Genomic DNA, 57,671 nt, shown 5'->3' on the forward strand with positions numbered 1-57,671 from the left:
TGGTCCCTCCGTGCGATCAATGCTAATATCACGTGGGAAATTAAACAATAAGACACTATAAAGGCCGTAAGACCATTTTTGTTCTTTTTCTTGAATTGCCTTTCCCGATATCACGACGTCTGCCGCGCCGTAGGTGTCCAATACCTTTTGTTCTTGTTCGTTTAATTGTTTCCGCTCTACGACGACCTCGTCCAACAGGATTCCTCCTGCAGCTATGCGGTATGCGGCCTCTCGCTTACTGCGTTCTTGTCGTCGGAGTCCAAGAAGTGAGGTGATACTGTCCACAGGTTCCAACGAATGTAAGGCATTGTAGCCCGCGTCCACTTGATGTCGCTTTTCCAGCTGAATCGTGTAATCGCGGTTTTTTCCGGCCTTATTGCTTGTTTGTAGCAGGACGTTTAGCGTATCACTGTACTGATCCGGCAGTTGAAAGTAAAAGCTGCCTAGGCTATCGCTACTTTGCACTTGGAAGACATTGCTGGCACCAAATCCGATCAGGGAAAGCTGTATACCTGCTTGTTTTTTTTTCGACAGCAGTCCCGATACATCGCCAGCGATATAAGGTGTAAATTCCGGTTGAATTAGAAAGGAATCTGGCACCGGCTCATTGTATTTGTATTTACGCCATCCCTGCGTTAACATTAGGGCGTCCAACGCCGCTGCACGCGTTGCGGAATCGCCTTGGAAATAGTGGTAGGGTTCTTCAACCTCGCCACGCAAATCCGATTGAAGGAGAAAGTGCGTCAAAATATTTTGTCGTGTGGAAGCCTTCTTGCCGATATGATCACTGCTCACGACCATAACCGATAGTTTTGCCTCCGAAGGTAGGCTATCTCTTCCCAATATTTGAATCTGCAGGTCAGTTTTCGAACGTTTTTCGTAGCTATCGTTAGTTGTTGATGCTCGTATTGCTAGACGGTTTTCCGGCCGTTCGTGAAAGTAGATGCGCTCAGCGATCGGCCGCATGTCGCGACCTAGTAAGGTAAAAAGAATGATGCCTTCTGGCAGGCTATTCTTCGGGATAGATGCTAAAATCTGGTTGCTTTTGGTGCCGGTTTTGATCAGGTAATAAAGGTTCCCTCGGCAGCTGACTTGTACAAATAGACTGTCTTGGATTGTTTCCGTGCTTTGGATGTTTACCTTGATATGTTCTTCGTCTTGCCATATGGCCAATCGCTTTCCCTTTTTGCTAGGTTGTGGTAGTGGGTAGCGCGCCGCGTGAATAGCACTGTTCTCGTTCGAACTATCCACGACCGCATGATAGGTACTTCCTTCATTCGCCATCAGGTACACACTTCCAATTCCTAAGTGGTTGCTTTGGAAACGGCTGATGGTATCGCCGATGTTGTTGAATATGGTTCCCGATACCGCGATTCCTTTTCCAGTGGGTGCTACCGCCTTAAAGCCCAATTTTGTGGGTATGTTTTCCAGCCATTCTCCACCTTCGGGGAAAAACTGTAGATCTATTGGTGCCGTTGGGGTTGTTAAGCTTCTAGTATAGCGGATACCGTTATCCGTATGCATTTGTATGATGGCTGTGGCAGCGTTTGGTGGGAGTTGTTCATCCAAAAGGTAGTATCCTTGGTTACTCTCTTTTAACCGGATGCTGTCTTTTTTACCATCTACGATAAGGTAGATGTGCAGCTGTTTGCGGTGCGTAGGATCGATCAGCCGTGGAAACAGTTTTGCCTGCAACCGATAGGTATTGGGCATATGTTCCAGCATTTTGGTATCGATGATGGGCGCCATTTTGGTTTCTATCGTGGCCGGAAAAAGTTCTACATATCTGCTGAAAACAAAATCACGGCCGAAATTATGGTTCCATTCGGTGTATGCGCGTAGCAGGTATTTTCCTGCCGGATAAGTCTTTTTCAATTCAAAAGCACCGTGTCCGCTGCCTTGGCTTAGCTTAATACGCTTGCTAGCGATAATCTCTTCGTTGGGAGCCACTAGCTCTACGTGAAGCACGCCGCTAAGTTGAGAAGGGTAGTGGCCGGCAGATTCCAGCACAACGGCTTTGAACCAAATAGTTTGATCGTTGGTATACACATCAGCATCCAGCTGCAGGTATATCTTCTCGGCATATGCGCCCTTGGTGAGATAGGCATTGGATTGTACTTGTCCACAAGCGTTTTCATAGCATGCCGCCAACAGACTGAACAGCAGCAACGCCGTTGATAGCAGGGGCGACATTAGCTGAAGGCGACAATATGGAAAACAGCAGAAAGACATACTTCTAAAATAAAAAATAATTTTGGAAATAGTGTCCCTGTTTTTAAACGCGAAAAAGCCTGTCCGTAGATTGGACAGGCTTTCGTTAATCTGTTATTAAGACTCCCTAAAGAGTTTGTTTAACAAGCTATTAGGTTATGCACCCAATTGTACGCGTTTGAAAGCAGTAACGGTTAAACCTTTGGAAACAGAGTCTAAGAATTGTGCGATGTTTTTCGAAGAATCTTTAACGAATTCTTGGTTCAACAACGTGTTTTCTTTGTAGAATTTGTTCAATTTACCAGCAGCGATTTTTTCAACCATTTCTTCTGGTTTACCTTCTGCGCGGATTTGCTCTTTAGCGATTTCAAGCTCACGCTCGATAGTGTGAGAATCTACACCATCTTTATCGATCGCAACTGGATTCATTGCAGCAATTTGCATCGCTACATCTTTACCTGCTTCTTCAGCACCTTCAGCGTCAGCAGAAAGACCTACTAATACACCTAAACGGTAGTTACCGTGGATATAAGCAACAACTTTATCTCCAGAGATAGTTTCGTATTTAGAAACATCGATTTTCTCACCGATAACACCGGTTTGTTCGATCAATGCATCTGCAATTTTCTTACCGTCGATTTCTAAGGCTTTCAAGTCTTCCAAAGAAGCTGGTTTGTTAGCCAAAGCGATATCGGCAATTTTCTCTGCGAAAGCGACGAAATCAGCATTCTTAGCTACGAAGTCAGTTTCACAGTTTACTTCAACTACAATACCTGATTTTGCATCAGCTGTAGCTTTTGCTACGATAACACCTTCGTTAGAGTCACGGTCTTGACGGCTAGCAGCAACTTTAGCACCTTTTTTACGTAGGTAATCAACAGCTGCTTCGAAATCACCATTAGCTTCCACTAATGCTTTTTTACAATCCATCATACCAGCGCCTGTTTGTTGACGCAATTTGTTCACATCTGATGCAGAAATTTGTACTGACATGTTTTTATTTCTTTAAAAAATTTACAATCTAAAAGCCTTGCAAGTATAGCATCATTATGCAACTTGGGCATTAAACTTTTGTTAAATAACAAAAAACCGGACAAACTAATGTAGACGCTTTGAAGTCGAACTTCAAAAAGGCTAACACTTGTTTATCCGGCTTACTATAGAATATTATTCTCCGTCTTTCGCTTTACGAGGGCGTTTTCCAGCGTTAGCATCTGCATCAACAGCTTCTGTACCGTTATCAACGGCAGCTTTAGCTGCAGCAGCTTCTTTTTCTGCATCCTCTTCTTTATCGCGTTTACGCTCTTCTAATCCTTCTTGGATCGCTTTACCAATGATTCCAGCGATCAAGCTAATTGATTTTGTAGCATCATCGTTAGCAGGGATAGGGAAATCGATATTTGAAGGGTCAGAGTTTGTGTCGACCATTGCAAAAGTAGGGATGCTCAATTTGATTGCTTCCGCAACAGCGATGTGTTCTTTTTTCACATCGATGATGAATAGGGCAGCAGGTAAACGGTTCAAATCAGCAATACCACCTAAAAGGTTTTCTAATTTGATACGCTCGCGTTGAATCATCAACTTCTCTTTTTTAGACAATACATCGTATGTACCATCTTTTTGCATTTTGTCGATGTTAGACATCTTTTTGATGGACTTACGCACTGTTTGGAAGTTTGTAAGCATACCACCTAACCATCTTTCTGTTACGAAAGGCATGTTCACGTCTTTCGCTTGTTGAGCGATGATTTCTTTTGCTTGTTTTTTCGTTGCTACGAAAAGTACTTTGCGACCTGATTTTACGATTTGTTTGATAGCTGAAGCAGCTTCTTCTAATTTCGTAAGCGTTTTGTTCAAGTCGATAATGTGGATACCGTTGCGCTCCATGAAAATGTACTTCGCCATTTTCGGATCCCATTTACGTGTAAGGTGACCAAAGTGCACACCTGCATCCAATAATTCTTGATAAGTTGTTCTTGCCATTTTTTGATCCTCCTTTGATTAACGTTTACTGAATTGGAATCTTCTACGTGCTTTGCGGCGTCCTGGTTTCTTACGCTCAACCATACGGTCATCACGTGTAACTAAACCTTTAGCACGTAAAGCTGGTTTTACTTCTGGGTCAAGTTCTACCAAAGCTTTAGCAATCGCTAAACGTACTGCTTCGGCTTGTCCTTTGACACCACCACCTTGAACGTTAACATTTACATCAAAATTTCCAGCAACACCAGCTACCTCTGTAGATTGAGTAACGATGTATTGCAAAGGCAATGTTGGGAAATATACTTTAAAATCTTTACCGTTTACGGTAATGTTTCCGCTACCAGCAGTTAAGTAAATGCGGGCAACAGCAGTTTTTCTTCTTCCTGAAGTGTTAGTTGTTGACATGTTTGCTCTCCTTAAAATTTAACTGGTTTTGGATTCTGTGCCTCATGTTTGTGCTCTGAACCAGCATAAACAAAAAGGTTTCTGAATAACTCACGGCCTAAACGGTTTTTAGGAAGCATACCGCGAACAGCTTTCTCGATAATGCGCTCCGGGTGTTTAGCCAATAGTTCTTTTGGAGAAACAAAACGCTGACCACCTGGGTAGCCCGTGTAGCGAACATAAACTTTGTCGCCCAATTTGTTTCCTGTCAATCTAACTTTGTCTGCATTGATAACGATCACGTTATCTCCACAGTCTACGTGTGGGGTGAATGTAGGCTTGTGCTTTCCGCGAATTACTTTCGCAATTTCGCTTGCCAAGCGCCCCAAAATCTCTCCTTCAGCGTCAACAACGATCCACTCTTTGTTAACGGTGTTCTTGTTGGCAGAGACAGTTTTGTAACTTAACGTATTCACTTGCTTTTATTTAATTAATTAATAAATATGTATTCCTCTTGTAATCCCTACAATGAGGTCTGCAAAGGTACGATAAATATTCTATAAAATAAAAGCGAATTTTATTTTTGTGTTTCAGGCTGTTGTGCAAGGATCATCGCCTTAAGGGATGGGTATGCAATATTTAACATGTTTTAAGATTACATGCCTAAACTTTTGCGTTTTTTTGTCATCTTTATAATGTGTAGCATACACATAGAAAAATTTAAGAAGGGAAAATTAATGAAGATTAGTAAGAAGTTCGTCTATTTAGGCGTGTCCGTCGTAATGGGGCTGTCATTATTTACAGAGGTCAAGGCGCAGCAGGTGCCCGTGGCCGACAAGCCTTATAAGAACGAACTGACGTTGGTGGAAGGCAAACTTCGGAACGGTGACCTCGCCGGCGCGATAGAAACCTTAGATGCCGTTATCGCGAAATATCCGGACGCGGCGGAGGTTTATTATGCGAAAGCATTGTTGTTTGGGCAGGCTCGAAATCTAGAGGTAGCCATTCCTCTTGCGCAGAAAGCGTTATCATTGGAGCCGCGGAATTTGCTGTTTGCGAATTACCTGGTTGAGCTTTATAAGAGTGCTGCGGACTTGTCGTCAGCGATTTCCGTGGTGGATCAGGTCATACTTCAATATCCAGATAATGCTTCGCTCTATCGCGAGAAGATGTTGTTGTTGCATGCGAATAAGCAGTCCGATCAGGCATTGGATGTATATACTGATGCAGTTGATCGGTTTGGGAAGTCGGATACCCTTGATGTGATCAAGTCGGAGGTGCTAGTGGATATGGAACGCCATGATGAGGCGCAAGCTGTATTGTTGCCCTGGGTAAAGGAAAATTCGGGCATCAGGCAGGTGTATAGCACCTTGGCTTATATCTATCTTGATAAAAAGCAAAGCAAGCAAGCCTTGGAGGTTTTGCAAAAAGGCTATGCCAATACAAAAAACGATCTGCTGTATTTGGATATGGCTGATGCCTACAGTGCAGAAAAGAAAAATAAGCCAGCGCTGGAATCATTGAAGAAGGCCTTTGAATCATCCAATGTTGATTACGCCGATAAATATCGTGCTATATTTACCATGCTTAGCGGTAAAAGTGCCTTCAGCTTGGATCAAATACAAGAGTTGGCCAATATTCTGGTTATTAAGCATCCGCGTGTGGCAGATAGTCACGTTGCTAAGGGTGATATTCTATGGCGTCGTGGGCAGTTGCAGGAGGCTCGTTCCTTGTTTCTGACGGCTGTTGGGATTAATAGGGGACATATCGATGCTTGGCGTATGTTGATGAATGTGGAGTTGGCGCTTAACGAAGCGGACCAAGCCATCGCACACGGATTTGAAGCCTTGGAATCTAATCCTAATAATCCGATGCTGCTGTATTTTACAGGGCTGGCTTATATGGTGAAGGACGATAGTGAAAATGCGCGCAAGATGATGGAATCTGCATTGGATAACAGCGGGCAGGAGAATACCTATCTTCAATCGCTGATTTACGCGGGGTTGGGCGATCTATATCATAAGTTAAAGATGGCTGAAGTGTCTGATGTGGCCTATGAAGAGGCTATCAAGTTGGATAGCACCAATGTTACCGCGATGAATAATTACGCTTATTACTTGTCAGAACGGAACGAGAAGCTAGAAGTCGCGGCTGAGCTTTCCAAGAAGTCCAACGAACTGGATCCCACGTCCAATACCTTTCAGGATACCTACGCTTGGGTTCTTTTTAAACAGGAGAAATATAAGGAATCATTGAAATGGATCGAAAAAGCCTTGCGGGGAGCTTCACCATCAGCCGTGCTATACGATCACTATGGAGATATTCTTTACAAGAACGGGAATGCAAAAGAGGCGGTAAAACAATGGGAAAAAGCCTTGTCGATGAATGGAGGAAGCGGATTGGATCTGGAGAAAATTAAACTAAAAATCGAGAAGAAGAGCTATGTGGAATAGAGGGGCTATTGTGTTGTTGCTGGCAGTGACGTTGCTTTCTGTCGGCTGTAAGACCAAAAAGCGGGTGAGCTTGCCCGATCATGGGACACCCAAAGACGTGACGGCCGCAAATGAGGCCAGTATTAAGAGCTTTGAGATGAATAATCTCGATTTTCATACATTCTCAGGTCGGGCTAAAACTCGAATAGAACTGGATAAGCAAGTGCATGACTTGACCTTGAATATTCGAATGCAACGGGATAAGGCTATTTGGCTTTCCGTTACCGCTACGCTCGGCATTGAGGTCGCGCGTGTCATGATCACACCGGATAGCGTCAAGATTCTGAATAAATTGGCTGGCGAATATATTGCCAAGCCGTTTAACTACATTTACCACTATACAAATCGCGGGATCAACTTCCATACGCTTCAAGATTTGCTTATTGCTAATGTGTCCTCGAACTTGCTGCGCAACAGCAGTATGCAGGTCGCTAGCGCCACCGATGAGTTTATTGTGGTGGGAGTCAAGGATCAATTGTCCTACCAGTATCGCATCAATAAATCCAATCGCCCTTTCAACTTTGTGCTGCAGGAAGTCGGCGGAACGCAAAATCTAGAAGCCTTCTACAGCGATTATGCCAGCTACGGAGGATATAATTTTCCAAATAATTTGGCGTTGAATATCTTGGGTGAACAGTTGTCCTTAAAGGCGAGCGTGGCGTATAATCGCGTGACCTTTAATGAAGATGTCGAGATGCCCTTTTCGGTTTCCGGGCGGTATAAAGTGATAAATTAGTTACAGGGATATACAAAAGCGCAAAATAATTACGTGCTTAACAGGTATATCCTTATTTTTGTAGGCTTAATTTAAACCGATATTTATAGAAAACGGTTCATGGATTTAAAAAAGATTGTATTTAGTTTCTTCGTGGTTTGCTGTTTTGGTTTGACGATGCTGCACGCGCAGAGTAGTGCCGAATTGAAAAAACAACGGGAAAAGATTGATGTGGAGATAGCAGAGCTAACGAAAGTGCTACGTGCGAAGACGCAAGAGAAATTACTTTCTCAAAGGGAAGTTAATGCGCTGAGCCGACAGTTGGATCTACGGGAAAACAAAATCAGCACGATCAATGCCGAGCTGCGCATTATCAATTCGAATATTCGAAATAATACCCAGAAGGTCGATCAGTTAAAGGCGGAGCTGGAGAAAATGCGGAAAGACTACGAAAAGATGATCCTCTTTGCGTTCCGTAACAAAAACGGCTATAATAAGTTGATGTTTATTTTTGCCTCCAAAGATTTCAATCAGGCGTTTAAGCGGGTTAAATATTTGCAACAGTTTAACGATGCCCGGAAGATAAAAGCAGCGGAAATAGAAAATACGAAAAAGGAAATAGAATTGAAAATCGCGCAATTGGAGCGCGACAAACAAACGCAGAATCAGCTGTTGAAAGAACAGCAGGCCGAGCGTGCCATTATCCAAAAAGACCGTACCACACATGCAAATGAGCTTAGCCAACTGCGTCGTGAGGAGTCTAGCTTCAAAGGTCAATTGACGAAGAAACAACAGGAGAAAAAACGTATTGATGCGATGATCCAGTCGGCTATTCGTCGTGAAATCGAGGAGGAGCGAAGAAGAGCCGAGGAAGCACGTCGTAAAGCTGCGGAAGCGGAAGCCAAACGTACAGGCAAAACGGTGGAAGAGGTAGAGAAAAAGACCCCTAGAAAGTCGGATAGTGAGATCTTAAGATCGACACCAGAGGCAGCCAAGCTTTCTGCCGATTTCAAATCAAACCGTGGGCGCTTACCATGGCCGGTGGCGCAGGGTAATATTGTACGTAACTTTGGCTTTGAGACTGTCGAACGTAACGTTCGCATCGACAACTCCGATGTGGCGATCCGAACCTCTACAAATGCGGCTGTGAAAGCGGTGTTTGAGGGTGAAGTTGTGCAGGTGATAGGTAGCTTTGTCGTCATCAAGCATGGAGAGTATTTTACATCGTACTCTAACCTGAAGAGTGTTGCCGTTAGAAAAGGACAGAAGGTGAGCCGTGGACAACAGATTGGTTCTGCCGATGAAGATGCGGATGCAGGCTACTCTGTCGTAAACTTTGGGGTGTTCCAAGGGCAAACGGCGATGAACCCTTCTTCATGGTTAGCAAAATAGTTACAGGGATTTAAAGAATTAAATTATATATTTGTAAAACGCTGATAATGAAAGCAGCGTTAAGAAATTAAAACTATGTACACATCGGGATTATTATTTATCGGGACGCAGGAGATTATCATCATCGTGGTTTTAGTATTGTTACTTTTTGGTGGTAAGAAAATTCCAGAATTGATGCGTGGTCTGGGACGTGGAGTTAAAGAGTTCAAAGACGGTCAACGTGATGAACAGAACAACGAAACTAAAAGCAACACAACAAACAATAATACACAGAACTAGTCTTCTGTGGCGTTGAAAAAAAATAAAGAGTTTCCTGGCAAAACCACGAAACTCTTTTAATTTTTACAGCAGCTATACTAACGAACAGCAATTGACGTTTTACTTTCATGTTTGACGTATCATAAATCGTAGACCTTTGACCGCGAAATTGTTCATGAAATAAAAAAGTATGAAGAAAATCCATTTATGGGTGGTGCCCTTTTGTGCCTTGAGCATGATGCAGCCCACTCAGGCACAGGATATGGCAAGTCCAGAAACTGAGGAGTTTCCCTTACATCTAAAGGAACTTGCCAGCATCCAGCGAGAAGCTATATTCTCGGGTATAGATTCCTTAAAGAAGCTTTCCTATGCTGACGCTATCCACACCGCCGAAGATTCCCTGATCTTCCAACGGATGCGTAAAATTCAGAAGACCATTCCCTTGGCTTTTAACGAAAGAATTAAATTTTACATCGATAAATATATCTCTCGGAATTATAATCCGTACATGAGCAAGTTGCGTGGACTATCACAACATTACTTTCCCATTTATGAGGAAATTTTATCCGATAGCGAGCTTCCCGATGAGATCAAATATATATCGGTTGTCGAGTCCTCTTTGGATCCACATTTGGTGTCGCGATCAGGCGCAGTAGGTCTATGGCAGTTTATGTACCCCACGGCCAAGGGTTACGACCTGACGATGGATAGCTATATCGATGAGCGAAAGGATCCCTATGCCGCATGTTACGCGGCAAGTCGCTATTTCAAGGAGGCCTACGATGAGTTCAACGACTGGCTTTTGGCCTTGGCATCTTACAATTGCGGACGCGGTGCCGTGCGCCGAGCTATTGAACGTTCTGGATTAGATCATCCTGATTTTTGGCAGTTGTCACCCTACTTGCCGGAGGAAACCAGAAACTATGTGCCCAAGTTTATTGCGATGACCTATGCTATGAAGCATGCAGATGAGTATGGGATTGATGGTACATCGACAGAGTTTGAGTGGTCGTCGACGCCTATCATGTTGCAAAACAATGTCGACTTGAACCGTATCGCGGAAGCAATACATGTTCCTATATCCACCTTAAAGAAGTTCAATCCATCCTTTAAACGTAACGTAGTCGTAGCGAGTGTGGAGAAGCCTAAGCGCCTTCTGCTGCCCGAAACATTGGATAAGAACGACAGCCTTCTCTATGCAGCGTTGAACAATACTCTATCGCCGGGATTTGCTGCCGGACCTTCGGAGTTGTTGGCTTCAAAGACTCCTTCGCGTTATACGGCACGGCACGGCGAGTCGTTAGCTTCCGTATCACGTAAGTTTGGCGTCAGTGTGCAGGATCTGAAAGCTTGGAACGGATTGTCGGCGAATAGCCGAATAGCGGGAAGGTCACTGATTGTGCAAAAAGAGGAGCGCTTAGCAAGCCGTAACAGTGCGACTGCTGCCAAAGCGCGAAGTGCGTCGGTTTATACCACCTACACGGTGCGCAAGGGCGATACATTGTCGCATATTGCCAATAGATTTAAGGGCAGTACAGTAAATCAGATAAAGACAGATAATAACTTGCAGGGGAGCGCCCTGAAGATAGGGCAGAAGCTTAAGATCAAAAAATCATAGGTACCATGTAAAAGATGCGGCTAGGATAGCCAAGCCGCATCTTCTACATGGTCAAACTCTTCGAGAACAACCTCTACATGTTCTTTCAATATGGTCGAAAGCTTTAGGCCATAGTAGTCGCTGAAAAGCGGGAATTGATGATGTGATCGGTCGATCAACACCGCCGTGCGCATTTTCTTGAGCGGAACATCTAAAAACAAGCCTAAGCCGTATGCCAATGTTCTTCCACTGTTCAAAACATCGTCGATTAAAATAATGACTTTGTCTTTAGCGGTTTCTAATGAGCCGTCGGTAGAAGCTTCCAAACTACGTTTGGTTTTCGCAATATTAACCTTCAGTAGTTCAAATGTTTTCTCTGGAGCAATGCCGCTCAAAATGTCTTGTAGTCTTTTTGCGAACACATAACCACGATCAGCGATACCCACCAACACGATGGATTCTTCTTCAAAATTATCTTCCAATATTTGATAAGCGATACGGATGGATTTCTGACGAATTTGCTCTTTATCTAAGATAAGGGTTCTTTTAGTAGACATGTTCTGTGCTTTGATTACTAAAGGCTAAAATACGAAATCTTTTAAATAAAATCCGTAGGAATCGATCTTTAGGAGTTGTTCCTTTGTGCAATAAAAAAGGTCTAGATTGTTTAATCTAGACCTTTTTTATTATATGATGAAATAGAAACTAATTCAAATTTTTGTTTTCGTCGTCCAACCCTGCATTTGCAGTCATTGTACCTGGTTCTTCTACCGGTCTTCCGCCATTGTAGTAGTAGCGTTTCCAATAGGCTTCGTTTAGGTTGCTCACCATCACGCCTCGACTTGATGAAGCATGTGCAAATTTGTCGTCACCAAGGTAGACGCCAACATGTGTGATGTGTCTGCTACGAATCTTAAAGAACACTAAGTCGCCAGGTTGCAAATCATTTTTACGGATCTGCTTTACGTTAGCATACTGATTACGGCTGTTGTAACCGATCGTCGTGTTAAATACATTTTCATAAACCGCCAATGAAAACTTAGAACAATCAATTCCATTTTTCGAATCACCTCCCAAACGATAAGGAGTGCCTACCCATTCGTACACAAATTGGTAAAGCTTGGTGTTAGCCATCGCATTGGAGGCAACGCCCATGATTTGTGAAAAATATTCTTTAGCTAGGTTATCCGGATCGGAAGAGGTGGTTTTTGATTTGGTTGTTTGTGCCTGCGACACTAGACATAAGCCTATGAAGAGCATTCCTGCTACTAGTTTCTTTGTATTCATTTGTTCGCTTAAATTACAACTTCTTTATACACTGTCTTGTATTTTCTACAGGACTGAAGCAAAACTAATACATAATGTGTACGGTTCCAAACATTTTCTTGATTTTTTAATGACAATTTAACGAATTTTAACATTTTATTTTACATACTAAAACCATTAAGTTTACGTTGTAGCAAATCAACATGTAAACCTTAGACTGGGGCTCTTCTTGATAAATTTTCAAAAAAAGTGAAAAATTATTTGATATATCTAAAGATTAACTCCTATATTTAAAAAGTTTTTAAAAGACCATGTACAGACACACTATTATTACATCCATTATTATTACCACCGGGATATTATATCGGAGGAAGTAATTCTATTGTATAAATAAGTGTACACGACATATAGAGCCTTCCTCCTCCGGGGAAGGCTTTTTTTATTGAAACACACTATTTTAAAATTATAAAAAGACGAAAATGAAAGTATTAAAGTTCGGTGGAACGTCAGTCGGGACGGTGGAGAGCATCAGCGCAGTACTGGATATTGTTAAGAAGTCCTTTGACGAGGGAGAAAAGCCCCTAGTGGTTTTATCAGCGATGTCTGGGGTAACGAACCTGCTTACCAAGATGGCAGAGCATGCGGCAGAACGACTTCCCTTCGAGGACGATCTGAAACTTTTGGAAGAACGGCATTTCGAAGTTGTAAAGAAATTGATAGCTGTAAAATTTCAAAACCCGGTATTTACCAAACTGAAGCTTATGCTGAACGATTTGGAAGAGATACTGCAAGGCGTAAGCGCGCTGAAGGAGCTCAGCGCGCAAAGTAAAGACCTGATTGTCTCTTTCGGTGAGCGTCTTTCCAACTACATGGTTTCCAAAGTGATGGAGCAATATGTGGCGCAGGTAGAGTTTGTAGATGCCTCGCACTATGTAAAAACCGATTCGAATTTCGGCAACGCGCATGTGAACGAGGAGCTTACCCAGCAATTGATCCAATCACTGGGGCATAGCCATGCAGATAAGTTGTTGTTTGTAACCGGCTTTATCGGTTCCAACGAAAAAGGCCGCGTGACAACGTTGGGTCGCGGTGGCTCCGACTATACAGCTGCAATATTTGGAGCTGTTTTACAGGCATCGACCATCGAGATATGGACCGATGTAAACGGTATGTTGACGGCCGATCCACGTATTGTCAAGAAAGCATTTTCGCAAACGATCCTTTCCTATACGGAAGCGATGGAACTTTCTTATTTCGGCGCCAAGGTGATCTATCCACCGACGATGATACCGGCATTTTTGAAGAAGATCCCTATCGTTATCCGGAATACTTTTGAACCTGCTTTTCCCGGCACGACTATACAGTTTGAAAGTGGTAAGTCTGCTTTTCCGATAAAAGGCATATCATCAATCTCCGATATTTCGGTGATCAATCTATCTGGTAGCGGCATGATTGGAAAGTCTGGATTCAGTGGTCGCCTGTTTACCTTGCTGGCGCGCGAACAGATAAACGTAGTACTGATCACCCAGTCGTCTTCGGAGCACAGCATTACATTTGCAGTCAATCCAGATGATGCTGCAAAAGCGGTAAGTTTGATCGAAGCGGAATTCGAACTGGAGCTGGAAGCTAATAAGTTGCAGTTGCCGGTGGTTGAGGAGAATCTTTCGGTTTTGGCCATCGTCGGCGAAAACATGAAACGCACACCAGGCATGTCGGGGCGCTTATTTTACGCCTTGGGCCGAAATGGTATCAACGTGCGCGCTATTGCACAGGGATCCTCCGAGCTGAATATTTCGGTGATCATCGGTAAGGAAAATTTGGCTAAAGCTCTCAATGCGGTGCACGATGCGTTCTTTGCGGCGTTGAAGAAGACATTATATGTGTTCAACGTGGGGACTGGAAACATTGGAGCCACGTTGTTCAGACAAATCCGTGAGCAGCATGATTTTCTATTGGATAATAATGATATTGAAATAAAAGTGGTCGGCGTTTCCAATTCGAGAAAGATGTTTTTTGATGTGGATGGCATCGACTTAGAGCATTGGTCGGAGTCGTTGGAAGCCAGCGGAGAGGTGGCCGATCTGGCCTCCTTTATTGAGCGTATGCGCGCCATGAACCTACCAAATTGTGTATTTATAGATAATACAGCGAGCAAGTTGCCCTCGACCTACTACGAGGATATCTTTAAAGCGAATATTTCGGTTGTCACTTGTAATAAAATTGCCAATTCTGGCGCATATGCCCAATACCAGCTGTTGCGCGAAACAGCGCGCAAGCATGGCGTAGATTTCTTTTATGAAACCAACGTGGGGGCAGGTTTGCCTATCGTTCGGGTCTTGAAAGACTTGATGTTAAGCGGCGATCGTCTCGTGAAGATCGAGGCTATACTATCAGGAACGATCTCCTACATCTTCAACAACTTTGTGGGCGAGGCTTCTTTCTACGAAACGGTAAAACAGGCACAAGCATTGGGATATACCGAGCCCGATCCACGGGATGACCTCGGCGGTGTGGACTTTATGCGTAAGATGTTGATCTTGGCGCGTGACGCTGGTCATGCCTTAGAACCAGAAGCGGTAGACTTGGGAGCCATATTGCCTAAGGCCTGTTTAGAGGCTTCTTCGGTGGATGATTTTTATGCAGAACTATTAAAGGCGGATAGCTATTTCAATGGACTCAAAGAGCAGGCGGCTAGCGAAGGAAAGGTGATTCGTTATATCGGAAAACTCGAAGAGGGCAAGGTTTCTATTGCGTTGGAAATGGTAGATGAAAATCACCCATTCTATGCGCTATCGGGTAGTGACAATATCATCTCCTTCACGACAGAGCGTTACAAAGATCGTCCATTGGTGGTGAAGGGGCCTGGCGCGGGTGCAGAAGTAACTGCGGCAGGTGTGTTTGCAGACTTAGTGAATGTAGGAGCATAAGAAACAATTATGGAACTGGGAAAAAAACAATACCAAATAGATTTTAGCAAGATACTTGATCAGATTCGGGTTTTCGCACCGGCTACCGTTGCCAATATGATCTGCGGATTTGATGTGTTGGGGTTCGCCGTCGATCATCCCGGCGATGAAGTTGCCATGTATCGTGTGGCGGAACCGGGCGTTCGCATTCGTTCCATAGTGGGCGATGAAGGGCGTTTGCCTTTAGATGCGGATAAGAATACGGTGAGTGCCTGCGTAAAAATGCTGCTTTCTCACTTAGGACTGCAGGAAGAACTGGGGGTGGAAATCGAACTGACCAAGCATATGCCCATTGGCAGTGGGCTGGGATCGAGTTCGGCTAGTACCGTGGCGGGGCTTTTCGCTATCAACAATTTGTTGGGTAATCCGCTATCCACAGCAGAGCTGATGCCCTTTTGTGTGGAAGGAGAACGGCTAGCCTGCGGACATGGACATGCTGACAATGTGGCGCCTGCGCTGATGGGCGGAATCACGCTGATTCGCGGCTACAACCCTTTGGACGTGATCAAGCTGCCCGTGCCGGATGAATTGTATGCGGGGATCGTGTTTCCGCAGGTGGATGTACCTACGCGCGATGCACGGCAGCTGATTAAGGAGAAAGTATTGTTGAAAGATGCGGTGACGCAATGGGGCAATATTGCAGGACTTATCGCTGGGCTCTACGAGTCGGATTACGACTTGATCAGTCGAAGTATGCACGATGTGCTTATAGAGCCTACGCGAGCAATTCTTATCCCTGAATTCTATGAAATGAAACGTATCGCGCTAGCAGCAGGAGCATTGAGTTTCGGTATTTCCGGATCAGGACCATCGGTGGTGGCTATTGCGCGCGGCAGCGATATTGCCGAGCGTGCTGCGACGGAAATCCAACAACATTTGACCGATTGCGATATCGATAGCTTGAAGTATGTTTCGGCCGTAAATGTTGGCGGCCCAAAGGTCTTAGGCTAATCCTTTTTGAAGCAAGATAAAATAAAAGATAACGATGAAATTATATAGTACCAATAATAAAGATTTACGCGTCTCCTTCCAAGATGCGGTATTCCATTCACTGCCGCAGGACAAAGGCTTGTATATGCCTGAACAGATCCCCACGCTAGATCCGGCATTTATTCGAAATATTCAGCAATATTCTTTGCAGGAAATTGCATTCCATGTTGCCCATGCGGTAATCGGGGATGCCATCCCTGCTGTTGACTTAAAGGTAATTATTGCTGATGCGATCAATTTTGATGCTCCAGTAAAATTCTTAGATGCCGAGCAGGCGGTCTTAGAATTGTTCCATGGTCCGTCCTATGCGTTCAAGGATTTTGGCGCGCGCTTTATGAGCCGTGTTATGGGCTATTTTTCCAAGCAGGGCGACCAGCTGTTGGATGTACTGGTGGCTACCTCCGGCGATACCGGCGGCGCTGTGGCGCTAGGCTTTCTTGGGGTAGAAGGCACACGCGTCACTATTCTTTATCCCAAAGGAAAGGTATCTAAAGTACAAGAAGAGCAGCTGACGACCAATGGACAGAATATTCGTGCGCTGGAGGTTGATGGTACCTTCGATGACTGTCAGGCTTTAGTGAAGAGGGCGTTTAATGATGAGGAGCTGAACAGCAGCTTACGTTTGACATCGGCCAATTCCATCAATATTGCGCGTTTGATTCCGCAAACGTTCTACTATTTCTGGGCGTATGCACAGTTGAAGTCTCAAGGAGCAGATCAGGTCGTGTTTACGGTGCCGAGCGGTAATTTTGGAAATATTGGTGCCGGTTTGTTGGCTTATAAAATGGGGCTTCCCGTGAAACACTTTGTGGCAGGAACCAATGTAAATGATACGGTACCACGCTTTTTGCAAGATGGACAGTATGTGCCAAAACCATCGGTGCAGACCCTAGCCAATGCTATGGATGTAGGCGATCCGAGCAACTGGGTGCGCATTCAGGATCTATTTGATCAGGATGTCGATGCCATTCGCGCAGTGGTGTCGTCTTACACGTATAACGACGAGGAAACAAAACAAGGTATGGAAGAACTTTTCGAACGATACCACTATGTTGCCTGTCCGCATACGGCAATAGCGTATCTCGCAGCCAAGCAGTATAGAAAAGAGCATGATGGTAATTATGCTTCCGTATTCCTGTCGACCGCGCATCCCTGCAAATTTCCCGACGCCATATCTGCAGAAGCTTTCCAAGCCATCCAGCTTCCAGAGGGGGCGTCCGCGTTAGCCGAAAAGGAACGCTTAGTAACGGAAATCGAGGTGGATTATGAAGCTTTCAAAGCTTATCTGCTTGCCAATAAATAATTTTAATAGCTAGTGTGTACAAGAAAAGGAGGCAAACGCCTCCTTTTCTGTTATCAATCATGTTGTGCACTTATTTGCTGACTGGAAGTTTGATGGCAATTTTTACGACTTCGCCTACCCCTTTTTTAATTAAGTTATATTCCGTTCTATTGATCTGAAATGCGCCCTCGAAGGTACCTTGGTTACCTTTTTCATGAAAGGTAAACGGTATTTGTATCGCTTTGCTGACGTTCTTGATCTGGAGGTCTCCCGTTACGAGATAGCCGGATGCCGTTTTCTTAAAGCTCTTAGATTTGAAACTTATCTTCGGATACTTCTCCACGTTGAAAAAATCTTCCGCTTTGGCGTGGTTGTTTTTAAGCCACACACCGGTCGCTATGGTATTTACATCAACCGAAACATCTATCTGTGCAGCGTCTACATGTTGTTCGTCGAACACAATTTTTCCTTGCAGTCCTTTGATTTTTCCGCTGGCCTTATCGGTGTCAAACTGGATGACATAGTCGTCTTCCTGAATTTTCCAAACGGCGTAGTAAGCCGTGCCGAATGCGCTTAGGAGGATGGCCAACAGCAGGAGTGTGGCAGAGATGTTTTTTTTCATGGATGAGTTTTTTAGATAAAACGGATGCTGTTATAGATTGTTGTTTCTTTTTACAAATTAAGTCCTTTTATTGACTCAACTACAAAAGCTAAGCTTTATTTTTGTAGCGATGAATAAAATAACCCTTCACCGAGGAAAAGATAAAGCTGCATGGCAGTTACATCCTTGGGTGTTCTCTGGAGCAATTGCACATATAGCGGGAAAACCAGCCAATGGTACGGTAGTCGAGGTGTTCAATGCGGAAGATGAATTTATAGCTTTTGGTGTTTACAATGCCTTTTCTCGCGTTGCTGTTCGCTTATTGGAATGGAATCCGGAACGTGAAATTAACGATAGCTGGTGGCGCGATCGCATACAGCGCTCGATCGGTTTGCGTAAGCATTTGCTGACCGATAGCAATACCACGGTGCGGCTGATTTTTGCAGAAGCGGATTTCCTACCCGGTCTGATTGTGGACAAGTATGGCGATTTTATGTCGGTGCAGGTGCACGCTGCGGGTGCCGAGTTGGTGAAAGAGGTGATTATCGATGAGCTCGTTGCACAGCTAAATCCAAAGGGTATTTATGAGCGCAGCGACCTGAAGTCGCGCGAACATGAGGGCTTGGCGGATGCCAATGGTTTGCGCTATGGACAGATGCCCCCTGAGTTTGTGGAGGTCATCGAAAATGGAATACGTTATCAAATCAATATCGTTGAAGGCCAGAAATCCGGTTTTTACTGTGACCAACGTGATAACCGCTGGCTCACGGCGCAATACGCAAAAGGCAAGCGCGTACTAGATTGCTTTTGCTATTCTGGCGGCTTCACCTTGAATGCTTTTCAGCAAGGAGCTGCCGAAGTGGTTTCCGTAGACAGTTCAGCGCTGGCGATAGATACGTTGAAGCGTAATGTTGTGGCCAATGGGTTCAATAGTGAAAGTCATCAGGCTGTACAATCCGACGTCAACAAGTATTTACGTCAGCTGGGAGAAGCCGGCGAAAAGTTTGATCTCATCGTCTTGGATCCACCGAAATATGCGCCTTCACGATCGGCATTGGAGAAGGCTTCGCGTGCATACAAAGATCTTAACCGCCGTGGCCTTATGTTGCTAGAGAGCGGTGGTCTGCTAGCCACGTTCTCCTGCTCGGGAGCCATGGATATTGATACCTTTAAGCAAGTTATTGCTTGGGCTGCGCTGGATGCCGGACGAGAGATACAGTTTATTCGACAGTTTACCCAGCCGGAGGACCATCCAATACGCGCGTCCTTTCCAGAGGGAGAATACCTCAAAGGTTTGTTGGTTAGGGTCGTTTAACGACCCTTGCCATTTTCCTGCGCGAGGTAGGAACGAAAATAGCCACATTCCCGAATCACCTCTTGGTAGTATTTGGTGTCGGCATAATCGTTTTTCAAGTTCCTGAATCCTGTCCAAGCCTTAAACATGGCCTGTTCGGGGTCTGCCCAATAATATTCCTCATTTTGCAGGTAGCTTTTACGGTAGAACTCGTTGCGATCTACCTTTGCCATAAGATAGGATACCTTGGCACGCTGTTCCTTGTTTTCAGCTGCGCTTAATGCTTTCTCGTAATACATTTTTGCATTTGACATGCCAAGTATGTAGGGTTGGTTTTTTGTGGAAATGTAATTTCCATATTCGCCGATAATCGTATTGTAATAGAAAACTCGCGCATTTCCAAAAAAAGAGGTGCTGTAGTAGGCATTTCCTAGCAGCAATGCATTGGTATACACATCCGTGCCACGCTCGATATGCTGCTTCAATTCCTGGACTTTACGTAGGAAATCTAGCTTTGTATATTTCACTTTCTGCGGTGCTTCGTGATCGCAGTCGTTACAGTCCTTGATTTTACCGTTAAAAGGGTTTCCCCTTAAAATGGCGGCGTTGTAGTAGATATCATCGTAGCCGCGATCGATGCGTACCTGCTGTGGTGTAGCTCGCTCCATCAGATCTATGGCTTCTTCGATTCGGTTTTGATAATAAGCGTAAATGGCCCGGCTTTCGTATATATCGCTCAGGTTATAGGGGTACAAATCTGCAAAGAGCGTATTCCATCCATTTTTGTTCTCTTGTAACAGAAATTCCTCCATGCGCGCTCCTTGTTCTTTATTATCATAAAACCCTTGCTCGCTGTACAGAAGTTCGGCCATCAACGGATTGTTGTTGTTTGCATATACGGCAGATAGCGCTGTTTTGATCCAAGTGGAAGCGTATTCATAGCGGAATGACTTCGTGAGTACGGAATCTTGTGGCACCTCTTGGTACAGCCAAGTTAAGTCGGCAAGCAGATCTTTTTCACTTTTTGCATCGACTTTCTTTAGTTGTGAAACTTTGTTCAATAAGCTGAACAGCCGAATCTGTGCGGCGACGAGCGGCTGATTGCGCGCATAGCGCGCTGCTTTGGCATAGGCTGTTTTTGCGACCTCATGGTCTTTGCAAAACATGCTGATGTATCCATAAGCGAGGTAAACCAAAGGCGGATTATGTAGCTTCTTCGGCTGTTTTAAAACCTCCCCCAACCAGTTTAGTGTCTCCTTGTCTATTTGGCTTGCATCCCACGGATAGCTACTTTTTTGAACGTTGTAGTAGTCGTTTACCTTAGATTCCTCGGCATTCACCCAACGGGTGAGTAAAAAATCGAGATGCGGACTGTTTGCCTGAATGGCGTAGATGCGCTTCATGGCCTCGGCTGCATCATGGTAATAACCATTCATGGCTACCATGCTGGCCTGTACGGCTTTGCTGTCGGCCTGTTGTAGTGCTTGATGGAGGGAGTCCGCGGAAAGCGGTCTAAAATTGTAAAGTGCTTCGTGTCGTTTGCTGGGTACATCGTTAAAGATGGAGGCAAAGAGCGCATTGGACTTATCGTAGGCCGATTGCTGGTAGTAGGCGCCCGCTACATAGCCTAGCGCGCGATAATACAGATCGTTTTTGGGCTGTTTGTTAGCGCTGGCTTCGAAAAATGGAATAACACTGCCGCGATCGTCGGAGTAGAATTTTGCTTTCAGCACCTGAAACCAAATCCGGTTGGCGAAGAAGGCATCCGGCTTTTCCAAGTTTTGATAAAAAGTCTCGATGTCCTCCACAAGGGACGATTGGGTTTGAACAACGATACGGTCTTCATAATCCCAAGAGGAAAAGGTTGTTGTAGAGGAGGCTTCTATAGCCTTGGCATAATGTAAAAACTGTACAAAGTTCTGTGTTTTTTTCGAGGCGAGAAGACCTGATCGCTGCGTAGCGTTGCCTTGTAGCTCTCGGTAGAGCTGCTCGATCTCTGTGGCGGACGAGTCGTTCATCAGGTAAAACGTAATCTTATTTTTCGGCAATGCAGCCCCGAGATACTGCTGCCAATCTGCGAGGATGTTGTCCTTATCTTTTTCGATATATTCCAGTTGCGCATAATCGTAGAATTTCTCTTCGGGAGCGTAAAATAACGGCTTGTAGGAGTCATCGGCAAAAGCCTCGGGCGTAAAAGAGGATACGTAGGAGTAGCCCCACCAGCCATCGGCGCAGGCATAAGCATAAATGCCGATTCCCAGTGCCAATACACTAACGGAAGCGACTAGCAGTTTCTTGAAAAATGTCCTTGTCATAGCGACGAATATTCGTTTGATCTAAATCGTAAAAGATAATTTCAGTAGGCTGGTGCTTGAGGTACCGCTTGAGGTCGCTCGCCATCTCGAGCAACATGTCGGGGCGGATACTTTCCAACTTTATCTCATCTCCAGCAGCAAATAGCTGACCAAAATAATGTCCTTCTCGCTCTATTTTGAATTTTCCGTTTTCTGTCTTTCGAAATGCCGAATTCCCAGTTACTTCCTCTTCTCCTAGGCGGTTGATCAGGTTGATCACTTTTCCCTGCCGAAGATGGACGCCCCAAGAAAAGATGGGCAGTGCAATCTTTAAAGGCAGTGGGTACTTGACCAAGCTTGGTATGTAGCCAGCCGCAACCCGCCGGTCATAAATGGAGTTAACTTGATTTGCCGAAATCGTACCGATATTGTAATACATCAGTACGCCGTAATCGACCGGCGGAATACCGGTCTTTTCTGCATATTTTACCTGATGCAGGCGTATGGTGCAGGAGAGTAGGGCAGTCCATTTTGTCTTCATTTCTTTGACAAGTAAAAAAAAAGCGGATTTGCTCTTTAGGCTCCAGTCACAGTCTAGTTGAAGTTCAGGGGCTGTGATGCCATAGTGCTTATTAATCTGCTCGACGTAGGCTAAGATCCGATCGGCAAGAAGCTTTACATCCGTATCGGGGTTTAGCAGTACTTCATTTTTGATGTAGACCACAGGTACGATGTCTTGCTTAGGTATGGATTTGAAGACCACGGGGCTTATAGGGAAGGGTTCTCCGCGCTGCAGGCCTACATCAAAATAGCGAACGTATAGACGGGAACTTTTGTTGTCTCGCAACAGTTGCTCTTCTTTGTCGCTGAGTTTCCATGTTGTTTTCCAAGAATAGAAGGATACGCCTAGCGGTTCGGATGGGGTGGTACAGGAAACAACCAAAAAGATCAGTATAGCCCAGTATATTTTCATAGAAAGACAAAACTAGCTATTTTGTGGTTGGTATAGTGTCATAAAAAGGCGTTGTCTGGTAAATCGGCCTTGCCAGACAACGCTATATGACATTTACTTGATGAGGTCGAGCCAAGCTTGCGCCATGAGATTGGCACCGGCCATGGAGGTGTGCACACCATCTGTCGTCCAATAGTTGCCTGCGCCGCGGCTTGCAGCTTTGTCAAACACGGACTGGTAAGGTAGAAAAACGGCATTGAATTCCTTGGCGATTTCTTTTGCCGCCTGCTGATAGCCTAAGAAATCAGGATACCAGTTGTCTTTTACGTGTTTCACACCTTTTACGCCAAAGGGCTCACCAATAATCAATTTTACGTTGGGCAATGCTTTCAAGGTTGTTTCAAGCAATTGCTGGTATTGTTCTTTGTATTGGGTGGAGCTGTTTTGTGCACCACTATCTTTTGTTCGCCAAAAGTCGTTCACGCCAATCAGGATGCTGAGTATCGTTGGTTTTAGTGCTAGTGCATCATTATCCCAGCGTTTGACAAGATCGGGCACCCTGTTGCCACTGATTCCCCGGTTGTACACCTGAATATTTTTATCAGCATATCTATTGAGGAGGGTGCTGCCTGCAAGCAGCGCATAGCCATTTCCGAAGGCTGCAGTGTCATTGGCTTGCGTCTGCTCTCGTTTACGACCCGCGTCGGTAATCGAATCGCCCTGAAATAGGATGATATCGTTCGTTTGTACACTTATCTTGCCGCTGGGCTTGGCTGTTGTTTCTGCTGCAAGGAGGCTTTTGGCGCCCAATGTTGCAGCCCCCAACGATAGTAGGCTCTTGGCTAAAAAATTTCTTCTTGATTCCATAGGTTTACAGCTGTTTTATGTATGCTAAAAATAGAACTTTTAACAGAACTTTTCAATGGCTGTACGAATAATTTTACAAGCATCCTCAATTTCAGGGAGCGTGATCGTAAGTGGTGGGGCAACGCGCAAAGCGGTTTCGCAGTGTAGATACCAATCGATCATAATCCCTTGTCCTGCACAGTAATTGCTTACCGCATAGACTTGGTCAAAGGATTCCAGTTGTATGCACATCATCAAACCTAGTCCTCTTATTTCTTTGATCTTTGGGCTGTCCAGAAGTTCGCGGAAGCGCGCTGCTTTTTCAGGTACGGCATCGAGCAATTGTTCTTCTTGGATCACCTGTAGAGAAGCGCGTGCTGCAGCACAGCTCATTGGATGTCCGCCGAAGGTGGTGATATGTCCCAGCATGGGATTATCTTTGATAACATCCATCACTTCTTTTCTCGCTACAAAGGCGCCAAGAGGCATGCCTCCACCTATTCCTTTGGCCAGCATCAGGATATCAGGCACTACGTCAAAGTGCTCAAAGGCAAACATTTTTCCCGTTCTGCCGAAGCCCGTTTGTATCTCATCAAAGATCAGCAAAGTACCCGTTTCATTACATTTTTGGCGCAGCGCCCGGATAAAGTCGAGATCGGGCACGCGCACGCCAGCTTCGCCCTGCACGGCTTCGATAATGACCGCCGCCGTTTCATGGTTTATTTTGTCCAGTGTGCTTCGGTCATTGAAGCGTATAAAATCGATTTCCGGCAATAGCGGAGCATAGGCCGAGCGGTATGCATCGTTTCCGATTAGGCTCAATGCCCCTTGCGTACTCCCGTGATAGGCTTTTTCAGCAGCAATGATCTGCCGACGTCCGGTGAATTTCTTGGCAATTTTCATGGAACCTTCCACGGCTTCGGCTCCACTATTGGTGAAGTAAACAGAGGCAAAGCTCGACGGGAGCACTGCGAGCAACTCGGTCGCAAACATCACCTGTGGAGCCTGCACAAACTCGCCGTATACCGTAACATGTAGGTACTTCTCCATTTGTTGCTGCAGGGCTTCCAGCACCTTGGGATGACGATGCCCAATGTTGCTCACATTGAATCCCGATACCAGGTCCATGTAGCGCTCGCCTTGCGGTCCGTATAGGTAAACACCTTCGGCTTTATCCACTTCCACCAATCGAGGAGAGGACGAGGTTTGCGCCGTGTTTTGTAAAAAAAGTTCTCTATTGCTGATCATTGTTTTTATAAAGGAAAGGTTCAAAAATAACCATTATCTTTTTAGTAAGCCAGTGTTGCCATTAAGAAAGGGGGGGGAGCCCAAATGTACAGTACAAAAAAAGAAGCTATGGTGTAGCTTCTTTTATTTATTTCTTCGTTGCAGCTCTTTGTAAAGGAGCTCTCTAAAGTTTTGTTCTATTTCAAAAAACTGCGAGGCGCGTGAATTTCCGATTACCTCGGCAAATTTTTTACGGTATTCTTTTTTTACCTCCAGCTCTTTGGCATCATAGGAGAGCACATCGCGTCTACCCGACCCGTTAAACGAACTTGCGCCACGCGGAGCATCTGCCGACGATCCTGTTTTTTCAGATTTCAATGCCCACATCTCCTTGTTGTACTGATTGTACACCGGAAAAAAGCGCTGTGCCTCTGCCTGCGACAGATTCAATTCTTTCGTGATATAGGCCACCTTTTCGTTTTCTATTGCTGCGAAGCGTTTGGAATCACGCTGCTGAGCATTGACGCAAAGCACGTAGAACAACAGCATACTTAAGGTGATTGATAAATGTCTAAAACGTAACATTATAGTGTGTAATTTAAATAGTCTTCGATATCATCTTCCTTTATCTTACTGCAAACGCCTTCCGACTCTGCAGGTTGATAAATATATTCCATGATATAGAGCAAATCATCATTGCCTTTGGAAGATGTGAGGTAATTGACAATTTCCTCTTCTTCAATGGCGGCTAGATGTGTTTCGGTAACATCAACCTCATTGTGTTCTATGATAGCATTGTAAGAAGCCGTACCTAGAACTGTTGCTACACAGGCCGCAGCGGCATACTGTATCCATCGTTGTGCATACATACGGCGGACGGGCTTATCTTCCACAACTGTTTCTGCAGAAGTAGCCTTTACTTTCGCGGTGATGTTTGCTGTAAGTTTTTCAAAATACAGTGTAGGTGCGGTGAAGCCATCCACAGCTACTGTACTGCGTAAGTTGTCTTCAAAAACTTTCCCCTGTATACGTTCACCCAAGGATTCGAAATAACCTGCAGGTGCAACAAAGCTTTCTTGCTCCTGGAATGTTGTTTCTATCTTGATACGGGATTGAATAGTTTCCTGAAGTGTCTCGAAATAGCTTGCTGGTGTGCTCCAAGACTGCGCTTCTTCATCGGGTTTGGCAAGCGCTACTTGGGCAGTGATACGCTCGGTCAGTTGTCCGAAGTAAGCATCGGGCACCGAGAATGCTTGCGCTTCCGGAGGTACTTTTCCTTCTAGTCCTATCTGCGCCTTGATCGTGGATGTTAGCGTCTCAAAATAGTCCGTAGGTACTGAAAAAGGATTTACACGTAAAGATTCCGGTAGATTTGCGCCTTCCATTCCCTCATGATATGTGTTATTTTCCTTCATAGTCTATTTTTAGAGTAGCGAATGCGACAAAGGTTTAATCACTCGAAGAAAAAAAGTTCTCTATTTTTTTTACGGCCAAATGGTAGGATGCTTTTAGGGCACCAACACTTGTCCCGAGGATTTCGGAAATCTCGTCGTACTTCAGATCCTCAAAATACTTCATGTTAAATACCAACCGTTGTTTTTCCGGCAGCTTCAACAAGGCCTGCTGCAGTTTCATTTGCGCCTTGTCGCCGTTGAAATAACTCCCTTCCGCTAGGGTATCGGCTAAGTAAGCAGAACTGTCGTCATCTAACGACAGGTTCTGCTTCTGTTTTTTCTTGTTTAAAAAGGTGATACACTCGTTCGTCGCGATACGATATAGCCATGTGTATAGCTGTGCGTCTTCCCGGAATTTCTCTAGGTTGCGCCACACCTTAATAAATATATCCTGCACCACATCGTCTGCATCATCGTGGTCGATCACCATGCGGCGAACGTGCCAGTATATTTTTTGTTGGTATTTTTGAAGTAAATAGCCAAACGCCTCTTCGCGTGTGCGTTCATCAGCAAATTTTGATATGATTAAGGCGTCTTCCATTTATTCTTTAAACTATTATTTTCTAGCGATTACTTTACGCGCTGCAGCAACGATGGAACTAGCATTTAGGCCATACTTTTCCATAAGCTGAGCTGGTGTTCCCGATTCGCCGAAGCTATCGTTTACAGCCACAAACTCTTGCGGAGTCGGTTTTTTAGTCGCCAATAACTGTGCCACGCTATCACCCAAACCGCCTAGTCTATTGTGTTCTTCGGCAGTAACGACGCAGCCTGTTTTGGTAATTGATTTCAATACAGCCTCTTCGTCCAATGGTTTGATGGTATGGATATTGATAATTTCCGCATTGATACCTAGTTTTTCCAGCTCTTCGCCTGCTTGGATAGCTTCCCATACCAAGTGTCCCGTAGCAATGATGGTCACGTCGGTACCTTCGTTCAATAGCACAGCTTTACCGATTTCAAATGTTTGATCGGCTGGTGTAAAGTTAGGTACAACAGGGCGTCCGAATCGGAGGTAAACAGGACCTTCATATTTTGAAATAGCTATGGTTGCCGCTTTCGTTTGGTTGAAGTCGCAAGGGTTAATCACGGTCATGCCTGGAAGCATTTTCATGAGCCCGATATCTTCCAATATTTGGTGGGTAGCACCATCTTCACCTAGCGTAAGGCCGGCATGTGATGCACAGATTTTTACGTTTTTGTCAGAGTAGGCGATTGATTGACGAATCTGATCGTAAACGCGACCTGTAGAGAAGTTGGCAAAGGTACCCGTAAACGGAATTTTTCCACCAATAGTCAAACCAGCTGCAATGCCCATCATGTTCGCTTCAGCGATACCTATTTGGAAAAAGCGTTCTGGAAATTCCTTGATGAAATCATTCATTTTTAGCGAGCCAATAAGGTCGGCACACAGGGCAACCACATTTTCGTTTTGTTTTCCGGCTTCCAATAGTCCTGCGCCGAAACCTGAACGTGTATCTTTTGATTCAGTGTATGTGTATTTTTTCATTCTTGTAGCATTGATTAGTACGTCGTCATACAATAGGCATGTATGGAGATAACAAGGCCTACCAACGGGTACTAGGGTCTAATATCTGATTAATAATCTCCGATGGTTCTAGGCAATTGATTTAGCGCCAACTCCAACTGCTCGTCGTTAGGAGCCACACCGTGCCATTTATGCGATCCCATCATGTAATCGACACCGTTACCCATTTCGGTATGCAATAAAATAACAACCGGCTTTCCTTTTCCTGTGCGAGATTTAGCCTCTTCAAGTCCTTGGACGACCGATGCCATATCATTTCCTTTTTCTACGTCGAGTACATCCCAACCAAAGGCTTCCCATTTCGCACGTAGGTTACCCAGCGATAATACTTGCTCGGTGGAACCGTCGATCTGTGCACCGTTGTAATCTACGGCAGCAATCAGGTTGTCAATTTTGTTGTGCGGCGCATAGAGTGCAGCTTCCCAAACTTGGCCTTCCTGCAATTCACCATCGCCCATCAATACGTATACTAAGCTGTTATCCTTATTTAGTTTTTTTGCCTGAGCAGCACCAATGGAAACAGATAAGCCTTGTCCTAATGAACCAGAAGCGATACGGATACCTGGAAGATGTTCGTGGGTAGTCGGGTGTCCCTGTAGTCTAGAATCTATTTTTCTAAAGGTACTCAATTCGCTCGCTGGGAAGTAACCTGCACGCGCCAAGGTACTGTAGAAAACAGGTGAAATGTGACCGTTCGACAAGAAGAATAAATCTTCGTTTACACCATTCATGTTGAAGCTTGGATCATGTTTCATCGCATGGAAGTAAAGGGCTACGAAGTAATCTGTACAACCGAGCGAGCCTCCTGGGTGACCAGACTGACAAGCATGTACCATACGAACGATGTCGCGTCTTACCTGTGAAGCGATCTGTTCAAGTTTGTTGATATCTGCACTCATTTTTTAATATAATATTTCGATTATTTTAATCGTAAAGGTAATGATTTTTAGTGGTGTAGTGGGCAAAAAAAGCGTACTAAAATAGGAAAAACAGTGCTTTTTGTGTGCTTTTTGGCATGCATTGTAGGGGGGAGTTCAGTGGGTCATAGCAATTGAACATGAGGTAAAACGAATTAGTAGAACGCAAAAAAGGAAGACCATGTCTTCCTTTCCCTTATGAATAGCGTCAAAAATTACATCGCTTCGGCGACTACTTCTTCTACTTCGGGTACCATACGCTTCAATAAACCTTCAATTCCGGCTTTCAGCGTAATGGTTGACGATGGACATCCGCTGCATGATCCGCGTAACTCCACGGTAACAATGCCATTTTCGAAAGCTTTGTAGGCTATTGCTCCACCGTCTTGCTCCACGGCTGGGCGAACGTAATCGTGCAGCACCTGTTGGATTTTTACTTCCACTTCGGTACCTTCAAAATTGACATCCTCAGAGTGCTCTACAGGCTTTACCGATAGCTCTGATTCTACAGCTCCCTTAACGAAATCCTTTAATAGGGGCTCGATATCGGACCATTCTACACCTTCGGTCTTGGTGATCGTAACAAAGTTGCTTGCAAAGAATACACCCTCCACAAAGTTGAACTTGAACAGTTCTCTAGCGAAATCGGATTCCTGTGCTTTCTCTTTATTGGGGTAATCCAAACTTCCATTGATCAACAGCTTGTTGACCAAAAACTTCATAGTAGAAGGGTTGGGAGTGGATTCTGTATATACGTTGATCGTTGCCATGTTTTCTTATATAATGAACAAATATAAATCAAAAGTAGCTGTTGCTGGTCATCTTCACGTCAAAGCTTACAGGCTTACACCGGTGTAGTTGCTTGGCGATATGGCCTTTATTTCGTTTTTGATAGCTTCGGATACGTTTAGACCGTCCACAAATTGCGCAATGGTTTCTTGGGTGACATGTGTATTGGTTCGTGTGAGATCTTTCAACGCTTCATAGGGCTTAGGGTATCCCTCGCGACGAAGAATCGTTTGTATGGCTTCGGCCACAACAGCCCAGTTGTTTTCCAAATCAGCTTGCAACGCAGCCTCATTCAGTATGAGCTTACGCAATCCACGCAGAGCAGATTTGATAGCGATAAGGGTGTGTGCAAAGGGGACGCCGATATTACGAAGTACCGTGGAATCCGTTAAATCGCGCTGTAGACGCGAGATAGGAAGTTTAGCTGCCAAATGTTCAAAGAGTGCATTGGCCAAGCCTAAATTGCCTTCTGCATTTTCAAAGTCGATCGGATTCACCTTATGTGGCATGGCCGAGGAGCCGATTTGTCCTGCAGTGATCTTCTGTTTGAAATATTCCATGGAGATGTAGGTCCACATGTCACGACAAAGGTCGATCAAGATGTTATTTATGCGTTTGAAGCCATCACAGCTTGCCGCAAAATTATCATAATGTTCGATTTGGGTAGTGGTTTGTGAACGCGATAATCCCAACGCGTCGTTGACAAATGCATTCCCAAAAGATACCCAGTCCGTTTCTGGGTAGGCTACATGGTGCGCATTGAAATTGCCGGTGGCACCACCAAATTTGGCCGAGTAAGGAACTTGCTTTAGCCCATCAAGTTGTTTCTCTATACGTTCGATGAATACGTTCACTTCTTTGCCCAAGCGAGTCGGTGAAGCGGGCTGTCCGTGCGTGCGTGCTAGCATAGGAATGGCTGTCCACTGGGAAGAAAGATCCTTCAATTCTGTCAACAGCTCTTCGATTTGCGGAAGATACACGTTTTGGAAGGCCTCTTTCCAAGAGTAGGGGATCGCGGTATTATTGATATCCTGCGAGGTCAGTCCAAAATGTATAAACTCCAAGGAGTCATGTAGGCCAAGCTTCTCGAATTCGTGCTTCAAGAAATATTCAACGGCCTTGACATCGTGGTTGGTGATCTTCTCTTTATCCTTAATCCACTGCGCATCTTCAAGCGTGAAATTTTGATAGATTTGACGTAGTCGATCGTTGAGCGATCCATCGAAGTGTGCCAATTGGGGAATGCCCGATTGGGATAGTGCAATAAAATATTCTACCTCGACAAGCACGCGGTATTTAATCAATGCGAATTCTGAGAAGTAAGCAGAAAGGTCGCTCGTTGCGTTATAATAGCGTCCGTCTATAGGCGTGACAGCGGTTAAAGGCGATAAACTCATGATCAAAATGAAAATAAAAATATAACTATCTATGGCTATTTGTGCGGCGCCATTGAAACGCTGCGCCATAGCATTTGACAAAAATAAGAAAACTCGTGGACAAGGAGGTTAGAATAGCCGTATAAAAAGAAAACCCGCACTATAGTGCGGGTTTTAAAGTATCTTTAAATACGGTTCGGATTACTGAACGTTTTTCAAAGAATCAGCGATTGAATCACCAGTAGATTTTACTGAATCAGCAACGTTGTTCAAAGAATCAGCAACAGAGTCAGTAGAGTTCTGAACTTCAGTAGCCAAAGAATCAGCAGCTTCTTCTGATTTAGTTTCTGCACCACCACAAGCAGCGAAAGCGATAGTTAAAGCTAAACCTAAAAATCCGAATTTGAATAAATTTTTCATCTTTTAATCTTCTATTTTAATTGAAACAAATTTGTTTATTTATCCTTTTATACCGGTAACCTAAAAAGGTAACCCTACTTTCAGAAAAAAAATAAAAAAAAGTTGAACGCTTTGGTTTTCACTTCTTTAGCTTGTATTCTTTCGCTGAAAGCCGGGGCAAATATAAGACTGTTTTACTGAATTGCAACAATAAAAAACAATTTTCATAAAAAAAATGTTACAACTATATATAATACCGTGTTAAACCATGATAAAGAAGCTCAAAAATATTATTCAGTTATTGCGTTCTGTTGATCTGGAGCAGATCGAGAAGCTTTCGCAGAAGGTTGATTTGCCCGCTGTTATGAAGGCTGTTTCCAAGATGGAAGATAATCAGTTGAAAGGTTTGATGAAGATGTTAACCAGCTCGGGCAAGAAACGAGAGGCGCCACCCATCAATGCGGATTTCTATGCCGTAGAGGCTAAGCTATCGCCAGAAGATAGGGCATTGCAGCTGCGGGTGCGTGATTTTTTGGAAACAGAGATCAAGCCTATCGTCAACAAATATTGGCTGCACGACGAGTTTCCATTCGAAATCATTCCCAAATTGGCAGCGCTCAATGTCTGTGGCTATGTATATGAGGGCTATGGTTGTGCGGGAGGATCTTCCCTAATGGACGGAATCATCGCTGCTGAGTTTGGTCGGATAGACCCGTCTATAGCAACATTTTTAGGTGTGCAGAGTGGTTTGGCAATGGGGTCTATCTATACGTGCGGATCGGAGGAGCAAAAGCAGGAGTGGCTTCCGAAAATGCAACGTTTGGAGACGATCGGTGCGTTTGGGTTGACCGAGCCGGAAGTAGGGTCCGCCACAGCGGGAGGTTTGACTACCACCTGTAAAAAAACGGCCGAGGGTTGGGTTCTGAATGGACAAAAGAAGTGGATCGGAAATTCTACCTTTTCTGATATCACCATCATTTGGGCACGCGACCTAGACGATGGGCAGGTGAAAGGCTTTATCGTGCGCAAAGAAAATCCGGGCTTCGCCGTGGAAAAGATAAAGGGCAAGATGGCGCTCCGTATTGTGCAGAACGGTTTAATCACCCTAACGGACTGCCTTATCCCGGAGGCAGATCGTTTGCCGGAGGCAAATAGCTTTAAGGATACGGCAAAGGTACTTCAAATGACGCGTGCTGGCGTGGCTTGGATGGCTGTAGGATGTGCTCGCGGTGCCTACGAGAATGCGTTGGAGTATACGCTACAGCGAAAGCAATTTGGGAAACCTATTGCTTCCTTCCAGCTTATCCAAAACCATCTCGTGGAGATGCTCTCCAATTTGACAGCCATGCAAACCTTGGTATTCCGGCTCTCGGAGTTGCAGGACGAAGGCAAGCTCAAGGACGAGCATGCTTCTCTGGCGAAGGTCTTCTGTACGCTTCGTACGCGTGATATTGTTTCACGGGCACGTGAGGTAATGGGTGGTAATGGCATCTTGTTGGAATACAATGTGGCGCGCTTTTTAGCGGATGCGGAAGCTATCTATTCCTATGAGGGCACGAAAGAGATCAACTCGCTTATCGTGGGACGGAGTATTACAGGCTTTAGTGCCTTTGTTTAATAAAGTACAGGCTTTTGGATTTATGTATGCATTGTAGGCTTAGTTGGTATCATATTTGTTACAGGTTGGGCAGTAAATAACCTGATGTTTTAGAAAAATTAGTAACATGAATACCAAACACATTTTATTAAGCGCTTCTGTGCTCTTGATGAGCTCGGCCTCCTTTGCACAAATTAAGATTAACACCAAGTCGGTAGGCGCGGCAGCGAAAGCTGTTAAAGCGGTAACGCTATCAAATGAGGATGTCATAGCTTATACCAAGGAGTATGTCGAGTGGATGGATGAGAATAATCCGGTGGCGCCTGAAGATGATGAATTTGCTATCCGCTTAAAGAAGCTGACGGCAAACCTGCAGAATTACGATGGGCTAAACTTAAATTACAAAGTTTATCTAGTTAGAGATGTGAATGCCTTCGCTTGTGCAGATGGAAGCGTTCGGGTATGTGCCGGACTGATGCAGACGATGAGTGATAACGAGGTGTTAGGCGTGATAGGGCATGAGATCGGGCATGTGAAAAATACGGACTCGCGCGATGCGTTTAAATCTGCATTGATGACTTCTGCATTGAAAGATGGTGTTTCCTCGCAGGGAGGTGCCGCCGCTGCATTGTCAGATTCGCAATTGGGTGAGCTTGGCGAGCAAGTGGCAAATATGAGCTTCTCGCGCAAGCAGGAGAGTGCTGCAGACAACTATGGCTATCAATTTTTGAAAGATAACAAGGTGAACCCTTGGTATATGTCCATGGCCTTCGAGCGCTTGGTGGAGTTGTCCGGCGGAGCATCGGATGGTGGGATGACTAAGAAGCTTTTCTCTTCTCACCCTGATACACAGAAACGTGTGGATGAGATGGCACAGAAAGCTACAAAAGACGGATTTGAAAAACCTACAAAATAAGCGAGGCGAAAGGACTACGTCATTAAAAATAAGAAGAGCTCGGAAATTTCCGAGCTCTTCTTATTTTATCTGTTAGCAGGTTTACTTTTTCTTCTGCTGTGTGGCTTGCTGTTGGCGCATCATCTCTTCCATTTTTTGTTGGAACGATGATTTTTTCTGCACTTTCGGGTTCTTTTTGTTTGATTCGATTTTCGCGAGGATCTTTTCGTCGTCAACGAATTGACGGATAAGCACCTGCGTTAAGAACGTGAACACGGCTGCAAGGAAGTAGTAATAGTTCAAACCTGCAGGGAAGTTGTTCAATACAAAGAAGAAAATCAACGGCATAATATAACCAATGTATTTCATCTGGTTGTTTGCTGCACCCGAAGTGGAGTTGTTGTACCAAGTTGTCAATAATGTGGTTAAGGTCATCAACACGCACATCAAAGAAATGTGGTTGATACCAAAGATTGCCGGAAATGTGATTGCCGCATCGTAGGTAGACAAATCTTTGATCCATAGGAAGCTTTCGCCACGTAGTTCGAACAAGTTGGGGAAGAAGAAGAAGAAGGCAAGCGTAAATGGCATCTGTAGCACCAAGGGTAGACATCCACCCAATGGATTTACTCCGGCTTGCTTGTAGAGCTTCATCTGTTCTTGTTGCAAAAGCATGGGGTTATCTTCACCTACTTTTTCTTTGATTTCATCCAGTTGTGGTTTCAATACACGCATCTTGGCCATAGATTGGTAAGATTTGTATGTCAACGGGAACAATACCCCTTTGAGGAAGATGGTTAAGATTAAGATGATGATTCCATAGCTCAATGCAAACCCATCAAGAAAGTCGAAGATAGGCACGGTGATGAACTTATTGATCCAGCCCATTGGTCCCCAGCCCATGTTGATGATCTGCTGAAAATCGTTTCCTTGCGCTTTCAATACTTTGTACTGGTTCGGCCCAAAGAAGAAGTTGAAGGAATATTGGTTGTCTTTCTGTGCGGCAAATTCTAGATCGGCAGTAGCCTTATAGTGTTTGACAATTTTCGGGTTGGTATCCGAGTTGACCGCCAATTCCGTATTGGTCAACGGCTGGTTGGATGTCAATACCGCGGAGAAGAAATGTTGTTTGAAAGCGATCCAGTTAACCTTCTCTTCCAGTTTTTCCTTATCGTCGCTGCTCTCTGAAAGATGGTCTACATTCCCTGCCACCTCCTTAAAGAAGATCGTGGATTTTTCGCGTTCCGACTTACCGTTAAGTTCTTTTTGGAGCAGTGTGCTTTCCCAGTTTAGCGCAATGGCCCTAGTTTTTACATCCATGAGGTTTTGGATACCTACGGCTTTTACATCCAGCCCTAAGCTGTAGTCGTTGCCCTTGATGGAGTAGGTGTACTCCAAGTATTGCGTCTCGCTGTAGTTCAATCGGAAACTGATGGACTGCGCATTTTCACCGCTTACGGATACACTATTGGCCTGTGGAGTAAAGTTAAGGTTGCTGGTGTTGATGTTTTCACCATTGGCTTTAAAAACAAAACCGAAGTTGTTGTAGTTTTCTTCCAATACCATTAAAGGCTTGCCGTCGAAGTTCGTTTGCCCTTTCAGTTGTACTGATTTTATTTGTCCGCCTTTAGAGCTGATTTTGGCGATTAGTTTTTCGTTTTCCAAAGTCAACACTTGCTCCTGACCCAAGCGTCCAGCGCCGAATGGCTGGCTAAGCACGGCAGAAGAGTCAATGACGGCAGGTGTATTGGCCTTTACGCTGTCGACCAAGGGCGTTAATCCTTCTTTGGCTCTTTTAATTGAATCCTGAAGCTTTTGCTCCTGCTTTAATTCTTGTTCTGAAGGCTTCATTAAATAAAATGAGCCCGCCAAAATTCCAAAAATCAATACTAATCCAATCAGGGTATTTCTATCCATTTTTACTATTTTAATTTTCAAATTCTTACAATGCCAGTCGTTAGCCTTTTTTATTGGCTAAAGAAGCGGCTACAAAGCTAACAAAAAGTGGGTGAGGATTTGCTACCGTAGACTTTAATTCTGGATGAAATTGTCCTGCCACGAAGAAAGGGTGGTTTTTTAGCTCCACAATTTCCACTAAGCCCGTCTTGGGGTTGATGCCTGAGGCGACCATCCCTGCCTCTTCATATTGTTTAAGGTAAGCATTGTTGAATTCATAGCGATGTCTGTGTCTTTCGGAGATCTTCGACTTGCCATAAACACCAAATGCTTTGGATCCTTTTTTGATTTCGCAATCGTAGGCGCCCAAGCGCATCGTTCCGCCCATATTCTTAATGGTCTTCTGTTCTTCCATCAGGTTGATCACCGGGTGTGCGGTCTTCTCGTCCATTTCAAAACTGTTTGCGCCTTTGAGGCCGAGCACGTTTCTACCAAATTCGATAACCGAACATTGCATACCCAAACATATACCAAAGAATGGGATTTTGTTTTCGCGCACATACTGTATGGCAGCAAGCTTTCCTTCCAATCCGCGTTCGCCAAAGCCCGGAGCAACCAATACGCCGTGCAGATCCTTCAATTTCTCCTGCACGTTTTCATTGTTGACGCTTTCGGCAGCAATATACTTTACTTTGACCTTCGTTTCGTTGATCGCTCCGGCGTGGATAAAGGCTTCGGTGATGGATTTATAAGCATCGGGTAGCTCCACATATTTGCCGACAAGTCCAATCTGCACTTCGTTTGTTGGGTTTTTAAGCTTGCCCAAGAACGCTTTCCAGCTTTCCAGATCCGGCTCTTGTTTCGTCGACAATTTAAGCTTGGTCAAGGCCGTTTTGTCCAATTGCTCGCGAAGCATGTTCAGCGGAACATCATAGATCGTAGGGGCATCGATGGATTCCACTACGGCATTGATGTTTACATTACAGAATTGTGCAAGTTTCTTACGGATATCTTGGTTTAATTTATGCTCGGTACGGCATACCAAAATATCCGGTTGTATACCGTATTCCAAGAGGGTTTTGACCGAATGTTGTGTAGGTTTTGTTTTGAGTTCACCCGCGGCAGCAAGGTAGGGCACCAAGGTCAGGTGGATCACTAGCGAGTCGCTGTTGCCCAGTTCCCAACGTAGTTGTCTCACCGCTTCTATGAAAGGCAGCGATTCAATATCGCCCACGGTGCCGCCTAGCTCGGTGATGACGATGTCATACTCGCCGGTTTGCCCAAGCAACTGCATGCGTCGCTTGATTTCGTCGGTGATGTGCGGAACAACCTGTACCGTTTTTCCCAGATAGGCGCCAGCACGTTCCTGCTCGATCACATGTTGGTAAATACGTCCGGTGGTAACATTGTTTGCTTGAGAAGTGGCTACATTAAGGAAACGTTCGTAATGCCCAAGATCTAGATCCGTTTCTGCACCATCTTCGGTTACATAGCACTCGCCGTGTTCGTAAGGGTTTAATGTTCCTGGATCGATGTTGATGTAAGGGTCAAACTTTTGGATGGTCACTTTAAAACCGCGAGCTTGAAGAAGTTTGGCAAGCGATGCCGCAACAATGCCCTTTCCCAACGACGAGGTTACGCCGCCCGTAACGAAGATATATTTACTCATAGCAATAATGGAATTTCAACTATTTTGGGTCAAAATAAGGACCCTAAATCTGCTTTATGTACGGGATACAAAGATAGGTTTTTTTGGAGACTAACCGAAATTTAAAAATTGTTTATCTGTGGTCGTCGTTCGTCGGTTTTGCTGCATGGTTCGGTATCTTTTTTCCGCAAGATGCTTATGTCTAGCATCTTGCGGAAAAGTGGGCTATTTCAGTGCGCGCAACAACTGGATTGTGGCAGCGTCGAAGTCGGCTTCACCAAAAAGGGAGACGCCGGCGGCACCGTTATCCTTGGCGAGCAGGATGCCTGCTTTAAGCTCGTCGTGATTTTTGAAGTCCGGCAGGTAGAGCCCTGCGTATAAGGGGTATTTGCCTTTTAAGCTTTGTACGCCTTCGGCTACGGCTGTGCCTATCCAATGGATCGGTTCCTTGTAAAAACCGTGATATATCATCGGGAAAACGCCAGAGAGGTTCCAGCTCGGCCAGTCTTGACGCACGATTCTACGTGCCAGATCAGGTGTCGGGAATACGGCTGCGGTGACCGGTTTCTTGTATTCCTCGGCCGCTGTGCATATACGGTTCACGATTTTGGTGATCTGTCCGTAACGGAACGAACGCCAAGAAAGGCTTTGTTCCGGACGTTCGACCTTGTCGATATCGATGCCTGTTTCTTTTAGGAATGCGGCTTTGCTGAATTCGCTGTAGCAGAAATCGTAATCCGCCAATTCTGTCGATTGGTCGAGGTTGTAGTTTTGCCAGAGATTGACGGGTAACACCACGTCGGGGTAGCGAATATAGTCGAGGTGTAGTCCGTCGACATCCTCCTTGGCCAGTTGCTCGCGTGCTTTCTCCTCAAGATATTTCGGCACATCGGGATGCGATGGGCAAAGGAAGCGGTAGTAGCCCACGTATGGTGGATTGGTGGCACAGGATTTCCCCGAGCGGCTTACCGCGTAATACTCGGGATGTTGAGCCAGTAGATCTTTCTCGCCGCGGTTCATCGTCCACATCCAACGGTGTGTTTCTAGTCCATGTTCTTTCGCTATTTGGAAGTGGCGCGGATGGTAATCTTCAAAGAAGATACCGCGGACGCCTGCCTCTCGGTATTCTTTGTATCTTTTTTTTAATTGCGCCTCGCTGTCTTTCTCGTTAGGACGGGTCCAAAGCCAGACATCAAATAAAAGGGGGAGTGGGGTTTGCTGCGTTGCTGCATGCAGTGTTTTGCTGCCCACTTGAAGCGCGGCCAAGCTCAGGCCTGCGGCTTTGAGGAAGTTTCTTCTGCTATTCATGGTGTATATGGTAATTTCCGTGACTATCCAATGTGACGGTGGTCTGCGTGGCAGGGTCTGTCAACGTAAGTTTGTAAAAGGATTTAGCTTTGTTCAATAAAAACGAATGTTGTAATTTGCTGTTTTCCGCCTGTAGGATCTTGCTGTAGGAGGGTAGCAGGGATATCTTATCTGCAAACTGTTTATTCTGTCGTTGGTAGGCCTGCTGCAGGTAGAAGATGTTCCAAGCGGCTTTCTCTAGCGCGAATGTCGCTGGTAATGCAGGATTTCGCTCTTCCGCTTCCACAAACTTGATGAAGCCCCAGCGTTCTGGATGGTGCATATTGACCACACCTATCGGTGACCATACCCAGTTATCTTCCGGGATGAATCTATTGCCTTCTTTTTTGCGTTGGTAGGTTTGGTCTTGGACTTCATGTTGCCATTGTACACGCGAGAAATTGATGCGCCAGTAGCTGTTGGTTGCCGGCATTGCTTTGCGTGCGTAGCTGGTTAGCGAGCGAAAGGGGATAGCCATCTCGACGGTCCAGTACTTGTCGCTGTCTGTGGCATCATTGATGGTGCCTTCGACATGCACGGCCGATTGTAGGCCCTTGACATCCCAGTGCATCATCGCATCGCCTCCCAAGCGGTAGGCTTTGGGCATCATCAGATCCATAATGGTATTCAGCGCATTTACCTCGATTTCATAGTACAGGGCTTGGTCGTCAAAAGGCTTCACGAATACCTCAAAGTCGTTGTTGTGGTAAATGATGGCGTCGTGCTTACTGATGTCTCCCCACACATGTGGTTCTTCGAGTTGCGCATATATATATAGGTGTTCCTCGTCCCATAGCATTTTGATCTTGCTTTGGTATGCGGGTGCTTTTTTATGTTCGCCCTCGATATCAACGAAGGCGTTACTCCAGGCTGCCTGTTGCCAAGCGGCCTCGTCGGGCTTGCCATCGATGTGGATGGGGCTGTTGATCTTGGTAGCGGCATATACTTTTGGGGCCGACTGCATATATTGGACTTGATCCGGTGTTTGAGCCGATAAGCTGGATAGGGAGCATATAAAAGCGCTGCTGAGCGCAGGGAGTAAGTGTTTCATCATTTTCGAGGCTGAAAATACGTAATTACGCCTATAGAAAGCTAATGTAACATAAATTTTGTATTGATGGCAATCTGCTTTAATCGGCTATTAATTGTTAGGTGGCAGCTGCGTCAGTGCTGGAGCAAGGGCATAAAAAAAGCTTCTATGTCGAATAGAAGCTTTCTCGTATGTTTGAAGAAGTTAGCGAAATTAAACGCGTCTCGTTTTGATACGAGCAGCTTTACCAGTAAGGCCACGCAAATAGAATAATTTTGCACGACGCACTTTACCGTAGCTATTAACTTCGATTTTTTGAATGTTTGGCGAGTTTACAGGGAAAATACGTTCAACACCTACACCGTTAGACATTTTACGAACGGTAAAAGTAGCGTTAGCACCTTCGCTGTTTAACTGGATAACTACACCTTGGTACACCTGAACACGCTCTTTATTTCCTTCGCGAATTTTATAATGAACGCTGATGGTATCTCCGGCTTTGAAAGCGGGGTTTTCATTTTTTACTACCGCTTGTTCTTCTACAAATTTTACTAAATCCATGATTTTGAGTAATTATTAACGATTTATATCCTGTAAAAATCGGACTGCAATATTACAGCTTTTTTTTAAAATAAAAAAATACTTTTCAAATAATCTTCGCACTCTTTTACAAGTGCGTGCAAAGGTAGTGAAAATAAATATATAATGCAGATGAATTTTACTTTTTTTATTAGTCCCATCTTTTTGTCGCTGCCCCTGTTCGGTAATTTATCTCTCAATCAATGAACTCTTTAGCAAGGTGGCGTGAAAAAAAGCTTGACAGGAATAAAATATGCCGTATATTTGTGCCACACAAAACAAAGGTGATACCTTTTCGGGGTGTAGCGTAGCCCGGTATCGCGCCACATTTGGGATGTGGAGGTCGTAGGTTCGAATCCTGCCACCCCGACAACACTTACGATAAGTAAGATCCAAAACCCGCAAATCTCACGATTAAGCGGGTTTTTTTATTTTTTCCGAAGCAGAATCCTGCAAACAATATCAATAAAAATGTGAGCAATTAGGTGAGTAAATTTTAGCGTATGAAAATTATTCACCTCGCAATGCGATAAGCAGCGTCATAGTCTGATGCGGCGTGGGGACTTATAGTATGAAGTCTTTGTCTTCTACTCAGTCCCACGATTAGCTTTCTGTATTGCGAAGAGCCGTCAATAGATTTTGTCATTAAAAACAGAATATATATGGACACTAAAAATTTGAACACTTTCGGAATCCACTTTATTATCCGAAGTGCGAAAAGCCAGAAAAGTAAACTGGCATCAGTTTATGCCCGGATATCAGCCAACGGTCGGCGTGCGGAGATTTCTCTTAAGAGAAAAGTATCCCGGGATCAGTGGAGCGACTTAAAAGGCCGAGCGAAGGGCAGGAGCGAAGAAGTAGTAAAGCTTAATAACCATATCGATCGTATGCGGACATTGATAGCTGAAGCATATCATACCTTAGTTGAAAAAGGTAAGGTCGTTACAGTTGAAGCTATCAAAAATTCCATTGCTGGTAAGGATGACAGTTTTATGAGTCTTTGCGGCCTAATGGAGTACCACAATAGCGAATGTAGCGATACTTTAGCCCAAGGTACAATGAAAAACTATTATACAACACAACGGTATGTTAAGAGCTTCCTCAAAAGCTGCTATAACGGCGATATAGCACTTTCCGAACTAACTTATAAATTCATTATTGATTTCGAACGCTATTTACAGCGCTTTGAACCGCTTGATCATCACAAAAAGCTGGCGAATAACGGTGTGATGAAGCATATGGAGCGCTTGCGTAAAATGGTAAATTTGGCTGCGAGGTTTGATTGGATAGATAAAGATCCATTTTCGAAGTATAAACTTCATTTCAATAAAATAGAACGTGGGTATCTCACGCAAGAAGAGCTAAGCAAGATACAGGTCAAAGACTTTTATGTTGAACGTTTGCAGTCCGTTAAGGATATGTTCGTATTTTGCTGTTACACGGGGCTTACCTATGTCGATATGATGAACCTAACTGACGTTAATGTTATAAAAGGGATCGATGGCGGTTATTGGTTGAACACCCAGCGTAAAAAGACGGATACCTTGGTTAAGGTTCCACTACTTCCACACGCTTTAGCTCTAATCGAAAAATATCGAACCCACCCTAAAGCTTCCAATGAACAGCGATTGTTTCCCGTAATATCCAATCAGCGTATGAACGGATATCTAAAAGAGATTGCAGATATATGTGGGATTACAAAGAACTTGACCTTCCATCTTGCCAGACATACATTTGCTACCACCGTCACATTAAGCAATGGCGTTCCGATAGAATCCGTTAGCAGTATGTTGGGACATACGAGTATCAGAACTACACAGATTTATGCGAAGGTTATTGAAGAGAAGTTGAGTAAAGATATGTTCGATTTACGGAATAAGATGAAGATCATGTAAATTTTGTTGCATTATTTCAAGGGTTATATCTTGTCCATAGTAATTGTAGTACATACTTCCTTTGCGCTCGACGTTTATGCACTTGAATGGTGGTCTCTGATGTATTTTTAGATTTATTTAATGTTGAATAAATAGGAAGGCTTCATAATGACAATAATAATATTTGGAATGACCATTTTTTTGTTAACGCGTCTTAATAAAAATGTTAGTTCAGTGCAGTTATAGATGCGATTTAGGTTGTTAAATGAGCTATTAATGGCTGTAAAATAAGTGTTGCATTTCAAGTAGATCAATCCGCGGGAATGCCTCTTCCCGGGTGGGGTCTGTATATGCCAAGTTGTTACCGTTTTACGTGGATTGTTTTTCTCAATTACTTAACTGCCTCGCGTTGTGGTTATTGATTTCCTAACTCAGATTTCCATTACAGGTGTGTAATTCTTGCATAAGAATGTTTGCTTTTGCTTTTAAAACTTTTTGGCGAAATTTCCAAGTAGTTTTTTGATTTAGGTTATAACGTTTAGCCAACGAGACACTGGTAACACCTTCTTTTATCTTAATTATGTCGTAAAACATGGCCATAGCTTTACAAATATCGAACTTCAACTTATGGAAAATCGTGCCGCTTGTTACCGACTCGTCGTAACCACAATTCCTGCACCTACGACTATGAATCTTTTTACCTTTAATATAGCTTATTCCTTTGCATCGACTACAGTGAAAGCCTTCTGACCATTTCAGTTCAGAAAGAAATTTATAGCACAATCGGTTATCCTTTGAGAGGCGCACAAATATATCCAGATCCTCTTGTTTAAATAGTTTCATTTCTCATTAATTTGAATACAAAGTAAAAAAAAACACATTCAAAAACAACCATTTGCGACTTATATGGTTAATTGTATTTTAATTGTTGCATTGAATTATTTATCTTCATGGATGAGATTTAATTGTTAGCCGAATAAAAACAACGATACAAATATTGAATAAGTAAGCGAGTCCAAGTGAAAGTTTTAGAGATAAGTCTTAAAAGGCGATGATTGGAACGCTGTAAATACAATTAGGAAGAAAATTGAGTTTTTGGATATGATCCAATCCTAGCATTAGGAAAGAATCATGCTTGATCCTATTTTGAAAGTGAAAACATAACATTATGATTGGCTTAAAGCTGAATATTTTAAGTGCTAAAATCTTTATACTGAAGTTTAAAATTAACGCAATTAAGAGATTTCCATTTTTTAAAGAACAAAAGGAAAAATACTTATTTAAAAACCATTTTAACTTGCTAAATCGTATTAGTGTTTTTCAAGAAAAATGTTTCCAACAGCTATTCGGATCGTCTGCCAAAGGCATCCTCTTTGATACGCATAATGGAGCACTGATTTCCAATCCTTTAGACACTGAAATTAATCGCAGCTTGGGCTTTTATGGACAATACGATATGGGCAAAATTAATTTCTTGAAGAGATTAGTAAAAGATGATTTTAATATATATTTTCTAGGTGCTCATATTGGAACACTTTTGATACCATTGTCGAAAGTAGTGAATAGCGTTGTAGGTTTTGAAGCTAATCCAGCTACGTTTGAATATCTCAAATCTAACCTGAATCTAAATAAGGTTTCAAATGCTTCAATTTATAATTTAGGTGTTTATGATAAGCAAGGAACGACACTGTTTTATCAAAACAAAGCGAACACTGGAGGAAGTAAGATAAAGCCACACAACGATCATTTCATTTATAATTACGACAAACCAACTGAAACAATGGTTCAAACCATTTGTTTGGATGACTTCGTTGTAAATACGGGACTTCCTTATCCGGATATGATGATTGTCGATATAGAAGGAGCTGAGTATGCCGCACTAAAAATGTCAGCAACCTGTTTGTCACACTGTAAATATTTATACATTGAATTTGTGCCGCATCATTTGGCGAATGTTGCTAATGTTCATCTCAACGATTTCCTGTCGGTTATAACACCATTTTTCAACAGAATGATTTTAGTAAATTCTTCAAATGATGAGTTTAAAGGAGACGACATAAGTAACGTTTTAGCAAACTTATATTCAAGAGGTGTTTGTGTTGATTTATTATTTTTTAATCTATGAAAAGAGGATTTTCAGTCTTAATGCCGACCTACAACCAAGCAACTTTTATCAGGCGCGCAATATTAAGTTTGCAAAAACAAACATATACAAATTGGGAGCTTATCATCATAAATGATGGTTCTACAGACGATACACTTTTTTTTATTTCCGATTTATTGGATGATAACAAAATAAGATACATTAATAATGAGGTTAATATGGGTTTGGGATATGCCCTTAACAAAGGATTAGAAGCTGCAAGATACGACTACATAGCCTACCTGCCTTCAGATGATTTTTATTATGAAAATCATTTGAAAACTTTAATGGAAAGATTTACAGCATATGCTGAAGCTATATTAATTTATAGTGGCTTTCGGTATTTTATAAATGATACCATGGTTAATATCCCTAATACCGAATCGATGGGATTAAAAGAAGACCAGCCTCTGCAGTTAGTTCAAACCGCACACAAGAAAACCGTAGATAGATGGTTAGAGCGAGACGAATGGGTAACCGACAGTATGTTTGATATGTATTGGTCGAAACTTATCAACAAAGGAAGTTTTGTTCCTACAAAAACTATCTCTTGCTTCTGGACAGACCATCCACATCAAAGGCATAAAATAATCGGTGAGCGATTTGGAGGAGGGTTAAATCAATATAGGTCCTTTTATCAGATTAAAACACCCGTAAAGATGAAAACGTCAAAGTACAAGTTTATCGATGAAGAAAAATTATATAGAAACTTTAGAGCTCACCGGAGCAATGGCAGTCCAAATTCGTTAAAGATTTTGATCGTAGGAGAACTAGCATATAACTCTGAGCGAATTTATGCTCTTGAACAAGAAGGTCATAAATTGTATGGCTTATGGTCCAAACCGGAACTTACTTTTAACACCGTGGGACCGTTGCCCTTCGGGAATGTCACAGACCTTCCACACGAAGATTATGAAAAAAGCATTATAGAAATACAGCCAGATATTATATATGGCCTCCTTAATTTTGTAGCTGTTCCATTAGCTTATGAAGTTCGTAAAAAGTTTCCTGATATACCGTTTGTCTGGCATTTCAAGGAGAGTCCTTCTGTTTGTTTACGAAAAGGAACATGGGATAAGTTGATTTACTTGTTTGCATACGCAGATGGCAAGATTTATTTAAATCAAGAGACACAAGATTGGATCGAAACGTTTATTCCAAAAGCGGGCTTAAGCTTGCTATTAGATGGAGACATTCCAAAAGGTGACTTTTTCGAAAAAAAGACTTCTAAAAAGCTTTCTGCAAGCGATGGTCATATACACACCCTAGTGACGGGTAGAATGGTTGGGATTACTCCAGAGGATATGCGTGTGCTTGCTGCTCATGACATTCATTTGCATCTATATACAGAAAATTATCATAATTCAAGAGAAGGATTAAATAGTGCTATGAAATCAGTAGCACCAGATCATTTCCACACTCATCCACATGTTAATCTTCATAATTGGACTGAGGAGTTTTCAAAATACGATGCTGGCTGGCTTCACAGTATAGAGAGTAAAAACAACGGGAATATCTTTGATGTATCTTGGGATGATTTAAATATTCCGGCCCGCACGAGTACCTACGCTGCGGCAGGACTACCACTTATTTTAAAAGATAATTCCGAGCATATCGTAGCTATACAGTCTAAGATCGACGAGCTTGGGTATGGAGTGCTTTTTAATAAAATCGAGGATTTGATTGTTCAGCTTAAAGATGAAAAGTTTATGTCAAAATTAACAAAGAATGCAAAAAAAGCAAGTGTTCTTTTTACTTTCGATCATTACGCGCCTCGTCTAACTAGTTTTTTTCATAGTGTTATTAAATATAAACTAGATGAGAGAAGTAATTACTAAAATAGCTAATCATCTAGTGATGGCTGAAGGTCATATCTCAAATATCGGTTTGGGAGGAGGAAAGATGGGCATTGCTTTTTCTTTGTATCACGCATCACGGATAGTAGGATTTAAGTCATATAGTGATTTAGCGGATAATTTGATTGAATTCATCTTTCATGAACTAAAAAACTGTCAAGACTCTTCATTCTTTAACGGAATAGGTGGAATCACCATGGGGTTAAGTAGTCTGATTAATGATAAATTTATTGAACCTGAGTCGAGTGATGTGTTCATCGATATGGATAGAAAAATGTACTTAGAATCAAGGCAGAGAAATATTAATGATTTTGTATCGGACTTTTCCGTGTTTTCCTTTGGATTGTATCTACTCAACCGAACTGCGACGACAAATTTGAAGTTGAAAATGGGGGTACCTTTAGATGACGCAATGATGCTAGCTTTAACTATTTGTGAGGAAATGTACGCTCAAAAGTTCGTTTTTGATGCAAAGAGCATCACCTACACAAATTCTGTTTTATATTTTTTGATTAAAATAAATGCAAATCAAGCTCATTATGAAAAGGCTAACGCGTTAATTGAGTTGATTGTTGCTAAGATAATTATAGCGATCAATATTGATCAAAAATTGATACATCTATTGGGGACTACACTGGAAATAGCGAAATCAATTGATAGTACAAATACGATCTCAAATGCATTGCATCAAAAGGTCGAAAAACTCTCCAAAAGCATAGTAAAGTTCGATCACAAAGGCGCCTTAGAAATAGATCTTGCTAAATCGTGGGAAGGACTTTTATTCTATCCGTTTTACAATTATAATTTACACAATACAAATATTAATGACTGGATCTGCAGCATGGATTTATTTTCAGACAAGAACATGTTAGTCAACGCAGATGTACAAAGTCTAATATTGTGCGGATTATATAACAGCAAAAATAATTACCATCAAAAGTTAATTAGCCTGTAACTGGCTAACAAGTAAGGACATTTAAATTTTCAGAATTACTAAATAAAAATTAACAAAACGCTCTATAATTATGCAGAAAATACCCAAAATTATTCATCAGATATGGTCAGGAGTAGATGGACCTCTCCCTAAAGAGTTTAAGACCTTAGGCGAAACGTGGAAGCGGGACTATCCTGATTGGGAATATTGTTATTGGGACAATAAAAAGATGATTGAATTTGTAAAAAGCGAGTATCCTGAACATTGGTATGTTTATCAGAAATATCCTTTTAATGTACAACGATGGGATGCTATACGGTATTTGATTTTAGAAAAGATCGGAGGCATGTATGTGGATTTTGATTATGAATCTATGCGGTCTATGGAAGAAATATTAGATAATAAAACTTGTTGCTTTTCTCTTGAGAAAGACGCCGGCGGTTTATTTAGAGTGTTCAATAACGCAATGATGATGAGTACTCCTAATCATCCGTTTATGCACAAGATTGTTAAATTTGTCTTTTCTAGAACAACCTTAATACCACAATACACCAGTAAGAACTTAACTATCTTTAATACTACTGGTCCATATGCGCTAATTCGCCTGTACGAGACATTGACACCAACGGAAAAGCAAGATGTTTATCTTATTCCAGCACATTTTGTCTCACCATTCACGGGACTTGAGGCGGAGGAAATTCGACTTGGGGTCGAGAATCAAGAGTTGGAAGATTGCCTAGATGACGCATATGCTGTACATTATTACGTGAGTAATTGGGCGAAAACCAATAATTGAAAACCGCTGTTAAATTGTAGAGATGTCCTACCTATTATATATTATGAGAACAACTTTATTGATACTGTTTTTTCTATCTGCTAACGTTTTGTTATACGCGCAGATAAATCGCAATTACGAACAAGAGCTCTTTAGTTTATTGCAGAATGGAAAGAACTTTGAAGCACGAGAATTTAAAGTAAAGTATAAAGATCAGTTACCTCCAAATAAAGCGCTCGAATTATTGTTTAACATGCATATGTCTTTAGCATTTAACCAATCTGATAGCACCATCATTTATTTCGAAGAATTTATTAGTAATCCAGATTATGGGCGCAACGTAGCTCCACTAGTCGGCGTATACTATTTTCGACTGTGTGAGACTTACGAAGGAAAGCAACAATTTGATAAGGCAATTTTAACGATGGAACGACGTATCGATAATTTGAAGCTGAATCCTTATTCACTACCTACTGAGGTCATTGTAAAAGAATTAAGCGAAGCAGAAAATAAAATATCCTCACTTAAATATAAACTTCAGTTTGAGCCGATAAGGAGAGTTATTTCGGATGGTAGAAATACGCAGATTAACCTAAAAGATGGTTCATATATCCGATTTGATGCACAGTACAATGGACATACTGTTGAAACTTTTTTTGACACTGGTATTAGCGACTTCTGTATTATGGAGAAAACGATCGCTGATGAAATAGGTGTGAAATATAAGTCTAATCAGAATGGTGATTACATGTTAAAGGGTAGAAGTATAAAAGCCAATGAGGGTTTTATCGACAGTATCGAATTAAAAGGTGTCAAACTTTTTAATATTCCCGTCTTGGTATTAGCAGATAAGTTCACGTCTTATTTACCGAGCAACATAAATCCTAACTTAAGACAAAATTTAGAACAAGACCTGCTGAAGAGCAGACAGGTTTTGTGTGGTCTAGCAGTAATGAAACTGATTGGTAAAATTGAAATTGATTGGAAATCGAATACGCTAACGTTTTTAAAAAAAGACGATCACAGGCCTGCTGCTAGCAAATGGATATCCAATCTTATGCTTGTGAAAAATGGAGCATACCTAAATATGCAAATAAATAAAACCGACTTTATTGGTTTCCTAGATTTAGCGGGTGATTATTATCTGTTTTTGACATACCCTTATTTTTTTGAGTCAAATAGTGATTATATAAGGCACGATACTCAAAAGCCGCCATTCTCACGTATAGGATTTTTTGAGGTTCAAGAAAATATAGAGCGTTATAGAGTGAATAAACCCGTAATAGATTTTGACGGGCGAACGATCGACATCATAAAGTACCAAAAGGATATATATACCGTGGCTGGAAATAATAATTTCGATGGTCTAGTTGGGCTTAAATTTTTTAAAAATACGTTCTCTAAAACGATCATAGATTTTAGTTCAATGACTATTAGATGCGAAGATTAAAAAAACATGAATTAATTACTAATATCTATTTATGAAAATTTACTTATTGCTATTGCTGCTATGCCTATTTAATGCTTCTTTTGGACAGGTAGAGCGTAACTACGCGCAAGATCTTTATCACTTATTGGAAGGTGGGCGATATTTTGAAGCAAAGGAGTTTAAGTCGAATCATCAAAATCAATTTAAACCGTATGAGCAAGTTGTAGAATTAGTGTACAATATGCATATGTCCCAGGCATTTAACAAGCCGGACAGTTCGATCATCTATTTCGAAGAGTTTTTAGGTAACCCATATTATGTTCGAAATATAGGGCCTGCTGTAGGGCAATTTTACGTCCGTTTATGCGAAACCTATGAAAGCAAGCAATATTTTGAAAAAGCCATTTCTACTGTTCAACGGCACATTAATTATTTGAACGAAAATCCATATTCTTTGCCCGCTGAATTAATCAAAAAAGAGGTTGAAGATGCTCAAAGAAAGATATCCTCGCTGGATATTAAACTTCGGGACGAGCGTAAAAGAGGTGCACGACGCCTCAGCAAAGACACCAAGATTGAGCTTAAAGACAATGCGCACATTCGATTTGATGCACGATATAATGGCCATGTGGTAGAAACCTTTTTTGATACGGGAGTAACGGAGTTCTGCATGATGGAAAAAGAATTGGCGGACGAATTAGGTGTAAAATATAATGCGCACCAAAGCAGCCAAAACACATTAAACGGCAAACCTGTAAATGGTATTGAGGGGTATATTGACAGTATTGAAATAGGCGGAATAACACTTTTCAACATACCTGTAGTTGCGCTAATCGATAAATTTGCCGCAAACCTCGGGAGTAATATAAATCACGATCTCCGACAGACATTGGAGCATGACCTTCTTAAAAGCAGACAAGTTCTTTTTGGGCTTCCCACTATGAAGATGTTAGGTCGATTTGAATTTGATTGGAAATCAAATACGCTAGTCATTCCACGCTTAAAGGAGTCTATTGTCAGAAGTTCAGATGCTAATATGATGTTGTATGGAAAGGCCCTTTACATACATATGGATGTCAACGACACAGATTATATTGGTCACTTGGATTTAGGTGCTGATCTATATTTGTATTTAACGTATCCATTTTTTTTTAAGTCAAATAGTGTTTATATAAAAAATGATCCTCAAAAGCGACCTTACATAGGCACCGGGTTTTTAGGCGTCCAGGAAAATGTGGAACGACAACGACTAGACAAGCCGAGAATATATGTGGATGGACGAAGCATTGATAGCTCTAAACCCCAGAGGGAAGTTTACGCTGTAGAGGGGATCAATACTTTTGATGGCCTTGTTGGCGTGAAATTTTTTAAAAATAGCTTTTCTAAAACGGTCGTTGATTTTAGTACGATGACTATAGAATGTGAAGATTGAAAAAGATAGACTATTATGCTTTGTTTACTTTAATAATTATATCACTAAAAAATCAAAAAAATGAAAAAGTTAAAAAGATTGAGCCTTGCAGGTTTTCAGCAATTATCTGCATCGGAAGAAGCTAAAATGCTGGGCGGAAACAGCAGTAACGGTTTAACAGGAGTTGTTGTTGATAATGCTGACGGTACGTTGACCTATTCATACGATGGAGACAGTAGTAAGATTAATCTTCATGGGAATGGTGGACTTGGTTCAGTGGGGGCTTTCACTGGTGGGAGCCCTGATATGTTTAGTACATCATCTACTGGAGATTCCGGCTTCCCGATTCATCCTTATCCGGGTTTAAGTGGGTATGGCTATTCTGGAGGATATAATGGACCTGGTTTTGGTAATTCCGGTGGTAATTCTGGTGGTACTTACTATCCGATTTATGGAGGTGGATATTATGGTGCAGGATACAATGGTAATGGTTGGGGTATTTCTGGTTCTGGTGGAAATGGTGGCGGTGGTGTAGGATATTCGGGAGGCAATTGGGGAGTCTCTGGTTCTGGTGGAAATGGCGGCTACGGTGGAGGAATAAGTTATTCTTTTTAAAATAACGTACTTCTTCTATCAATAAATTTTAACCCTTCGAATACTCTCTCGCAAACAGCGAGAGAGTATGTTACTGAATCAATTATTTAGCGTTAAATATATCTTTTAATGGCATTCCCTCATGAATATCAACTAGACGCAAAAGACTGTGGCCCCGCTTGCTTGAAAATTATTGCAAAATTTTACGGTAAATATTATTCATTACAATATTTGCGTGATTTGTGTGGTATTACCCGGGAGGGGGTATCTTTACTGGATATCAGTTATGCAGCGGATAAGATCGGTTTGCGAAGTATATCTGTAAAGATTACAATTATAGATTTGATCACGAGAATTGCATTGCCTGCTGTTATTCATTGGGACAATAATCACTTCGTAGTCATTTATAAAGCGACTAACAAGCGAATTTATGTATCCGATCCCGCAAAAGGACTTATTTCTTATACTCATGAACAATTTGTAGAAAAGTGGTACAAGAACGATGAACCCTACGGAGTTTTAATGGTCTTAGAGCCAATGGCAAATTTTCGGCAAATTGAAGCGCATGAAAAAATCGAGCGTTTGAAGAGCTTTGAGAATTTACTGGGTTACTTTACACCTTACAAAAGAGCTTTCGGTATTCTTTTTTTGATTATGCTTGTTGCTACTATTTTGCAAGCTTTCCTTCCGTTTATTGCAAAGGCTGTGATTGATACTGGTATACGCACACAGGATGTAAATTTCGTATATCTAGTGCTTGCAGCCAATGTTATTTTACTACTAAGTATTACTCTTTCGAATGTCCTTCGCGACTGGATCCTGCTCCACGTCACTACACGAGTTAACATATCACTAATTTCCGATTATCTAATTAAACTCATGAAGCTTCCTGTTTCTTTTTTTGAAAACAAGCTTGTAGGAGATATTTTGCAACGAGCATACGACCATGAGCGCATTCGTCATTTTATCATGAATAATTCCATGGGCATGCTTTTTTCATCTATTACATTTGTGATTTTTAGCTCCATTTTGTTGATATTCAATAAGTCAATATTTTTTATCTTTTTAGCTGGGAGTCTACTCTATCTTCTTTGGGTCTTTCTTTTCTTAAAAGTTAGGAATAAACTGGACTGGGAATATTTCGATTTGCTATCAAAAGATAGAAGTTACTGGGTAGAGACCATCGAAAATATACAAGAGATAAAAATTAATAACTATGAGGACACAAAACGATGGAAGTGGGAAGCCATACAAGCACGGCTGTATAGACTGAATGTTAAGATATTGAACATCAACAATGCTCAGATGCTGGGCTCCCAGTTTATTAACAATATGCAAAATATGGCGATTACTTTCTTTTGCGTCATCGCTGTGATCGAAGGTGACATCACATTCGGAATAATGATATCAACACAATTTATCATCGGGATGCTCAACGGTCCCGTTGCCCAGTTTGTGGGTTTTGTACAATCAGCGCAATACTCTAAAATTAGTTTCATGCGGATTAATGAAATTCACCAACTTCAGGACGAAGACGACTTAGTTTCGGTGTCGGCTAACAGTATGGAATTGCCAAATAATAAAAGCTTGAATGTCAAAAATCTTTCTTTCGCATATTCTCCACATGCCCCACTAGTTATTAAAGGTATCAACTTCGCAGTACCTGAAGGAAAAGTAACAGCTATAGTTGGAGATAGTGGTTGCGGAAAGTCGACATTACTGAAACTGTTGTTAAGACTTTATCTGCCTTCCTACGGAGAAATTTCTATCGGGGATATGAACCTTAACAATGTGAGTTTGAGGCAATGGAGAGCCAGATGCGGCAGCGTCATGCAAGAAGGTAAAGTATTTAACGATACGATTCAGAATAATATAATTTTAAACGAAGAAAAGGTAGACTATCAAGCTTTAAAGCGAGCTACGGATATAGCGAATATTTCTAAAGAAATTGAGGCCATGCCGCAGGGCTATCAGACAATGATAGGGGAATTGGGAAGAGGTTTAAGCGGAGGACAGAAGCAACGACTACTAATTGCCCGCGCCCTGTATAAAGATCCGGATTATCTTTTTCTTGATGAGGCTACTAATGCGTTGGATACGATAAATGAACAGAAGATTGTAACCGCACTTAATAATGTCTTCAAAAATCGAACGGTAATTGTAATTGCACATAGATTGAGTACGATTAAGAAAGCCGATCAGATCATTGTTATGAAAGAGGGATCAATTATGGAGTTAGGAACCCATGATAGATTGATGGAAAATAAAAGACATTACTACGAACTTATACAAAGCCAATATGATCTGGAACCTGTTAAAGTTACGACCGAAGTCGAGGGATAACTCAAAGCGAAGCGAGGAGGTTAGTGACATCATCGATCGAATGCCTACGGCATTTAGTAAGTGGGTCGCCCTAACTATTATTACACTAACAATTTTGCTGTTTATTTTTGGATGGTTCATCAAATACCCCGACATAGCAACTGGCCAAATTAAAATTAACTCGAATATATCTCCGGTTAAGTTGCCTGCACATACATCTGGTAAGTTAGAGATCTTAGGTGTTAAGCCACAAGATACTATATACGAAGGAGATTATTTAGCAGTTATACAAAATTCGGCGAATACTGATGACGTACGGAAAATATTGTCTCTAATTCATAGTTTCGATCCGAATACCCCGGAACAATTTTCCCGAGCCGCGCTGTATTTTCCAGAAAGGGTTTCTCTAGGAGAGTTGAATATGAAATACTATTCCTTTCTTTCATCCTTAAAGAGCCTGATCGATTACTCTGATGACAATATTTATGAGCAACAGTACCGTGGTTTGAACGAAAGTATTATCTGGAGAAAAAAGATACTCGAGGAGAGTGATAGTGCTTTGAATATTTCAAATGAAAATCTAAAAATATCAGAAAAGTGGTTAAGTAAGTATTCCTCATTAAACAAAGATATTGTCACGACCTATGACTTTGAAATAGATAAAAGTCGCCTCGATCTGCTATCTGCGAGACAGAACAAGCAAAACCTAATAAAAGATATTACACTAATTGAAATGCAGATTACAGAGAATGAAAATAGTTTATCCCAACTAGCTGTAGAACGCAGAGAGAAAGAAAGACAGCTCCATTTAGATTTGCTAGCATCCTATCATGAGCTAAGTGATCAATTAAAGAAATGGGAACAAACATATGTGTTGAAATCCCCCTTCGACGGACAGGTAGAGTTTTTAAAGTTCTGGTCGAATAATCAGTTTGTTCAGGCCGGGGAAGAAGTATTCGGGATTGTACCCAAGGAAAGTTTGGTGCTTGGACAAGTTTTTCTTCCTGCTACTGGAGCAGGAAAAGTGAGAATCGGAAGCACTGTATCAATAAAATTGGATGATTACCCGTATGCGGAATTTGGTTCAATAAAGGGAATAGTAAGGTCAATATCCTTAATAACCAATGAATTGAAGACAGCACAAAGTAATATCAATACGTACCTAGTAACTGTTGATATGCCCGATGGTTTAGTAACGAACTATGGCGACAAGTTGGATTTTAAATATGAGATAGGAGGACAAGCGGACATCATAGTAAAAGATAGGAGGCTTATTGAGAGACTATTTGACAACATAAAATTTAATTCGAAATAAGTGCACGTTATATGAGATTTTTACTGTTAGTGTGGGTGGCCGCTTATTTTTGTAACTCATGTGTTTATTCTCAAAATAAAAAAAACATAAGTTTATTCGAATGCATAGACATTGCCGCAGACAGCTCCTTGCAAGCATTCATTGCTAAAAATTATTACCAAGGAGGTTATTGGGAGTACCGGGCATATAAAGCTGCTCGATTACCATCTCTTTCATTTAAAACAATTCCTGTACAATATAACCGAAGCATTGTTCGGCGCTATGATTTTATAGATAATGTTGATGTTTACCGGGTTCAGCAATCACTATACTCATCAGGTGGAGCCATCCTTAGTCAAAATTTAGATTTAACAGGAGGTACATTTTTCGTTGATTCTGAGTTAGGATTTATACAAAATTACGGAAGTAATGGAAATAGGCAATACAATGCTGTTCCAATTCGGATAGGTTATTCACAAGCAATTTGGGGATTTAATGGTTTTAGGTGGGAGCGTAAAATTGCACCTCTTAAATTTGAAAAAGAAAAAAAGTTATTTCTGTATCGTCAACAGGAAATAGCAGAAAATACAGTGAACTATTTTTTTAACTACGCGCAAGCGCAAAAAGAATATGAGCTAGCATTGGAAAATTCGTTATCAGCAGACACTTTATACAGTATTGGTTTAGAGCGTCAAAAAATATCGGCGATATCAGGTGCAGATGTTTTAGCGCTTAAGCTTGAAAAAATTACAGCGCAAAACACTCTCGAAAGTGTGGAAATAGCACTGAAAGATGCAAAATTCGCATTCGTAACATTTTTGAACCTTGATAGGAGTAAGGAGTATTCACTGGATCTACCAAAAAATATTGACGAGATCATTATTCCGATAGATAATGCGTTACAATATATTCAGGATAACAATCCAGATTATTTAGGCTATCAACAGGAGATACTGGAGGCAGAGAGTGAGGTGGAAAGAAGTCGTAAGTCAATTTTCGATGCAAGCGTATCAGCGAGTGTTGGTTTTAACCAAGTGGCGACCAACCTTTCCGGAGCGTATTATAATCCTCTTCGGCAAGATATAGTTGCGGTTAGTGTCACTGTTCCGGTTTTGGATTGGGGCTTGAGGAAGGGAAGAATAAATATGGCCAAAAGCAATCTAGATGTTAAAAGGCTATCCGTACAACAAAAGAAACAAAGCATTGAGCAGGAATTAATTTCAACTGTTAATTTTTTTTATAATCAGAAGAGGCTTCTTGGTTCGGCACACGAAGTGTTATCGTTAGCAAATGATGCCTACCAAATTAATAAGCAGCGTTTTATAGTTGGCCGGACGGATATGACCACGTTAACTCTTTCCTTGAACCGTTACAGAGAAGCTCAAAGATACTATATAAATTCGCTCACCCACTATTGGACAAGTTATTATAAAATAAAAAAAATGACGCTTTATGATTTTAAAAAGCGTGAAAACTTATCAGTCTTATTAAAAAGCGAAATAACCAATTTTTAAAAGAAATGGGAAAACAAGATTATGACTATTTACTTGTAGGAGCAGGTTTGTTTAATGCGATTTTTGCTAACGAAGCCGCCAAATTAGGAAAAAAATGTCTCGTAGTTGAAAAACGTGAGCATATTGGTGGCAATCTTTATTGCGAAAACATAGAGGGAATAAATGTGCATAAATATGGAGCTCATATATTTCACACAAGTAATAAAGGGATTTGGCAGTATATGAATGAATTGTGCGAATTCAACAACTATATTAATTCCCCTTTAGCAAATTACAAAAACAAGTTGTTCAATCTGCCTTTCAACATGAATACGTTTAGCCGTCTTTGGGGATTAAATACGCCTGAAGAGGCGAAGCAAAAAATTGAACAACAGAGGTTGAAAATCGAAAATCCTAAAAATTTTGAAGAGCAGGCGCTTTCACTAGTTGGCACTGATATTTATAAAATGCTAATAAAAGGTTATACAGAAAAGCAGTGGGGATTAGATGCCAGACTATTGCCGGCATTTATTATTAAGCGTATTCCAATTCGATTTACGTATAATAATAATTACTTTAACGATACATACCAAGGTATACCGAAAGGCGGATATAATTCCATTTTTGAAAAATGCTTTAAAGATTGTGATATCCGTCTGAATGTCGATTTTATGGAGAACAAAGATTTGATGAAACTGGCCAGTAAAACAATTTTTACTGGAATGATAGATCAGTATTACGCTTACTGCTATGGGCAACTTGAGTATCGTTCTCTTAATTTTGAACATGAAATTTTGAGTACAGATAATTTTCAAGGCAATGCTGTAATAAACTTTACAGAAAGAGAGATTCCTTACACTCGCATATTAGAGCACAAGCATTTTGAGTTTGGTACGCAGCCCAAGACTGTTATCACTAAAGAATTTTCTATAGAATGGAGAGTAGGTTTAGAACCTTATTATCCTATTAATACTGCCGTTAATCAAAAGAGATTTGCACAGTATGAAAAGCTTGCTAAGAAGGAGCAAAATCTTTATTTTGGTGGTCGGTTGGGTGAATATAAGTATTATGATATGGATAAAACTGTAGAGGCTGCATTACAATTATTTAAGGAAATGAATGGCGAAGTCAAGTTGTGAAATCAAATGACAATAGAAATTTGTAAACCTCTAAAAGTGCCGAACAAAATGTGTAAACCTATAATTGGACAATACAGTGCTCAATTTTGTGGTTATGCTTTACAACGAAGAGCTTCCCTATATGAGCCTAGGAAATCTGACCCCGTCCAAAATTTATACACAAAAATTAAAACCGGAGAAG

The 57,671-nt window shown here is 42.2% G+C and carries 49 protein-coding genes and 1 tRNA gene (1 of these 50 running past the window's edge); 24 read left to right on the forward strand and 26 right to left on the reverse strand.

Features of this window, described 5'->3' with window-relative positions; genetic code table 11:
- The 5 genes from SCB77_RS15820 to rplM all read right to left on the reverse strand — a co-directional run.
- Positions 1 to 2,193, reverse strand: the 5' portion of a protein-coding gene (locus SCB77_RS15820) for a hypothetical protein (RefSeq protein WP_320182966.1). Its footprint begins 612 nt before the window's first position; 2,193 of the gene's 2,805 nt are visible here — the first part of the coding sequence; the start codon lies at positions 2,191 to 2,193; the stop codon falls past the left edge of the window.
- A gap of 174 nt (positions 2,194 to 2,367) precedes the next feature.
- Positions 2,368 to 3,204: a translation elongation factor Ts gene (gene tsf / locus SCB77_RS15825; RefSeq protein WP_320182967.1), complete on the reverse strand. Its 837-nt coding sequence runs from the start codon at positions 3,202 to 3,204 to the stop codon at positions 2,368 to 2,370.
- Between the two features lie 174 nt (positions 3,205 to 3,378).
- Positions 3,379 to 4,194 carry a 30S ribosomal protein S2 gene (rpsB, locus tag SCB77_RS15830; protein ID WP_320182968.1) on the reverse strand — a complete coding sequence of 272 codons (816 nt, stop codon included), beginning with the start codon at positions 4,192 to 4,194 and terminating at the stop codon, positions 3,379 to 3,381.
- A gap of 18 nt (positions 4,195 to 4,212) precedes the next feature.
- Entirely contained in the window at positions 4,213 to 4,599 is a 387-nt protein-coding gene (rpsI, locus tag SCB77_RS15835; protein WP_189627418.1) for a 30S ribosomal protein S9, read from the reverse strand.
- Positions 4,600 to 4,610: 11 nt separating this feature from the next.
- Entirely contained in the window at positions 4,611 to 5,054 is a 444-nt protein-coding gene (rplM, locus tag SCB77_RS15840) for a 50S ribosomal protein L13 (protein WP_320182969.1), read from the reverse strand.
- Positions 5,055 to 5,315: 261 nt separating this feature from the next.
- Between rplM and SCB77_RS15845 the strand changes: the two genes are divergently transcribed.
- The 5 genes from SCB77_RS15845 to SCB77_RS15865 all read left to right on the forward strand — a co-directional run bounded on the left by SCB77_RS15845 (position 5,316) and on the right by SCB77_RS15865 (position 11,053).
- A complete protein-coding gene (locus tag SCB77_RS15845) occupies positions 5,316 to 7,031 on the forward strand; it encodes a tetratricopeptide repeat protein (RefSeq protein WP_320182970.1) in 1,716 nt (571 codons plus the stop codon).
- A complete protein-coding gene (locus SCB77_RS15850) occupies positions 7,021 to 7,806 on the forward strand; it encodes a DUF4292 domain-containing protein (protein ID WP_320182971.1) in 786 nt (261 codons plus the stop codon). Before SCB77_RS15845 ends, SCB77_RS15850 begins: the two co-directional genes overlap by 11 nt.
- A 99-nt stretch (positions 7,807 to 7,905) precedes the next feature.
- Positions 7,906 to 9,177, forward strand: coding sequence for a murein hydrolase activator EnvC family protein (locus tag SCB77_RS15855; RefSeq protein WP_320182972.1), 1,272 nt, complete (start codon positions 7,906 to 7,908; stop codon positions 9,175 to 9,177).
- A gap of 75 nt (positions 9,178 to 9,252) precedes the next feature.
- Positions 9,253 to 9,456, forward strand: a complete 204-nt coding sequence (locus tag SCB77_RS15860) for a twin-arginine translocase TatA/TatE family subunit (protein ID WP_320182973.1) — start codon at positions 9,253 to 9,255, stop codon at positions 9,454 to 9,456.
- 169 nt (positions 9,457 to 9,625) lie between these two features.
- Positions 9,626 to 11,053 carry a lytic transglycosylase domain-containing protein gene (locus SCB77_RS15865; protein WP_320182974.1) on the forward strand — a complete coding sequence of 476 codons (1,428 nt, stop codon included), beginning with the start codon at positions 9,626 to 9,628 and terminating at the stop codon, positions 11,051 to 11,053.
- A 20-nt stretch (positions 11,054 to 11,073) separates the two neighbouring features.
- On the opposite strand, the gene SCB77_RS15870 is transcribed toward SCB77_RS15865, so the two are convergent.
- On the reverse strand, positions 11,074 to 11,589 hold the full coding sequence (locus tag SCB77_RS15870; RefSeq protein ID WP_320182975.1) for a phosphoribosyltransferase family protein: 516 nt from the start codon (positions 11,587 to 11,589) through the stop codon (positions 11,074 to 11,076).
- Positions 11,590 to 11,737: 148 nt separating this feature from the next.
- On the reverse strand, positions 11,738 to 12,319 hold the full coding sequence (locus SCB77_RS15875; protein ID WP_320182976.1) for a C40 family peptidase: 582 nt from the start codon (positions 12,317 to 12,319) through the stop codon (positions 11,738 to 11,740).
- A gap of 458 nt (positions 12,320 to 12,777) precedes the next feature.
- Here SCB77_RS15875 and thrA point away from each other — a divergent pair, with 458 nt between their 5' ends.
- From thrA to thrC, 3 genes are read left to right on the forward strand one after another with little or no spacing between them, the layout of a single operon-like run.
- Complete coding sequence (thrA, locus tag SCB77_RS15880) at positions 12,778 to 15,225, forward strand: bifunctional aspartate kinase/homoserine dehydrogenase I (protein ID WP_320182977.1); 2,448 nt, start codon at positions 12,778 to 12,780, stop codon at positions 15,223 to 15,225.
- Positions 15,226 to 15,234: 9 nt separating this feature from the next.
- Complete coding sequence (locus SCB77_RS15885; RefSeq protein WP_320182978.1) at positions 15,235 to 16,215, forward strand: homoserine kinase; 981 nt, start codon at positions 15,235 to 15,237, stop codon at positions 16,213 to 16,215.
- Between the two features lie 34 nt (positions 16,216 to 16,249).
- Entirely contained in the window at positions 16,250 to 17,557 is a 1,308-nt protein-coding gene (gene thrC, locus SCB77_RS15890) for a threonine synthase (RefSeq protein WP_320182979.1), read from the forward strand.
- A gap of 70 nt (positions 17,558 to 17,627) precedes the next feature.
- On the opposite strand, the gene SCB77_RS15895 is transcribed toward thrC, so the two are convergent.
- Positions 17,628 to 18,158 (reverse strand): YceI family protein, encoded by a 531-nt coding sequence (locus SCB77_RS15895; RefSeq protein WP_320182980.1) that lies wholly within the window; start codon positions 18,156 to 18,158, stop codon positions 17,628 to 17,630.
- A 109-nt stretch (positions 18,159 to 18,267) separates the two neighbouring features.
- Between SCB77_RS15895 and SCB77_RS15900 the strand changes: the two genes are divergently transcribed.
- Positions 18,268 to 19,452 carry a class I SAM-dependent rRNA methyltransferase gene (locus SCB77_RS15900; RefSeq protein ID WP_320182981.1) on the forward strand — a complete coding sequence of 395 codons (1,185 nt, stop codon included), beginning with the start codon at positions 18,268 to 18,270 and terminating at the stop codon, positions 19,450 to 19,452.
- Here the strand turns inward: SCB77_RS15900 and SCB77_RS15905 are convergent.
- The 12 genes from SCB77_RS15905 to SCB77_RS15960 all read right to left on the reverse strand — a co-directional run bounded on the left by SCB77_RS15905 (position 19,449) and on the right by SCB77_RS15960 (position 31,255).
- Complete coding sequence (locus tag SCB77_RS15905) at positions 19,449 to 21,746, reverse strand: hypothetical protein (RefSeq protein WP_320182982.1); 2,298 nt, start codon at positions 21,744 to 21,746, stop codon at positions 19,449 to 19,451. The two genes, SCB77_RS15900 and SCB77_RS15905, sit on opposite strands and share 4 nt — an antisense overlap.
- A complete protein-coding gene (locus tag SCB77_RS15910; RefSeq protein ID WP_320182983.1) occupies positions 21,703 to 22,698 on the reverse strand; it encodes a hypothetical protein in 996 nt (331 codons plus the stop codon). Before SCB77_RS15910 ends, SCB77_RS15905 begins: the two co-directional genes overlap by 44 nt.
- Positions 22,699 to 22,791: 93 nt before the next feature.
- Positions 22,792 to 23,544, reverse strand: coding sequence for an SGNH/GDSL hydrolase family protein (locus SCB77_RS15915; protein WP_320182984.1), 753 nt, complete (start codon positions 23,542 to 23,544; stop codon positions 22,792 to 22,794).
- 39 nt (positions 23,545 to 23,583) lie between these two features.
- The gene (locus tag SCB77_RS15920; RefSeq protein ID WP_320182985.1) at positions 23,584 to 24,771 is read right to left on the reverse strand and encodes an aspartate aminotransferase family protein; all 1,188 of its coding nucleotides are present in this window, start codon (positions 24,769 to 24,771) and stop codon (positions 23,584 to 23,586) included.
- Positions 24,772 to 24,894: 123 nt separating this feature from the next.
- Complete coding sequence (locus tag SCB77_RS15925) at positions 24,895 to 25,335, reverse strand: hypothetical protein (RefSeq protein ID WP_320182986.1); 441 nt, start codon at positions 25,333 to 25,335, stop codon at positions 24,895 to 24,897.
- Entirely contained in the window at positions 25,335 to 26,165 is an 831-nt protein-coding gene (locus tag SCB77_RS15930; RefSeq protein WP_320182987.1) for a hypothetical protein, read from the reverse strand. The genes SCB77_RS15925 and SCB77_RS15930 overlap by 1 nt, the downstream gene beginning before the upstream one ends.
- Before the next feature lie 34 nt (positions 26,166 to 26,199).
- On the reverse strand, positions 26,200 to 26,745 hold the full coding sequence (locus tag SCB77_RS15935; RefSeq protein WP_320182988.1) for an RNA polymerase sigma factor: 546 nt from the start codon (positions 26,743 to 26,745) through the stop codon (positions 26,200 to 26,202).
- A gap of 15 nt (positions 26,746 to 26,760) precedes the next feature.
- Positions 26,761 to 27,714 (reverse strand): transketolase family protein, encoded by a 954-nt coding sequence (locus SCB77_RS15940; protein WP_320182989.1) that lies wholly within the window; start codon positions 27,712 to 27,714, stop codon positions 26,761 to 26,763.
- Between the two features lie 89 nt (positions 27,715 to 27,803).
- Positions 27,804 to 28,652: a transketolase gene (locus SCB77_RS15945; RefSeq protein WP_320182990.1), complete on the reverse strand. Its 849-nt coding sequence runs from the start codon at positions 28,650 to 28,652 to the stop codon at positions 27,804 to 27,806.
- 233 nt (positions 28,653 to 28,885) lie between these two features.
- Positions 28,886 to 29,440, reverse strand: coding sequence for a NifU family protein (locus SCB77_RS15950; protein WP_320182991.1), 555 nt, complete (start codon positions 29,438 to 29,440; stop codon positions 28,886 to 28,888).
- Positions 29,441 to 29,506: 66 nt separating this feature from the next.
- Positions 29,507 to 30,856, reverse strand: a complete 1,350-nt coding sequence (gene purB, locus SCB77_RS15955) for an adenylosuccinate lyase (protein ID WP_320186635.1) — start codon at positions 30,854 to 30,856, stop codon at positions 29,507 to 29,509.
- A 180-nt stretch (positions 30,857 to 31,036) separates the two neighbouring features.
- A complete protein-coding gene (locus tag SCB77_RS15960; protein WP_320182992.1) occupies positions 31,037 to 31,255 on the reverse strand; it encodes a hypothetical protein in 219 nt (72 codons plus the stop codon).
- A 247-nt stretch (positions 31,256 to 31,502) separates the two neighbouring features.
- On the opposite strand from SCB77_RS15960, the gene SCB77_RS15965 reads away from it, so the two are divergent.
- Together SCB77_RS15965 and SCB77_RS15970 are read left to right on the forward strand one after the other, a co-directional pair.
- A complete protein-coding gene (locus SCB77_RS15965) occupies positions 31,503 to 32,852 on the forward strand; it encodes an acyl-CoA dehydrogenase family protein (RefSeq protein WP_320182993.1) in 1,350 nt (449 codons plus the stop codon).
- A 106-nt stretch (positions 32,853 to 32,958) separates the two neighbouring features.
- Positions 32,959 to 33,747, forward strand: a complete 789-nt coding sequence (locus SCB77_RS15970) for a M48 family metallopeptidase (RefSeq protein WP_320182994.1) — start codon at positions 32,959 to 32,961, stop codon at positions 33,745 to 33,747.
- Positions 33,748 to 33,828: 81 nt separating this feature from the next.
- On the opposite strand, the gene yidC is transcribed toward SCB77_RS15970, so the two are convergent.
- The 5 genes from yidC to rplS all read right to left on the reverse strand — a co-directional run bounded on the left by yidC (position 33,829) and on the right by rplS (position 40,208).
- A complete protein-coding gene (yidC, locus tag SCB77_RS15975; RefSeq protein WP_320182995.1) occupies positions 33,829 to 35,643 on the reverse strand; it encodes a membrane protein insertase YidC in 1,815 nt (604 codons plus the stop codon).
- A 40-nt stretch (positions 35,644 to 35,683) separates the two neighbouring features.
- A complete protein-coding gene (locus SCB77_RS15980; protein ID WP_320182996.1) occupies positions 35,684 to 37,291 on the reverse strand; it encodes a CTP synthase in 1,608 nt (535 codons plus the stop codon).
- Between the two features lie 204 nt (positions 37,292 to 37,495).
- Positions 37,496 to 38,578, reverse strand: a complete 1,083-nt coding sequence (locus SCB77_RS15985; RefSeq protein ID WP_320182997.1) for a family 10 glycosylhydrolase — start codon at positions 38,576 to 38,578, stop codon at positions 37,496 to 37,498.
- Positions 38,571 to 39,671 carry a carbohydrate-binding family 9-like protein gene (locus SCB77_RS15990; protein ID WP_320182998.1) on the reverse strand — a complete coding sequence of 367 codons (1,101 nt, stop codon included), beginning with the start codon at positions 39,669 to 39,671 and terminating at the stop codon, positions 38,571 to 38,573. Before SCB77_RS15990 ends, SCB77_RS15985 begins: the two co-directional genes overlap by 8 nt.
- A gap of 189 nt (positions 39,672 to 39,860) precedes the next feature.
- Positions 39,861 to 40,208, reverse strand: a complete 348-nt coding sequence (gene rplS, locus SCB77_RS15995; RefSeq protein WP_320182999.1) for a 50S ribosomal protein L19 — start codon at positions 40,206 to 40,208, stop codon at positions 39,861 to 39,863.
- A 314-nt stretch (positions 40,209 to 40,522) separates the two neighbouring features.
- Between rplS and SCB77_RS16000 the strand changes: the two genes are divergently transcribed.
- Together SCB77_RS16000 and SCB77_RS16005 are read left to right on the forward strand one after the other, a co-directional pair.
- Positions 40,523 to 40,596: transfer RNA gene (locus tag SCB77_RS16000), tRNA-Pro, on the forward strand.
- Positions 40,597 to 40,888: 292 nt separating this feature from the next.
- Entirely contained in the window at positions 40,889 to 42,121 is a 1,233-nt protein-coding gene (locus tag SCB77_RS16005) for a site-specific integrase (RefSeq protein ID WP_320183000.1), read from the forward strand.
- A gap of 405 nt (positions 42,122 to 42,526) precedes the next feature.
- Here SCB77_RS16005 and SCB77_RS23175 read toward each other — a convergent pair whose 3' ends face one another.
- Positions 42,527 to 42,943, reverse strand: coding sequence for a transposase (locus tag SCB77_RS23175; protein WP_380935984.1), 417 nt, complete (start codon positions 42,941 to 42,943; stop codon positions 42,527 to 42,529).
- Between the two features lie 325 nt (positions 42,944 to 43,268).
- Between SCB77_RS23175 and SCB77_RS16010 the strand changes: the two genes are divergently transcribed.
- The 11 genes from SCB77_RS16010 to glf all read left to right on the forward strand — a co-directional run bounded on the left by SCB77_RS16010 (position 43,269) and on the right by glf (position 57,490).
- A complete protein-coding gene (locus tag SCB77_RS16010) occupies positions 43,269 to 44,225 on the forward strand; it encodes an FkbM family methyltransferase (protein WP_320183001.1) in 957 nt (318 codons plus the stop codon).
- Positions 44,222 to 46,081, forward strand: a complete 1,860-nt coding sequence (locus SCB77_RS16015; protein WP_320183002.1) for a glycosyltransferase family 2 protein — start codon at positions 44,222 to 44,224, stop codon at positions 46,079 to 46,081. Before SCB77_RS16010 ends, SCB77_RS16015 begins: the two co-directional genes overlap by 4 nt.
- Entirely contained in the window at positions 46,062 to 47,054 is a 993-nt protein-coding gene (locus SCB77_RS16020; RefSeq protein ID WP_320183003.1) for a lanthionine synthetase LanC family protein, read from the forward strand. The genes SCB77_RS16015 and SCB77_RS16020 overlap by 20 nt, the downstream gene beginning before the upstream one ends.
- Positions 47,055 to 47,124: 70 nt before the next feature.
- A complete protein-coding gene (locus SCB77_RS16025; protein WP_320183004.1) occupies positions 47,125 to 47,829 on the forward strand; it encodes a glycosyltransferase family 32 protein in 705 nt (234 codons plus the stop codon).
- A gap of 43 nt (positions 47,830 to 47,872) precedes the next feature.
- The gene (locus tag SCB77_RS16030; RefSeq protein WP_320183005.1) at positions 47,873 to 49,258 is read left to right on the forward strand and encodes an aspartyl protease family protein; all 1,386 of its coding nucleotides are present in this window, start codon (positions 47,873 to 47,875) and stop codon (positions 49,256 to 49,258) included.
- Between the two features lie 31 nt (positions 49,259 to 49,289).
- Complete coding sequence (locus SCB77_RS16035) at positions 49,290 to 50,669, forward strand: retropepsin-like aspartic protease (RefSeq protein ID WP_320183006.1); 1,380 nt, start codon at positions 49,290 to 49,292, stop codon at positions 50,667 to 50,669.
- Between the two features lie 60 nt (positions 50,670 to 50,729).
- Complete coding sequence (locus SCB77_RS16040) at positions 50,730 to 51,263, forward strand: hypothetical protein (protein WP_320183007.1); 534 nt, start codon at positions 50,730 to 50,732, stop codon at positions 51,261 to 51,263.
- 108 nt (positions 51,264 to 51,371) lie between these two features.
- Positions 51,372 to 53,585, forward strand: a complete 2,214-nt coding sequence (locus tag SCB77_RS16045) for a peptidase domain-containing ABC transporter (RefSeq protein WP_320183008.1) — start codon at positions 51,372 to 51,374, stop codon at positions 53,583 to 53,585.
- Positions 53,542 to 54,879 (forward strand): HlyD family efflux transporter periplasmic adaptor subunit, encoded by a 1,338-nt coding sequence (locus SCB77_RS16050; protein ID WP_320183009.1) that lies wholly within the window; start codon positions 53,542 to 53,544, stop codon positions 54,877 to 54,879. The genes SCB77_RS16045 and SCB77_RS16050 overlap by 44 nt, the downstream gene beginning before the upstream one ends.
- Positions 54,880 to 54,890: 11 nt before the next feature.
- Positions 54,891 to 56,372: a TolC family protein gene (locus tag SCB77_RS16055; protein WP_320183010.1), complete on the forward strand. Its 1,482-nt coding sequence runs from the start codon at positions 54,891 to 54,893 to the stop codon at positions 56,370 to 56,372.
- Between the two features lie 5 nt (positions 56,373 to 56,377).
- Entirely contained in the window at positions 56,378 to 57,490 is a 1,113-nt protein-coding gene (glf, locus tag SCB77_RS16060) for a UDP-galactopyranose mutase (RefSeq protein WP_320183011.1), read from the forward strand.
- Positions 57,491 to 57,671 lie beyond the last annotated feature (181 nt).

The organism is Sphingobacterium bambusae (assembly GCF_033955345.1).
In the GTDB taxonomy this organism is placed as follows: Bacteria; Bacteroidota; Bacteroidia; order Sphingobacteriales; family Sphingobacteriaceae; genus Sphingobacterium; species Sphingobacterium bambusae.

Bases quoted from the DNA above. Each gene is read 5' to 3' on its own strand.
- SCB77_RS15945 (WP_320182990.1), bottom strand. From the start codon at position 28,652: ATGAGTGCAGATATCAACAAACTTGAACAGATCGCTTCACAGGTAAGA.
- SCB77_RS16050 (WP_320183009.1), top strand. From the start codon at position 53,542: ATGATCTGGAACCTGTTAAAGTTACGACCGAAGTCGAGGGATAACTCA.
- SCB77_RS15910 (WP_320182983.1), bottom strand. From the start codon at position 22,698: ATGAAAATATACTGGGCTATACTGATCTTTTTGGTTGTTTCCTGTACC.
- SCB77_RS15905 (WP_320182982.1), bottom strand. From the start codon at position 21,746: ATGACAAGGACATTTTTCAAGAAACTGCTAGTCGCTTCCGTTAGTGTA.
- SCB77_RS15915 (WP_320182984.1), bottom strand. From the start codon at position 23,544: ATGGAATCAAGAAGAAATTTTTTAGCCAAGAGCCTACTATCGTTGGGG.
- SCB77_RS15920 (WP_320182985.1), bottom strand. From the start codon at position 24,771: ATGATCAGCAATAGAGAACTTTTTTTACAAAACACGGCGCAAACCTCG.
- SCB77_RS16010 (WP_320183001.1), top strand. From the start codon at position 43,269: ATGATTGGCTTAAAGCTGAATATTTTAAGTGCTAAAATCTTTATACTG.
- SCB77_RS15885 (WP_320182978.1), top strand. From the start codon at position 15,235: ATGGAACTGGGAAAAAAACAATACCAAATAGATTTTAGCAAGATACTT.
- SCB77_RS15960 (WP_320182992.1), bottom strand. From the start codon at position 31,255: ATGAAAAATTTATTCAAATTCGGATTTTTAGGTTTAGCTTTAACTATC.
- SCB77_RS15935 (WP_320182988.1), bottom strand. From the start codon at position 26,745: ATGGAAGACGCCTTAATCATATCAAAATTTGCTGATGAACGCACACGC.
- SCB77_RS15900 (WP_320182981.1), top strand. From the start codon at position 18,268: ATGAATAAAATAACCCTTCACCGAGGAAAAGATAAAGCTGCATGGCAG.
- SCB77_RS16030 (WP_320183005.1), top strand. From the start codon at position 47,873: ATGAGAACAACTTTATTGATACTGTTTTTTCTATCTGCTAACGTTTTG.
- SCB77_RS16025 (WP_320183004.1), top strand. From the start codon at position 47,125: ATGCAGAAAATACCCAAAATTATTCATCAGATATGGTCAGGAGTAGAT.
- SCB77_RS15940 (WP_320182989.1), bottom strand. From the start codon at position 27,714: ATGAAAAAATACACATACACTGAATCAAAAGATACACGTTCAGGTTTC.
- SCB77_RS15990 (WP_320182998.1), bottom strand. From the start codon at position 39,671: ATGATGAAACACTTACTCCCTGCGCTCAGCAGCGCTTTTATATGCTCC.
- SCB77_RS15980 (WP_320182996.1), bottom strand. From the start codon at position 37,291: ATGAGTAAATATATCTTCGTTACGGGCGGCGTAACCTCGTCGTTGGGA.
- SCB77_RS15895 (WP_320182980.1), bottom strand. From the start codon at position 18,158: ATGAAAAAAAACATCTCTGCCACACTCCTGCTGTTGGCCATCCTCCTA.
- SCB77_RS15860 (WP_320182973.1), top strand. From the start codon at position 9,253: ATGTACACATCGGGATTATTATTTATCGGGACGCAGGAGATTATCATC.
- SCB77_RS15925 (WP_320182986.1), bottom strand. From the start codon at position 25,335: ATGTTACGTTTTAGACATTTATCAATCACCTTAAGTATGCTGTTGTTC.
- SCB77_RS15855 (WP_320182972.1), top strand. From the start codon at position 7,906: ATGGATTTAAAAAAGATTGTATTTAGTTTCTTCGTGGTTTGCTGTTTT.
- SCB77_RS15970 (WP_320182994.1), top strand. From the start codon at position 32,959: ATGAATACCAAACACATTTTATTAAGCGCTTCTGTGCTCTTGATGAGC.
- SCB77_RS23175 (WP_380935984.1), bottom strand. From the start codon at position 42,943: ATGAAACTATTTAAACAAGAGGATCTGGATATATTTGTGCGCCTCTCA.
- thrA (WP_320182977.1), top strand. From the start codon at position 12,778: ATGAAAGTATTAAAGTTCGGTGGAACGTCAGTCGGGACGGTGGAGAGC.
- SCB77_RS15865 (WP_320182974.1), top strand. From the start codon at position 9,626: ATGAAGAAAATCCATTTATGGGTGGTGCCCTTTTGTGCCTTGAGCATG.
- SCB77_RS15850 (WP_320182971.1), top strand. From the start codon at position 7,021: ATGTGGAATAGAGGGGCTATTGTGTTGTTGCTGGCAGTGACGTTGCTT.
- SCB77_RS15870 (WP_320182975.1), bottom strand. From the start codon at position 11,589: ATGTCTACTAAAAGAACCCTTATCTTAGATAAAGAGCAAATTCGTCAG.
- SCB77_RS15950 (WP_320182991.1), bottom strand. From the start codon at position 29,440: ATGGCAACGATCAACGTATATACAGAATCCACTCCCAACCCTTCTACT.
- SCB77_RS16055 (WP_320183010.1), top strand. From the start codon at position 54,891: ATGAGATTTTTACTGTTAGTGTGGGTGGCCGCTTATTTTTGTAACTCA.
- rplS (WP_320182999.1), bottom strand. From the start codon at position 40,208: ATGGATTTAGTAAAATTTGTAGAAGAACAAGCGGTAGTAAAAAATGAA.
- SCB77_RS15875 (WP_320182976.1), bottom strand. From the start codon at position 12,319: ATGAATACAAAGAAACTAGTAGCAGGAATGCTCTTCATAGGCTTATGT.
- SCB77_RS16020 (WP_320183003.1), top strand. From the start codon at position 46,062: ATGAGAGAAGTAATTACTAAAATAGCTAATCATCTAGTGATGGCTGAA.
- SCB77_RS16015 (WP_320183002.1), top strand. From the start codon at position 44,222: ATGAAAAGAGGATTTTCAGTCTTAATGCCGACCTACAACCAAGCAACT.
- SCB77_RS15965 (WP_320182993.1), top strand. From the start codon at position 31,503: ATGATAAAGAAGCTCAAAAATATTATTCAGTTATTGCGTTCTGTTGAT.
- tsf (WP_320182967.1), bottom strand. From the start codon at position 3,204: ATGTCAGTACAAATTTCTGCATCAGATGTGAACAAATTGCGTCAACAA.
- SCB77_RS15845 (WP_320182970.1), top strand. From the start codon at position 5,316: ATGAAGATTAGTAAGAAGTTCGTCTATTTAGGCGTGTCCGTCGTAATG.
- yidC (WP_320182995.1), bottom strand. From the start codon at position 35,643: ATGGATAGAAATACCCTGATTGGATTAGTATTGATTTTTGGAATTTTG.
- SCB77_RS16005 (WP_320183000.1), top strand. From the start codon at position 40,889: ATGGACACTAAAAATTTGAACACTTTCGGAATCCACTTTATTATCCGA.
- SCB77_RS15985 (WP_320182997.1), bottom strand. From the start codon at position 38,578: ATGAATAGCAGAAGAAACTTCCTCAAAGCCGCAGGCCTGAGCTTGGCC.
- SCB77_RS16035 (WP_320183006.1), top strand. From the start codon at position 49,290: ATGAAAATTTACTTATTGCTATTGCTGCTATGCCTATTTAATGCTTCT.
- rpsI (WP_189627418.1), bottom strand. From the start codon at position 4,599: ATGTCAACAACTAACACTTCAGGAAGAAGAAAAACTGCTGTTGCCCGC.
- thrC (WP_320182979.1), top strand. From the start codon at position 16,250: ATGAAATTATATAGTACCAATAATAAAGATTTACGCGTCTCCTTCCAA.
- rpsB (WP_320182968.1), bottom strand. From the start codon at position 4,194: ATGGCAAGAACAACTTATCAAGAATTATTGGATGCAGGTGTGCACTTT.
- SCB77_RS15930 (WP_320182987.1), bottom strand. From the start codon at position 26,165: ATGAAGGAAAATAACACATATCATGAGGGAATGGAAGGCGCAAATCTA.
- purB (WP_320186635.1), bottom strand. From the start codon at position 30,856: ATGAGTTTATCGCCTTTAACCGCTGTCACGCCTATAGACGGACGCTAT.
- SCB77_RS16045 (WP_320183008.1), top strand. From the start codon at position 51,372: ATGGCATTCCCTCATGAATATCAACTAGACGCAAAAGACTGTGGCCCC.
- SCB77_RS16040 (WP_320183007.1), top strand. From the start codon at position 50,730: ATGAAAAAGTTAAAAAGATTGAGCCTTGCAGGTTTTCAGCAATTATCT.
- glf (WP_320183011.1), top strand. From the start codon at position 56,378: ATGGGAAAACAAGATTATGACTATTTACTTGTAGGAGCAGGTTTGTTT.